The 57671-nt window shown below is 37.6% G+C and carries 55 protein-coding genes, 1 tRNA gene and 9 pseudogenes (2 of these 65 only partly in view); 39 read left to right on the forward strand and 26 right to left on the reverse strand.

Features of this window, described 5'->3' with window-relative positions; translation table 11 throughout:
• Nucleotides 1-939, reverse strand: the 5' portion of a protein-coding gene (locus tag LA20531_RS10045) for an Mbeg1-like protein (RefSeq protein WP_056940329.1). The gene continues 672 nt to the left of window position 1, outside the view; the window shows 939 of its 1611 coding nt (coding positions 1-939); its start codon is at nt 937-939; its stop codon lies off the left edge, out of view.
• A gap of 305 nt (nt 940-1244) precedes the next feature.
• Between LA20531_RS10045 and LA20531_RS10050 the strand changes: the two genes are divergently transcribed.
• Nucleotides 1245-1514, forward strand: a complete 270-nt coding sequence (locus tag LA20531_RS10050; RefSeq protein WP_056940330.1) for an FMN-binding protein — start codon at nt 1245-1247, stop codon at nt 1512-1514.
• A 194-nt stretch (nt 1515-1708) separates the two neighbouring features.
• Nucleotides 1709-2791: pseudogene (locus LA20531_RS10055) on the forward strand (GW dipeptide domain-containing protein); the annotation flags it as partial.
• 164 nt (nt 2792-2955) lie between these two features.
• Here LA20531_RS10055 and LA20531_RS10060 read toward each other — a convergent pair.
• The 5 genes from LA20531_RS10060 to LA20531_RS10080 form a co-directional block, all read right to left on the reverse strand.
• Nucleotides 2956-3885 (reverse strand): nucleoside hydrolase, encoded by a 930-nt coding sequence (locus LA20531_RS10060; RefSeq protein WP_056940331.1) that lies wholly within the window; start codon nt 3883-3885, stop codon nt 2956-2958.
• A 43-nt stretch (nt 3886-3928) separates the two neighbouring features.
• Nucleotides 3929-4162 (reverse strand): helix-turn-helix domain-containing protein, encoded by a 234-nt coding sequence (locus LA20531_RS11670; protein WP_224429468.1) that lies wholly within the window; start codon nt 4160-4162, stop codon nt 3929-3931.
• 82 nt (nt 4163-4244) lie between these two features.
• Nucleotides 4245-4460, reverse strand: coding sequence for a hypothetical protein (locus LA20531_RS11675; protein ID WP_236704163.1), 216 nt, complete (start codon nt 4458-4460; stop codon nt 4245-4247).
• Between the two features lie 50 nt (nt 4461-4510).
• Nucleotides 4511-5560: an IS30 family transposase gene (locus LA20531_RS10075; protein WP_099202218.1), complete on the reverse strand. Its 1050-nt coding sequence runs from the start codon at nt 5558-5560 to the stop codon at nt 4511-4513.
• 65 nt (nt 5561-5625) lie between these two features.
• Nucleotides 5626-6111, reverse strand: coding sequence for an AraC family ligand binding domain-containing protein (locus LA20531_RS10080; RefSeq protein WP_056940509.1), 486 nt, complete (start codon nt 6109-6111; stop codon nt 5626-5628).
• A 147-nt stretch (nt 6112-6258) separates the two neighbouring features.
• Here LA20531_RS10080 and LA20531_RS10085 point away from each other — a divergent pair.
• A pseudogene (locus LA20531_RS10085) lies at nt 6259-7213 on the forward strand (alcohol dehydrogenase catalytic domain-containing protein).
• Between the two features lie 69 nt (nt 7214-7282).
• Entirely contained in the window at nt 7283-7954 is a 672-nt protein-coding gene (locus LA20531_RS10090) for a DNA alkylation repair protein (protein ID WP_056940510.1), read from the forward strand.
• Nucleotides 7955-7989: 35 nt separating this feature from the next.
• Here the strand turns inward: LA20531_RS10090 and LA20531_RS10095 are convergent, their stop codons facing one another.
• From LA20531_RS10095 to LA20531_RS10110, 4 genes are all read right to left on the reverse strand, one after another.
• The gene (locus LA20531_RS10095) at nt 7990-8250 is read right to left on the reverse strand and encodes a GlsB/YeaQ/YmgE family stress response membrane protein (protein WP_025014333.1); all 261 of its coding nucleotides are present in this window, start codon (nt 8248-8250) and stop codon (nt 7990-7992) included.
• Nucleotides 8251-8261: 11 nt separating this feature from the next.
• The gene (locus tag LA20531_RS10100) at nt 8262-8435 is read right to left on the reverse strand and encodes a CsbD family protein (protein ID WP_082589042.1); all 174 of its coding nucleotides are present in this window, start codon (nt 8433-8435) and stop codon (nt 8262-8264) included.
• Between the two features lie 212 nt (nt 8436-8647).
• A complete protein-coding gene (locus LA20531_RS10105; RefSeq protein WP_056940511.1) occupies nt 8648-10096 on the reverse strand; it encodes a 6-phospho-beta-glucosidase in 1449 nt (482 codons plus the stop codon).
• Between the two features lie 85 nt (nt 10097-10181).
• A complete protein-coding gene (locus LA20531_RS10110) occupies nt 10182-10889 on the reverse strand; it encodes a GntR family transcriptional regulator (protein WP_056940512.1) in 708 nt (235 codons plus the stop codon).
• Nucleotides 10890-11254: 365 nt separating this feature from the next.
• On the opposite strand from LA20531_RS10110, the gene LA20531_RS10115 reads away from it, so the two are divergent.
• The 4 genes from LA20531_RS10115 to celB all read left to right on the forward strand — a co-directional run bounded on the left by LA20531_RS10115 (nt 11255) and on the right by celB (nt 14177).
• Nucleotides 11255-11590: a PTS sugar transporter subunit IIB gene (locus LA20531_RS10115; RefSeq protein ID WP_025014331.1), complete on the forward strand. Its 336-nt coding sequence runs from the start codon at nt 11255-11257 to the stop codon at nt 11588-11590.
• A 35-nt stretch (nt 11591-11625) separates the two neighbouring features.
• Nucleotides 11626-11994, forward strand: a complete 369-nt coding sequence (locus LA20531_RS10120; RefSeq protein ID WP_025014330.1) for a PTS lactose/cellobiose transporter subunit IIA — start codon at nt 11626-11628, stop codon at nt 11992-11994.
• A gap of 98 nt (nt 11995-12092) precedes the next feature.
• Nucleotides 12093-12482 carry a PTS cellobiose transporter subunit IIA gene (locus LA20531_RS10125; RefSeq protein WP_236704181.1) on the forward strand — a complete coding sequence of 130 codons (390 nt, stop codon included), beginning with the start codon at nt 12093-12095 and terminating at the stop codon, nt 12480-12482.
• 342 nt (nt 12483-12824) lie between these two features.
• Entirely contained in the window at nt 12825-14177 is a 1353-nt protein-coding gene (celB, locus tag LA20531_RS10130) for a PTS cellobiose transporter subunit IIC (protein WP_056940513.1), read from the forward strand.
• A 91-nt stretch (nt 14178-14268) separates the two neighbouring features.
• On the opposite strand, the gene LA20531_RS10135 is transcribed toward celB, so the two are convergent.
• From LA20531_RS10135 to LA20531_RS10160, 6 genes are all read right to left on the reverse strand, one after another.
• Nucleotides 14269-14679: a DUF3284 domain-containing protein gene (locus tag LA20531_RS10135; RefSeq protein ID WP_056940514.1), complete on the reverse strand. Its 411-nt coding sequence runs from the start codon at nt 14677-14679 to the stop codon at nt 14269-14271.
• Between the two features lie 96 nt (nt 14680-14775).
• The gene (locus LA20531_RS10140; RefSeq protein WP_056940515.1) at nt 14776-16257 is read right to left on the reverse strand and encodes a family 1 glycosylhydrolase; all 1482 of its coding nucleotides are present in this window, start codon (nt 16255-16257) and stop codon (nt 14776-14778) included.
• Between the two features lie 9 nt (nt 16258-16266).
• A complete protein-coding gene (locus LA20531_RS10145) occupies nt 16267-16989 on the reverse strand; it encodes a GntR family transcriptional regulator (RefSeq protein ID WP_056940516.1) in 723 nt (240 codons plus the stop codon).
• A 158-nt stretch (nt 16990-17147) separates the two neighbouring features.
• Nucleotides 17148-18569 carry a PTS sugar transporter subunit IIC gene (locus tag LA20531_RS10150; RefSeq protein ID WP_056940517.1) on the reverse strand — a complete coding sequence of 474 codons (1422 nt, stop codon included), beginning with the start codon at nt 18567-18569 and terminating at the stop codon, nt 17148-17150.
• Nucleotides 18569-19951 (reverse strand): glycoside hydrolase family 1 protein, encoded by a 1383-nt coding sequence (locus tag LA20531_RS10155; protein ID WP_056940518.1) that lies wholly within the window; start codon nt 19949-19951, stop codon nt 18569-18571. The genes LA20531_RS10150 and LA20531_RS10155 overlap by 1 nt, the downstream gene beginning before the upstream one ends.
• A 184-nt stretch (nt 19952-20135) precedes the next feature.
• Nucleotides 20136-20999 carry an ROK family protein gene (locus LA20531_RS10160; protein WP_056940519.1) on the reverse strand — a complete coding sequence of 288 codons (864 nt, stop codon included), beginning with the start codon at nt 20997-20999 and terminating at the stop codon, nt 20136-20138.
• Nucleotides 21000-21132: 133 nt separating this feature from the next.
• Here LA20531_RS10160 and LA20531_RS10165 point away from each other — a divergent pair, with 133 nt between their 5' ends.
• From LA20531_RS10165 to LA20531_RS11950, 3 genes and pseudogenes are all read left to right on the forward strand, one after another.
• The gene (locus LA20531_RS10165; RefSeq protein ID WP_201779580.1) at nt 21133-21621 is read left to right on the forward strand and encodes a nitroreductase family protein; all 489 of its coding nucleotides are present in this window, start codon (nt 21133-21135) and stop codon (nt 21619-21621) included.
• A gap of 9 nt (nt 21622-21630) precedes the next feature.
• Nucleotides 21631-21918 carry a hypothetical protein gene (locus tag LA20531_RS11945; protein WP_168170596.1) on the forward strand — a complete coding sequence of 96 codons (288 nt, stop codon included), beginning with the start codon at nt 21631-21633 and terminating at the stop codon, nt 21916-21918.
• 84 nt (nt 21919-22002) lie between these two features.
• Nucleotides 22003-22244: pseudogene (locus LA20531_RS11950) on the forward strand (DUF4767 domain-containing protein).
• Between the two features lie 235 nt (nt 22245-22479).
• On the opposite strand, the gene LA20531_RS10175 reads toward LA20531_RS11950, so the two are convergent.
• Both LA20531_RS10175 and eno read right to left on the reverse strand, forming a co-directional pair.
• A complete protein-coding gene (locus tag LA20531_RS10175) occupies nt 22480-23841 on the reverse strand; it encodes an IS4 family transposase (RefSeq protein ID WP_099202230.1) in 1362 nt (453 codons plus the stop codon).
• 215 nt (nt 23842-24056) lie between these two features.
• Complete coding sequence (eno, locus tag LA20531_RS10180) at nt 24057-25343, reverse strand: phosphopyruvate hydratase (protein ID WP_013437707.1); 1287 nt, start codon at nt 25341-25343, stop codon at nt 24057-24059.
• Nucleotides 25344-25569: 226 nt separating this feature from the next.
• On the opposite strand from eno, the gene LA20531_RS10185 reads away from it, so the two are divergent.
• Nucleotides 25570-26403 carry a DegV family protein gene (locus LA20531_RS10185; protein ID WP_022087193.1) on the forward strand — a complete coding sequence of 278 codons (834 nt, stop codon included), beginning with the start codon at nt 25570-25572 and terminating at the stop codon, nt 26401-26403.
• 52 nt (nt 26404-26455) lie between these two features.
• Here the strand turns inward: LA20531_RS10185 and LA20531_RS10190 are convergent, their stop codons facing one another.
• Both LA20531_RS10190 and bsh read right to left on the reverse strand, forming a co-directional pair.
• Complete coding sequence (locus LA20531_RS10190; protein WP_013437709.1) at nt 26456-27031, reverse strand: phosphatase PAP2 family protein; 576 nt, start codon at nt 27029-27031, stop codon at nt 26456-26458.
• Between the two features lie 103 nt (nt 27032-27134).
• A complete protein-coding gene (bsh, locus tag LA20531_RS10195; protein WP_056939313.1) occupies nt 27135-28112 on the reverse strand; it encodes a choloylglycine hydrolase in 978 nt (325 codons plus the stop codon).
• A gap of 130 nt (nt 28113-28242) precedes the next feature.
• Between bsh and LA20531_RS10200 the strand changes: the two genes are divergently transcribed.
• The 5 genes and pseudogenes from LA20531_RS10200 (at nt 28243) to LA20531_RS10220 (ending at nt 33958) form a co-directional block, all read left to right on the forward strand.
• Nucleotides 28243-28331 (forward strand) — tRNA-Ser (locus tag LA20531_RS10200).
• A gap of 134 nt (nt 28332-28465) precedes the next feature.
• A pseudogene (locus LA20531_RS10205) lies at nt 28466-29854 on the forward strand (amino acid permease).
• 127 nt (nt 29855-29981) lie between these two features.
• The gene (locus LA20531_RS10210) at nt 29982-30938 is read left to right on the forward strand and encodes a thymidylate synthase (protein ID WP_056939314.1); all 957 of its coding nucleotides are present in this window, start codon (nt 29982-29984) and stop codon (nt 30936-30938) included.
• A gap of 8 nt (nt 30939-30946) precedes the next feature.
• Entirely contained in the window at nt 30947-31453 is a 507-nt protein-coding gene (locus tag LA20531_RS10215) for a dihydrofolate reductase (protein ID WP_056939315.1), read from the forward strand.
• Nucleotides 31454-31540: 87 nt separating this feature from the next.
• Nucleotides 31541-33958 (forward strand): cation-translocating P-type ATPase, encoded by a 2418-nt coding sequence (locus tag LA20531_RS10220; RefSeq protein WP_056939316.1) that lies wholly within the window; start codon nt 31541-31543, stop codon nt 33956-33958.
• Nucleotides 33959-34003: 45 nt separating this feature from the next.
• Here the strand turns inward: LA20531_RS10220 and LA20531_RS10225 are convergent, their stop codons facing one another.
• The gene (locus tag LA20531_RS10225) at nt 34004-34945 is read right to left on the reverse strand and encodes a DNA/RNA non-specific endonuclease (protein ID WP_056939317.1); all 942 of its coding nucleotides are present in this window, start codon (nt 34943-34945) and stop codon (nt 34004-34006) included.
• Between the two features lie 419 nt (nt 34946-35364).
• On the opposite strand from LA20531_RS10225, the gene LA20531_RS10230 reads away from it, so the two are divergent.
• The 14 genes and pseudogenes from LA20531_RS10230 to LA20531_RS11295 all read left to right on the forward strand — a co-directional run bounded on the left by LA20531_RS10230 (nt 35365) and on the right by LA20531_RS11295 (nt 47502).
• Nucleotides 35365-36219, forward strand: coding sequence for a MetQ/NlpA family ABC transporter substrate-binding protein (locus tag LA20531_RS10230; protein ID WP_056939318.1), 855 nt, complete (start codon nt 35365-35367; stop codon nt 36217-36219).
• Nucleotides 36220-36230: 11 nt separating this feature from the next.
• The gene (locus tag LA20531_RS10235) at nt 36231-37292 is read left to right on the forward strand and encodes a methionine ABC transporter ATP-binding protein (RefSeq protein WP_056939319.1); all 1062 of its coding nucleotides are present in this window, start codon (nt 36231-36233) and stop codon (nt 37290-37292) included.
• The gene (locus tag LA20531_RS10240; protein ID WP_056939320.1) at nt 37285-37986 is read left to right on the forward strand and encodes a methionine ABC transporter permease; all 702 of its coding nucleotides are present in this window, start codon (nt 37285-37287) and stop codon (nt 37984-37986) included. The genes LA20531_RS10235 and LA20531_RS10240 overlap by 8 nt, the downstream gene beginning before the upstream one ends.
• Nucleotides 37987-38116: 130 nt before the next feature.
• Complete coding sequence (locus LA20531_RS10245) at nt 38117-39520, forward strand: class II fumarate hydratase (RefSeq protein ID WP_056939321.1); 1404 nt, start codon at nt 38117-38119, stop codon at nt 39518-39520.
• An 11-nt stretch (nt 39521-39531) separates the two neighbouring features.
• Nucleotides 39532-40908 carry a flavocytochrome c gene (locus LA20531_RS10250; RefSeq protein WP_056939322.1) on the forward strand — a complete coding sequence of 459 codons (1377 nt, stop codon included), beginning with the start codon at nt 39532-39534 and terminating at the stop codon, nt 40906-40908.
• A 165-nt stretch (nt 40909-41073) separates the two neighbouring features.
• Nucleotides 41074-42000 (forward strand): L-lactate dehydrogenase, encoded by a 927-nt coding sequence (locus tag LA20531_RS10255; RefSeq protein ID WP_056939323.1) that lies wholly within the window; start codon nt 41074-41076, stop codon nt 41998-42000.
• A gap of 124 nt (nt 42001-42124) precedes the next feature.
• Nucleotides 42125-43441, forward strand: a complete 1317-nt coding sequence (locus LA20531_RS10260) for a C1 family peptidase (RefSeq protein ID WP_056939324.1) — start codon at nt 42125-42127, stop codon at nt 43439-43441.
• 219 nt (nt 43442-43660) lie between these two features.
• Nucleotides 43661-44371, forward strand: a pseudogene (locus LA20531_RS10265) (anion permease).
• 59 nt (nt 44372-44430) lie between these two features.
• Entirely contained in the window at nt 44431-45225 is a 795-nt protein-coding gene (locus tag LA20531_RS10270; RefSeq protein ID WP_056939326.1) for an alpha/beta fold hydrolase, read from the forward strand.
• A gap of 50 nt (nt 45226-45275) precedes the next feature.
• Nucleotides 45276-45760: pseudogene (locus tag LA20531_RS11955) on the forward strand ([citrate (pro-3S)-lyase] ligase); the annotation flags it as partial.
• A gap of 173 nt (nt 45761-45933) precedes the next feature.
• Nucleotides 45934-46380, forward strand: a pseudogene (locus LA20531_RS10285) (choice-of-anchor A family protein); the annotation flags it as partial.
• Nucleotides 46381-46436: 56 nt separating this feature from the next.
• Nucleotides 46437-46628, forward strand: coding sequence for an LPXTG cell wall anchor domain-containing protein (locus tag LA20531_RS10290; protein WP_013641799.1), 192 nt, complete (start codon nt 46437-46439; stop codon nt 46626-46628).
• Nucleotides 46629-46850: 222 nt separating this feature from the next.
• Entirely contained in the window at nt 46851-47306 is a 456-nt protein-coding gene (locus tag LA20531_RS10295; RefSeq protein ID WP_056939329.1) for a DUF441 domain-containing protein, read from the forward strand.
• A 31-nt stretch (nt 47307-47337) separates the two neighbouring features.
• Nucleotides 47338-47502, forward strand: coding sequence for a hypothetical protein (locus LA20531_RS11295; protein WP_013437729.1), 165 nt, complete (start codon nt 47338-47340; stop codon nt 47500-47502).
• Between the two features lie 21 nt (nt 47503-47523).
• Here LA20531_RS11295 and LA20531_RS10300 read toward each other — a convergent pair whose 3' ends face one another.
• Genes LA20531_RS10300 through LA20531_RS10310 form a run of 3 tightly spaced genes read right to left on the reverse strand, consistent with a single transcriptional unit; the run spans nt 47524 to nt 50628 of the window.
• Nucleotides 47524-48357 (reverse strand): energy-coupling factor transporter transmembrane component T family protein, encoded by an 834-nt coding sequence (locus LA20531_RS10300; protein ID WP_013641801.1) that lies wholly within the window; start codon nt 48355-48357, stop codon nt 47524-47526.
• Nucleotide 48358: 1 nt separating this feature from the next.
• Nucleotides 48359-50059, reverse strand: coding sequence for an ABC transporter ATP-binding protein (locus LA20531_RS10305; protein WP_056939330.1), 1701 nt, complete (start codon nt 50057-50059; stop codon nt 48359-48361).
• Between the two features lie 11 nt (nt 50060-50070).
• Nucleotides 50071-50628, reverse strand: coding sequence for an ECF-type riboflavin transporter substrate-binding protein (locus LA20531_RS10310; RefSeq protein ID WP_013641803.1), 558 nt, complete (start codon nt 50626-50628; stop codon nt 50071-50073).
• A 335-nt stretch (nt 50629-50963) separates the two neighbouring features.
• Here LA20531_RS10310 and LA20531_RS12025 point away from each other — a divergent pair, with 335 nt between their 5' ends.
• The 4 genes and pseudogenes from LA20531_RS12025 to LA20531_RS10330 all read left to right on the forward strand — a co-directional run bounded on the left by LA20531_RS12025 (nt 50964) and on the right by LA20531_RS10330 (nt 53304).
• The gene (locus LA20531_RS12025; protein WP_224429443.1) at nt 50964-51128 is read left to right on the forward strand and encodes a hypothetical protein; all 165 of its coding nucleotides are present in this window, start codon (nt 50964-50966) and stop codon (nt 51126-51128) included.
• A 62-nt stretch (nt 51129-51190) separates the two neighbouring features.
• A complete protein-coding gene (locus LA20531_RS10320; protein ID WP_056939331.1) occupies nt 51191-51835 on the forward strand; it encodes an FMN-binding protein in 645 nt (214 codons plus the stop codon).
• Between the two features lie 34 nt (nt 51836-51869).
• Nucleotides 51870-52920, forward strand: a pseudogene (locus tag LA20531_RS10325) (FAD:protein FMN transferase).
• A gap of 3 nt (nt 52921-52923) precedes the next feature.
• On the forward strand, nt 52924-53304 hold the full coding sequence (locus LA20531_RS10330; protein ID WP_046432485.1) for a DUF1828 domain-containing protein: 381 nt from the start codon (nt 52924-52926) through the stop codon (nt 53302-53304).
• A 283-nt stretch (nt 53305-53587) separates the two neighbouring features.
• On the opposite strand, the pseudogene LA20531_RS10335 reads toward LA20531_RS10330, so the two are convergent.
• A pseudogene (locus LA20531_RS10335) lies at nt 53588-53919 on the reverse strand (transporter).
• Nucleotides 53920-53934: 15 nt separating this feature from the next.
• A complete protein-coding gene (locus LA20531_RS10340) occupies nt 53935-54873 on the reverse strand; it encodes a sugar-binding transcriptional regulator (RefSeq protein WP_056939332.1) in 939 nt (312 codons plus the stop codon).
• Nucleotides 54874-55061: 188 nt separating this feature from the next.
• On the opposite strand from LA20531_RS10340, the gene LA20531_RS10345 reads away from it, so the two are divergent.
• The 4 genes from LA20531_RS10345 to LA20531_RS11695 form a co-directional block, all read left to right on the forward strand.
• On the forward strand, nt 55062-56408 hold the full coding sequence (locus LA20531_RS10345; protein WP_056939333.1) for a threonine/serine exporter family protein: 1347 nt from the start codon (nt 55062-55064) through the stop codon (nt 56406-56408).
• An 18-nt stretch (nt 56409-56426) separates the two neighbouring features.
• Nucleotides 56427-57068, forward strand: coding sequence for a hypothetical protein (locus tag LA20531_RS11685; RefSeq protein ID WP_056939334.1), 642 nt, complete (start codon nt 56427-56429; stop codon nt 57066-57068).
• Nucleotides 57069-57177: 109 nt separating this feature from the next.
• On the forward strand, nt 57178-57549 hold the full coding sequence (locus tag LA20531_RS11690; RefSeq protein ID WP_236943754.1) for a glycosyltransferase family protein: 372 nt from the start codon (nt 57178-57180) through the stop codon (nt 57547-57549).
• On the forward strand, nt 57546-57671 hold the 5' portion of the coding sequence (locus LA20531_RS11695) for a glycosyltransferase (RefSeq protein WP_056939336.1). 255 nt of this gene lie beyond the right edge of the window; 126 of the gene's 381 nt are visible here — the first part of the coding sequence; it begins with the start codon at nt 57546-57548; its stop codon lies beyond the right edge, outside the window. The genes LA20531_RS11690 and LA20531_RS11695 overlap by 4 nt, the downstream gene beginning before the upstream one ends.

Raw genomic sequence — 57671 nt, forward strand, 5'->3', positions numbered from 1 at the left:
TTCATTGATTTTAGTAGCGCCACCGGCACCTAAAGCTGAGAAAAGATCGTTAGTCAATGATTCACGCTCTTTTAAGGTGGCATTACCAATCCATTGATTGATTAATTGGTTATAGACGCGTGACTGAGGATTACGGTGTCTTTTGGTATCAAAATTAGAACCAATAATTTGCCAGCTGTAGGCATCATGTTGACTCAAGTTCTTTCTCGTACTATTAACGATTGTAGGATTGATACCTTCTGGTTCAAACAAACGACCAATAACGCTGAATTCTGGCACAAACCGACGCAAAGTATTTTGCAGATATTTTCTTGGCAATTGTGCACCAACTTCTTCGGCGATACCAGGTGAGTCAAAAGTATAAATGCGTTTGATACGCTTGCGCAATTTTGGTTCCATATTAATCGCTGCATATTCGGCTAAGTTACCACCTTTAGAATGGCCGCCTAAATAATAGTCTTCGTTGTCTGCGTTCAGAATTCTTTCAAGCAGTTTGACGGCTTGTCTTTGGGCAATCGTAACCTTGAAACTAATTTCAAAGTCTTCCTTCCAGCCAATTAATGAATCATCGGTACCACGGAAGGCAATGAAGTTTGTGCCGTCAGTTAATGCAATCTTAATGGCACTAAACTGTGTGTGTTCGGTTAAGGTACTGACAAAATACGATAATTCTGCGTCTTTGAATCTGTCGGCTTTAGCCATTAATTTAAATAGATCTTGGTATTGCTTAGCGTCAGTCCGTTCATGATCTGCGGCAAAATAGATTTTAGCGGCTTTTTCAAGTGTAATTGTTTTACTGCCACTATCAACAATATCTGGTAATTCTAGATATGAAAAAATAGATAAGACGAGGGCGTCGATGTCATTAAAAGGTGATGTGCTAAAATCAACGTCGCCCCGCCATTTTAGGTATGTAAGAATATTATTGTCTGGAAACATTTCTACCATCTTCAATTGAATAAAATAATTCCTATATCAATTTTAACTTAACTGTTTAAAGATAGCGTATAAAAAAGACCTTTTGGCATAAATTTCAAAAGATCTTAAAAAAATATAATAACGCTTGTAATTATTCGAGTTATAATAAAACAGGTAGAAGGGGATTCTTACTACCTGTAAATGGGTCATAATAAGGACTTATAAAACATTTTGACCCACAAGCTAGTATATCAATTATATTCGAATAATGATATGCCTAATTGTAACTTTTTCTTTTATATCCTTTAAAAAAGAGGATACAAAATATGTTAAAAAATGGAATATATTCTGCACAAGCTCGAGGAATGGCAGGCTTTGTGACAGCTAAATTAGAAATAAGTAATAATAAAATAACTTCTGTCAATCTTGATCTATCTACTAAGACTCCACAATATGGTCAAAAAGCTAAAGGTAAGATGGAAAATGAAATTTTGGCTAAGCAGTCGGCTAACATTGATGCGGTTGCCGGAGCTACCTTTACTTCCAATGGGGCTAAGGAAGCAGTAAAAGCTGCTCTGAAAAAGGCAGAAAAATAACAATATTCTATTTTTAGATAGAATAAGTAGTGGTAAAATGAGTCTGTAATTTTTTTGTTACTATATTTGGAGGAAAAATGAAAAAGACATTTAAGGGTGTTATCATCACTAGTGCTCTTCTTGCAGGCTTATTTGTAGGAGTAGCATAAAGCCAACAAGTTAGTGCCAAAAGTTTTGGCAAAGCTGTAACTAAGATTGCCGGCGATGGCAATTATGCTATTTACCACAATATTTCTAAAGGTGGCCCTAGCGGCAAGTTTACTTCTACCAAGTATTTCAAGCATGGTCAAATCCAATCTAAGGAATACGTTTCAACTAAGGAGGGTAATTTCTGGAACATTATTGTTGATGGCCGCAAGGTTGGCTGGGTTAGCGAAAAATTCTTTGCTAGAAACCAAATATTTCTTGGAGGTAGCGTTTCTGTAGTTAAGAATTCAGATTACTCATTCCCAACTAGAGATGCAATTAACTATGCTACTGACAGTCAAGGTACTGCTGTCAACCCAAGCAAGGTTAACGTATCTAAAGCTTATGTAAGTACCAGTGACGCAACTGTCAACTACAGCTATAGCAAGGCAAAAGCATCCCTTCACATTGACGTACGTGATGGCGATGGTGAAATGGGCCAACCTACTAAGAATCCTAAGTCAGTAACTACTTGGAATGGCGGCTCAAAGAGTTCATCAAGAAACTGGAATGCTGCTCACCACTATACTTCAGAAACCAGCAGCAATACTTTTAAGAGCAACCGTTTAACTTTAAGAACCAGATTGTACCAACCTCGTTTTGTCAGCTTAAGCTACGGTCAAGCTGGGGATGCAATGGGTCAAGTGGGTGTTATTCCTGAAGGTATTACTGTCAACAGTGGCGTATTCACTACCTCAATGTTTACCAACAGCAGTGACCAACACGGCCACCTCGTTTCATACAACTTGAACGCTATTAAGAGTAAGTATGCTGCTCAAAACTTGACTACTATGGGTTGGTCAACCTTCAAGTCATATGCTAACAACAGTAAGGTTAGTTCTTACATTAAGTTAGGTCACGGTCAATCACTAGGCTCATCATCAAATTACATTTATGTTTTAGCTAATGACAATAACTACAGTAATGGGCCTCGTTCAGAAGAAGTCCTCCAAATCCGTAAGAGTGATATGAAGATCAACAAGATTTGGACTGTTAGAATTTCTGATGACCGTTACGTTCACAACGCAACTTTTGTTGGCGACAACACTATGTATGCATTATTCCACAATGGTGGTTACGACAACTACAAATAGAAGAGAAATTGAAGGTATGTCAGTTACTGGTGCTAGCCTCTAAGTTCAATTTGCACAACGTGCTGAATTAACTCAAGGTCGTATTTAATAAAATAGATTAATAAATAAAAAATACAGAGAATGTATCAATTTACATTCCCTGTATTTTTTTGTTTGGTATTTTACTTAGTTCTTTCAAGAATTTCGTCCATTCTCTTAAAGAACAAATCTTTATTAGCTTTAGTAACCAAAGTTACTTCGCGTCCATTTGGATCACATACAAAACTACCAGCACTAAGCCCGTCGGTAATTACCTTGGCATGAGCTGTTTCTGTTTCAACAACTTCAGGATAAAGCGCACTAACAGTAGTTAAAACATCCCATAAGTATAATTCAGCTGATGGAAGAGAAACGATCATACTGTATCCTTGACCAACTAAATCCATTGCAGGATATTTACGTAAGCTTGCCCAGTGTTGTCTTAGTTCATCATTCAATGGTACTTCTTCGGTACTCTCTAAACCTACCATTTGAATCTTAATGTTTGAATCAAAGACACGTTTAATAGCGTATGGATCCCAGAAAGCATTCCATTCTTGACTGCCATCGGCGTTGACTACTGCAACGTTGCCGTGACCATCGAGTGAACCGCCCATCCAGTAAAGCATCTTGATGTTTTTCTCAATCTCAGGATCAGCATCAAGAGCGCGGGCAAGGTCAGTTAAAGGACCAGTCATAACTAAGGTAACTGGTTCTTGGGCATGCTTAATTTTTTCTACCATATCAAGGTGAGCAGGCAATTCAGCTTGCTTGGTATCAATGTGTCCTTTTTCGTTCAACATTGGCAAATAATTGAATGAGTAAGTAGCCATTCTCCATTCGTGTGGGAATTGGTTAACTGCTCTAGAATTTGAACGAGCTACAGCAAGTTGATCACCACGTAAATTGAATAAATCAGTCATTTTACGGCAGGCTTCAACTGAAGGATCAATATAGCCATCAGCATCGATGGCCCCAACGCCAAGTAGTTTGATGTCAGGAGCTTGCAAGAGTAATAAATAAGATACTAAATCATCGATGTTGCCATCGTGATTAAAATAAATGTTTTCCATAAATCTTACCTTTCTAACTATATATCTTTATTTTAGCAAGAGATCAGAGAAAATGATCATCCAAATAATTCTTTTTTCGATAATCACTAGGCATAATATGATATTGCTTTTTAAACTTGGTATAAAAAGAGTTTAAATTATGAATACCAACTAGGTCGCAAATTTCCGCAATGGAGTAGTCACTAGAGGTCAATAAATATTTGGCTTGTTCCAATCTTTTTCTGGTTCTTAGTTCGATAAAAGTTTGCCCAGATATTTTCTTAATCAAACTGCTCAAGTATTGTTTGGTGTAGCCATAACGATTAGCTAGCTACTCTAAAGAAATGATTTGATAATGGTTGGATATTTCAGTGAGCAGATCAACTAATATTTTTTTGTTGGTTATCATAGGTTCTTTTCTTAATCATTGGATAATTACGAATAATTTTTGCAAGTAAAATATTGAAATAATTATCGATAATCATGCCGCGATATTTGTAACCGGAAAAGTATTCGTTGATGATCTCGTCCATCGTGTCAGTAATATCAGCGTTTTTAGGGAAGAGGATGAACTTCTGCTTATTATGATTTTGCATAGAAATGTTAAAAATGTATTGATCGTAAATTGCAATAATAAATTGAACATTTATACTGCTTGATAGATATGATCTAATTCTTTCTCAAAGATTTCATCTGGAGTATGATATGCCAAGATCTTTCTTGGTAGCGAATTGCACCAGGTTTCAATATTAATGATATCTTGAAGAGAATAGTTATTGATGTAATCACCTTTGGGAATAAATCTGCGAATAAGGCCATTGTGTCTTTCAACAGTGCCTTTATCACAAGAAGTATATGGATGAGCATAGTAAACCAGGGTTTTTGAAACTGTCTCCAGATTGGATAAATCCGCAAACTCTGATCCATTATCAGTTGTAATTGTCTTAAAGATGTCATTCCAATGTTCACTATACTGTTTGCGCAGAGCCTGAAAAGCAGTCATCACACTGGCGGCTGTCTTATCAGGAATACGCAAGATTAAAAATTCACGGCTCATTCGTTCAGACAAAGTTAGCAGTACTTGATCATCCTTAGTTTTATGTCCTAAGACTAAATCGCATTCCCAGTGGCCAAATTCCTTACGATCATTGATCTCCTTGGGACGTTCTTCAATACTTCGGCCAAGCTTTTTCTTATTTTTACGAATGCGATGTATTTTAGTATTGCGCTTTAACTTTTCTGGCAAATCAGAATTTCTCATACCCATTAAGCATTGATCTACATAGTTGTACAAGGTTCTAGTGCAAACTACCTGATCACGAGAAAATTCTCCTAAAGCTAAGCAGCGATTGGCACATACATCAAGAGACCAGCCATCTTCGCAGAAATGCTTATTAACGTATTTGATAAAGTCAGATTTCTTTAAGAAATCTGATTTACGACCGCAATTCTTACGATGTATTTGGTAAGCTTTATCACCTTGTTGTGCCTTATAGCGTTTTTGCTTACCATGATAAAGCAAAACAGTACCACGTTTAACCTCATAACTGATAGTAGAAGGAGAGCAATCAAGCTCACGAGCAATAGCCCTAAGAGAGAAACCGTCTTTAATACGGGTTTGAATAACAACCCGTTGCTCAAATGATAAATGCTTTCCCTTTTGGTGCTTAGGCATGATAGAATGTAAAGAGTCCATTTGTGACCTCCAATAGATGTTTTTGTGATTATTAACATTCTATCAAACAGGTCCAAATGGACTTTTTATTTTTCTAAAGTGTTCAATTTGATTTTACAATCGGCGAAAATGTATTGATAAATGAAGCTATCCTTTTTGTGGGTTTCATCCCAGAATTTAAAGGAAATATTTTTATTATTAAAGATCAAATTAATCATTAAATCATTTTGATGAAGTGTACTAATGCTATGATGACAGCCGATATCCATCATTAAAACGTTTCCTTCTTTTAAATGAATTGGTTCGTCTTCAACTAATTCATCACATTCACCTTTAAGCATGTAGTTGATTTCAACGAATTGATGACTATGAAGAGGATACGGAGCAAAGCGATTGTGTTTGCTTAGGTAAATAGAGTGGTGACTTAAAAGTCGTTTATTAACGACACGTTTGTCGACCGTTTTAATTAATGTATAATGCGAAAGATCATTTCCGAACTGACTGGTTTCTGGCTTCTCTTTTTCGATTTCGGTTAAAGCAGATAATTTATCTAATACCGCTTGTTTAATCATAAGCCAGGCCTGTTTCTTTATTATAAATCTTAAAAAATAATATTCTATAAACCTGATTTTTACTATTGTAAAAATTTTCACAAAGTGTAAGATAAAAAGTGTAAAAACTTATGAATAGATAAGTAAGTAGTAAAAGAGACATGTATTATGAAGATAAAAGCTGCTGTTGTTGAAAAAAGGGCGATCCTTTCGTAATTAAAGATGATATTGAATTACATGATATTGGCCCAACCGATGTTCAAGTACATATGATGGCCAGCGGTATTTGCCACTCAGACGAAGCTATTCGTAAAGGGGATGCAAGCCTAGGCTATCCTGTAATCTTAGGTCACGAAGGTGCAGGTATTATTGAAAAAGTTGGTTCAGAAGTCCAAAACTTAAAACTTGGTGATCACGTTGTAATGGCCTTCTATGCAGATGGTCTTTGTGATAAGTGTTTGCAAGGTATTCCAACTCAATGTCGTAACTACGCTAAATACAATTTGTCAGGTACTCGTTTTGATGGTGATGATCAATTCCAAGAAAATGGTAAGCATATCTCAGATATGTTCAACCAATCATCATTTACTACCACTACTGTGACTAACCAAAGAAACTGTGTCAAAGTTGATAAGGATGCCGACCTTCGTCGCGTAGGTCCTTCTCGTTTGGAACTTGCTAAGGAATTAGGTGCTACTGATGCAATCAATTCTAAGGATGAAGATCCAGTTAAGAAGATTCAAGAATTGACTAATGGCTATGGTATTGACTATGCCGTTGATACTACTGGTTTGCCAGCAGTAATGAAGCCAGCTTGGGATGCCTTGCACAAGGTGGTACACTTGCAGCTATTGCCGTAACTCCACATGACTTTACCTTCTCAACTTGGAATGACCTTTGTGTTGGTGACAAGAAGGTTATCGGTGTCAACATGGGTGATGTCATTCCTCAAATCGATGTACCTCGTTTGATCAGATTCAATAAGTTAGGCATGTTTGATTACGAAAAGACTGAAAAGTTCTTTGACTTTGAAGACATTAATGAAGCAAACCAAGCTTCAGTTTCAGGTAAAGCTATCAAGCCAGTTTTGATTATCGATAAGGATTACAAACCTGGTGAATAAAATAGTTAAAAAGAGATAAATATCCGTTTAAAAGGCCCTTAATTGGGTCTTTTTTAGTACAATTATTTTATGAATATTGAAGACTTAAAAAAGAATTTTGAAAAGAGAGCAAACGAAGATAATGCAATTCAGATGGCTAAATATTTGCGCAATCAATTTGTCTTTTATGGGTTGAAATCACCTGCGCGTAGGGATGCATATCACCAAATTTTAAAAGATGAAAAAAAGAAAAAGCAGATCGATTGGAATTTACTTGATCAAGCGTGGAATGATAAGCATCGTGAAATGCAATATTTTGTTTGTGATTATTTGCTTGCAATGGAGAAATATGTCAGCTATGATGATTTATTTAAAATAGAGCATTACGTTCGAACTAAGCAGTGGTGGGACACAATTGACAGTTTAATGAAGCTCTATGGTTATGTAGGATTAAAGGATCAACGAGTAGATCAATTAATGCTTGATTGGTCAAAGGATCCTGACAAGTGGGTAAGACGAGTTGCGATTGAACATCAATTGCTTAGAAAAGATAAGATGAATACTGCTTTACTTAGTCAAATCCTTGAAAATAATCTTGAAAGTGACGATTTTTTCATTAATAAAGCAATTGGTTGGGCACTAAGAGATTATTCTAAAACTAATCCAGAATGGGTAGGTGACTTTATTGATGGAAATTATAATCATTTGGCCAAGTTAAGTATTACGGAAGGTAGTAAATATTTAAAAAAAAACGATCTTTAGAAAAGACCATTTGTTTTTTTGCTTTTGATATTCGTTTAAGAATGTTTGTGGTTAAGTTTACTTAAAAATAGAGAAACAATTAATACTAAGATAACTGCTCCTACAATAGATGGAATAATCGCCATTCCAGCTACTTGTGGTCCCCAATTGCCAAGTAATAATTCGCCAAGTGATGAACCGATCAGACCAGCTAAAATATTAGCAATCCATCCCATTGATTTGCCCTTACCGGTAATAGCACCAGCAATTAAACCAATCACACCACCAACAATTAATGCCCATAGCCAATGTAACATTTTAGGTCACCTCAGTCCTTTTCTTGTATGTCTTTTTTAACTTTAGCGGCTTTGTCCTTAAGCTTGCCTTTAGCTTGTTGGGCTTTGCCTTCGGCTTCACGAAGTTTGTTGTCAGTAATTTTACCTTCAACTTCTTTGGCCTTGCCGATAATCTTGTCTTTTAGGCCACTTTTTGCTTTAGTCATCATATAAGTCCTTTCTATACAATTAATTTAATTGACAAGTATATTATATCTTTTTAGTGACACTGTGTCAAAGCATTGAAGATGACTTAAGAAATAGTTTATAAACCAGCACTTTTAATTGCACAATAAGTAACTAGCTATAACTGAGCCTTTTTACCAAAATAAAAAGAGTTAGATTTTACTCTAACTCTTTGTGTATTCGTGATGGACTTTTAGTCTAAATCTTTACCGTTTGATTCAATGACCTTCTTGTACCAGAAGAATGAATCCTTGCGTGAACGCTTCAAAGTACCTTCACCAGCGTCGTTCTTATCAACGTAGATGAAGCCGTAACGTTTGTCCATTTGACCGGTACCGGCAGAAACTAAGTCGATGCATCCCCATGGAAGGTAACCCATCAAGTCAACACCATCGAGTTCAACTGCCTTTTCCATTTCAGAGATGTGGTTTCTCAAGTAGTCAATTCTGTAATCATCGTGAATTGAACCATCTGCTTCAACCTTGTCGTAAGCACCAAGACCATTTTCAACGATGAACAATGGCTTGTGGTAGCGATCTTGCAATTGGTTCAAAGCAATTCTAAGACCTTCAGGGTCAATTTCCCAACCCCAATCACTGCGCATCAAAGTAGGGTTCTTAGCAACTGCTTTAGCCAAGTCAGTTAAATCATCTGGCTTGACCTTTTCGCTTGAAACAGTAGTAGTTTGGTAGTAAGAGAAGCCTACGTAGTCAACAGTACCTTCCTTTAAGACAATTCTGTCTTCATCAGTAATGTCTGGACGATAGCCATTTCTTTCAATGTAAGCTTCAACAGCATTTGGATATTCACCAAAGACATGAACGTCTGAGAACCAGTCACGACGTTGTTCCCACTTGTCAGCAAGCAATACATCATCACTTGATGGAGTAAGTGGACGAACTGGTGAATAGTTGATCATACAACCGATCTTAAAGTTAGGGTTGATCTTGTGACCGATCTTAACTGCTAATGCAGAAGCAACAAGTTCATAGTGACCCGCTTGGTACATAGCTGCTTCTTTGTCTTTATCAGTCATGCCATCTTTGAATAAAATACCGGAGTTGGTAGCCATTAAGAAGTCGTTGTTAAATGCTGATTGGTTATCAATTTCATTGAAAGTCATCCAGTACTTAACCTTGTTCTTGTAACGCTTGAAGCAAACTTCAGCGAAACGAACGAAGAAGTCGATCACTTTACGGTTAGTAAAACCACCATAATTCTTAGCCAAGTTAAATGGCATTTCAAAGTGGGAGAGGGTAATTACAGGTTCAATGCCGTATTCATGACAAGTATCAAATAAATCGTCATAGAACTTTAAACCTTCTTCATTTGGTTCTTTTTCATCACCATTAGGGAAAATTCTAGTCCAAGCAATTGAAGTTCTGAAAGCCCTGAAGCCCATTTCAGCCATTAACTTGATATCTTCCTTATAGTGGTGATAGAAATCAATTGCTGAGTGGTTAGGGTAGTTCTTGCCAGGAAGTACGCCATCGGTAATTTCACGTGGCTTGGTGGCAGAACCAACAGTCATAACATCGGCAACAGAAGTACCTTTGCCGCTTTCTTTCCAAGCACCTTCAAGTTGGTGAGCAGCTACGGCACCACCCCATAAAAAGTTCTTTGGCATTTTTGCTGAATACATTAATAAAATTCCTCTCTTTCTCGTATGTAATTGGAAACGTTTACAATGCAATTCTTACATACTTACTTTTTAAAATCAAGTGGTTTTAATCTCCATTGACGGTCAAGGCCCCACGGTCGTAACGATTACGCGTCTCTGATAATTCAAATGGGCGACCATCATCTAGGAATGCTTTTTGATGAATGCAGAGAACAGGATCATCACGCAGGCAATCTAAATATTTCATATCGTAGGCATCAGATTTTTCGGCAGTGATAACTCGATTATCCTTACCAATCTTCAAGCCAAGATCATTCTGAATATATGAATAGACTGATTTATGCAAGATATCAAGTGTAATGCCAGGGATCCGTTTAACTGGCATTACAGTATATTCAAGTTTGGCAGGTTTTCCATTTAAAACACGTTGGCGAATAATATCATAGACATCATCGTTTTTGCCTAAGTTTAAAGCTTTGCATTCATCGGCACTAGGTTTTCTAATATTAAAGGCAATGACATGACTCACAAGATGGAATGCAGCACTATTAACGTGTCTAGTAAAACCATTGTGTTCATTAACACCAGAATTTAGGAAAATATCAGGAATTGATTTTGTTGTAATAAATGTACCATGACCTTTAACGGTCTTAATTAATTTTTTATCTTGCAAAATCTTAAGCGCATGAACAATCGTCACTCGACTGGTGTTGTATTTCTGAGCAAGGTCAAATTGTTCAGGCAATCTTTTGGTGTATTTTTTCTCAATAATATCTTTTTCTATATCATTAGCGATTTCTTGATAGCGGCTCAAAATTGTACCTCCTTTCTATTGTAAAGAAATATATTACATGTATATTATAACAGTTTTTTTTGTTAATATGAAAGCGGTTACTAAAAAGTGCCAAAAAATTTGTAAGTAATTTCATAAGTAAAGTGATATGCTTTACATATGTCATATATGTATTTGAAAAAGCTTACAAATGATGCATAATATTATTTGGCAAGAAACAAAAGTATATATTTATGCTTGAAGTTGATTATATAAGCGTTAAAAAATATTTAGCGTATGTATAATTTTTTATTTACAAAGCAATGAAAGCGTTTTATAATAATTGGCGTAGATCAATATAAAACTAATTAAACTATAAAACGTAATAATTAGGAGGAAATATTATTATGGCTGAACAAACTATCATGTTAAACTGTGCTGCTGGTATGAGTACATCACTTTTAGTAACTAAGATGCAAGCTGCTGCTAAAGAAGAAGGCATTGACGCAGAAATCTTTGCATGTCCTGCTTCAGAAGCTGACGAAAAGATGGAACAACAACAAATTGACTGTGTTCTTCTTGGACCTCAAGTAAGTTACATGAAGGCTGACTTTGAAAACAAAGTTAAAGGCAAGGGTAAAGACGGCAAGGACATTCCTTTGGACGTTATTAACATGCAAGACTACGGCATGATGAACGGTAAGAACGTTTTGGCTCAAGCTGAAAAATTAATTAAGGGCTAATTTTAATTAACCAATAAAAAGGAGAGACTGATTATATGGCAGAAGAAAAACAAACTCCAGAGCAAAAAGAACAAGAAACTTTGATGGCTGCTATGGGCCTTATTGCTAACGGGGGAAACGCAAAAAGCTTAGCATTCGAAGCAATTCGTCTTGCAAAGAAGGGCGATATTGACGGAGCACGCGAGAAACTTAAGGAAAGTGACAAGTCACTTCTTGAAGCACATAACTCACAAACTAATATGCTTACTAAAGAAGCTCAAGGTGACCACATGCACGTTACTTTGCTTGTAGTTCACTCACAAGACCACTTAATGAACGCAATCACCTTTAGAGATTTGGCTGGAGAAATGGTTGATCTTTATGAAAAGCTATATAAGTCTGGTTCTCTTAAAAAAGAAGATTAGTAATCGCTGAGAAAATAACCTCTGCTTTTTAGCAGAGGCTATTTTTTATACCAAAGAATGTTAGACTAAAAATATCGGAAAATTGATTGGAGAGAAAAATGAATAAAGAAGAAGTCGAAAAGACAAAAATTGAAGTGGCTCGTAAAAAACATCAAGATAGTATCAAGTACATGTATTTCAGTCGCTATTTAATGATTAGGTATGTAGTGACTATCTTTTTCTTTACTAACTTGATGTGGCTGATTATCAGTGCTTCATATGGTAGCGTAGTGGGCATGATTTTAACTCTAGCAATGGGAATTTATTCAGCGGTTGCTAGTTTTGAACAATTATCTAAGATGCATAATCGTAAAAGAGATATTCCGATTACTAGGATTTATCTCTATGTGCAGATGGCATTCAATGTTGTTTTAGCTGTTTTAATATTTACACCTGTTTGCAAAACAATTTTTCCATTTGCAATTAATAATTTTTCCATTTGCAATTAATAATGATGTGCAATACTTCTTATTAGCATTATTACTAGTTGGAATTTTATTGGTTGCTTTATGTGAATACCGCATTCGTCAAATTATAAAAAATAAAGATCGCTATTATCGTGTAATTGAGACCTTTAAAAAGCATCAGCAATAGCTTATACGAAAAAATTTATGAAATATCATAAGTTTTTTTATAATGATCTAAACTGCGTCAGAACGGCAAAAGTCTATATTTAATGACCAAAAAGTATACCGTATGTGAACAAAAAGCGTTTACATATGAAATCGCTTTCGATATAATGAACTTGTTCAGATTTAATGAGTGTTTCAGAATATTGGAGGGAAAGAAATATGGCTGATTCAAACTCTGCATCTTTCAAAGATAGAATGGCTGCGGCTGCTGGTAAGTTCGCAGGCTCTCGCTTTGTTAGAGCTATCATGGACGCTGGTTATAGCGTTATTTCATTTTCAATTATCGGGGCAATCTTCTTAATTTTGACTATTTTGCCTCAAGCATTTCCAATTCCCGGGTTTGCTGCATTTTATGCTAATACCTTGGGTCGTTTTACTAACTTGTTCCAAGTTGTTTACAACTCAACTATGGGTATTTTAGCTTTGGTATTTGCCGGTACTTTTGCATATTCATACACGAATATCTACCGTCAAGAAGAAAAGCTGGACTTAGTTCCAATGAACGCTTTATTGATGTTCTTAATGGCTTTCTTCATCACTGTACCAGAGCTTGTTTGGAAGAATGGTTCAATTCAATTCGTAACTATTCTTACCAAGGCTAAGATGGTTGCTGGTGGTTACGAAGCTTCAACTGGTGGTATCACTAGAATTGCTTCTGTAGGTATCTTCACCGGTTTGGTAGTTGCTTGGTTAACGGTTCAAATTTACCGTTACACTGTAAAGCACAACTGGAGAATTAAGATGCCAGCATCTGTTCCAGCTGGTGTTTCAAACTCATTCAGTGCTTTGATTCCAGGCTTCTGTGTTGCTGTAGTAGTTGCTGTTATTGAATTGATTTTGGTAACTATGGGAACTGATATCTTCCAAGTTCTTTACATTCCATTCTCATTCATTAGTAACATTGCTGATACTTGGTGGGGCTTCCTCATCATTATCTTCTTGATCCACTTCTTATGGTGGTTCGGTATCCACGGTGCCACAATTATGAGTTCATTCTATACTCCAATTGTTTTGGCTAACATGGCTGCTAACGTAAAGGGTGCAACTCACTTCTTTGCTGGTGACCCAATGAACGCATTCGTAATTATCGGTGGTTCAGGTGCTACCTTAGGTATGGCTATTTGGTTAGCCTTTGGTTCACGTTCAGCTCAATTGAAGGAAATTGGTAAGGTTGAATTAGTTCCAGCTATCTTCAATATTAACGAACCTATCTTGTTCGGTTTACCAATTGTTTATAACATTAACTTGTTAGTTCCATTCATCTGTGCTCCACTTGCTTCAGGTATTGTTGGTTACCTCGCTGTAACTTCACACCTTGTTCCTAAGATCATTGTGCAACAACCATGGCCAACTCCAGTTGGTTTAAGTGGTTTCATTGCTACTGCTAGCTGGCAAGGCGCAGTTCTTTCAATCGTTTGTGCCATCGTCGCATTCTTAGTATGGTTCCCATTCATTAAGCACTACGACAATGTTCTTCTTAAGCAAGAAAAAGCAGACGCTGCTAAGAACTAAGAGAGAAAATATTATTAATTATTAAACTTTGAACTAGAAAAAGCCGTAACTCAATTCGAGTTGTGGCTTTTTTGATGCTGAGAGGACGATTCTAAGCAGCCATATTGGCATAAACGTTGTCAGCCATTCGTTTTAATTCCTTGTTGGCGCCCATTTTAAGTTGCCAATTGTAAAACATGGTTTGCAGTTTGCCATGTTTCTCACGTTCGAAGTGAAGCATTTCCTCGCTGAAGGTGATCTTAACGCCTTGATCGTTGTCTTCAGTTACATACTTGATAATGATATCGAAGCGGTCAGAAACGAAGTGAGCGGCATATACCTTGCCTCTCTCGTATTCTGTGATCTTTACCTTAGCTCCTGATTGTTCATACTCAGTACCAGATTGCAAGGTAACAGGCATATTGTTGTTGCGAGCTTGCTTAATGCTGGTGATCAATTGATGATCAAGGTAATCAAAGAAATCCATAGCCTTAAAACTGTATTGTTTAGAAATAGTAATCAATAAACTTTCCTTCTCTCTATGTCACTCATAATTTAATAATATCTTTTTACAAAAATAGAGTCTAGCTTTTTTCGCCAGACTCTACTGCTTTTATGGTTAATCTAAATCTTCACCGTTAGAAGCGATGACTTTCTTGTACCAATAGAATGAATCCTTAGGGTAGCGCTTGAGTGAGCCATGGCCACGATCATCACGATCAACATAAACAAAGCCGTAACGTTTCTTCATTTCACCGGTACCATTTGATACTAGGTCGATTGCTGACCAAGTAGTGTAACCCATCAAATCTACGCCATCGATAGTAACTGCATCGCGCATTGATTTAATTTGATCACGTAAGTAGTTGATACGGTAATCATCATGGACTGAACCATCTTTTTCAATTGTATCAGCTGAACCAAGACCATTTTCAACAACCCATAATGGTTTGTGATAGCGGTCCCAGAGATCGTTTAAGGCAATTCTTAACACATCTGGGTCAGTTGCCCAACCCCAAGCATTACTCTCAAGATATGGGTTCTTAACGCCACCTGCGGTAACGTTACCTGATGCTTTAGCGTCAGCTTCATGTGTAGTTAAAACATTAGAAGTGTAGCAGGAGAAGCTTAAGAAGTCAGCAGGGTATTTAGCAATTAATTCATAATCTTCTGGAGTATCATCAAGTTTAATGCCATCTCGTTCATATTGCTTGAGACGATAGTCAGGGTAGCGGCCGCCAGTTTGAACGTCGCTGAAGAAGAGCATTTCTTGTTTAGCTTCCATTACTTTGATTTGATCTTTAGGATCGCAGGTGTATGGGTAGTAAGCGGAGTAGGCCAGCATTTGTCCTACACGGTTGTTAGGATCGATTTCATGAGCTAATTTAACTACTTTAGCACTTGCTACAAATTGGTTGTGAGCACCTTGAGCACGGTTTTGCTCACTACCATCAATTAAACCACCACCTATATATGGAGCCATATCCATGGCGTTAATTTCATTAAAGGTAAGCCAATATCTAACTTTACCTTTGTAATGATTCATTACGATATCTGAGTAGTGAACGAAGGCGTCGATTAAATGTCGATCTTTCCAACCACCAAAGCGAGTAATCAAGGAAAGGGGAGTTTCGTAGTGAGAAAGTGTAACTAATGGTTCGATACCATATTTAGCACATTCGTCGAAAACTTTGTCGTAAAATGCTAATCCTTCTTTATTAGGCTTGTCATCATCGCCATTTGGCAAAATTCTTGACCAGTTCATTGAAAGTCTGAATACGTCAAAGCCCATTTCTGCCATTAGTTTGATATCTTCTTTGTAATGGTGGTAGAAGTCAGTTCCTTGGTGGCTAGGGTAATAGTAACCATCAAGCATCGTTGGTACTGCACCATCAGGTAATTTGAAGTCTTGACCCCAGACAAGTGGAGTAGCACCGGTTTCTCCATTAGGCTTCTTCCAAGTAACCTTACGCGGTTCAGTTGCTGAACCGTTAGTTAAAACATCAACGGCGTTTAAACCTTTGCCGCCTTCATCGTAGCCGCCTTCGTATTGGTTAGCGGCAGTAGCACCGCCCCAAGTAAATTCTTTATTAAATGCCATAAAATACCTCTAAAATCTATTGTTGTCTAATAAAACGTAGTCACGTGTATCATAACGATTACGGTTGACTGAATATTCAATTGGTTGACCGTTAGTGAGCCAAATGATCTGTTCCAATTCCAGCATTGGATCATCATCTTTGGCACCCAAATATTTCTTATCATATTCGCTAGGCTTAGCTGCGCGGATTTTACGATAAGCGTGACCAAATTTTAATTTTAATTTCTTATGAATGTAGTCATAGATTGATGCATGTAAAATCTTTTCGTCTAAGTCAGGGACTAATTTAATTGGCATATAAGTATGCTCAATGATATATGGTTTATCATCATAAAGTCTTAAACGAACGATATTATAGATAGGCTCATTCTTTTTAAGCTCGAGATTCTTTTGCATTTGCTCGTCTGGGAATTCTACAGAGAAGTGTAAGACCTGACTTTTAATATTCTTTTTCCCTAATAAGTTTCTTAAGCCTGTAAATGCATTGGCAGGAGAGTCTAGAGCTGATTTAATTGGAATGTCTCCAGAAACGAAAGTTCCCAGTCCTGATTGCTTATAAACTAGACCTTGTCTCTCTAAGCCATCAAAAGCTTTCTTAACAGTTAGTCTGCTGACGTTAAATTCTTCGGCAAAGGCCTCTTGATCGGGAAGGGGCTCTTGCCTACTATAAACGTCGTTTTCAATTCTTTTCTTTAATTCGTCTGCGACCTCTAAATATTTTGCCTTTGCCATATTTTATCATCTGATTTCTAATTAATAATTTAGACTTATACACCTATTTTACAGCAAAAATCTATACTTTACTAAAAAAGAGATATCATTTAACTATTTCTTTATAGTTCAACAACATCTCTTTTTTTTCAATTATTTAAGCCAAATTTTGATCTAGATTATTTTGCTTCTTTAGCTTCTTTTTGTTCTCTAGCAAGCAATACCTTATCGTACTTCTTAGCAAATGGCCAGTAAATAGCTGTTGAAATAAGTAGAGTACAGAATTGCCAGATGGCCATCTTCCAACCACCGATTAAGAATCCGGAAATTACGGCTGGAGTAGTCCAAGGTGCGGCAACACCGTTAAGTGGTGGAACAATACCAGTTTTAATTACTAAGTAAGTTGAAGCAGCAACTACTAATGGAGTCAAGAAGAATGGAACAGCAAGCATTGGGTTCATAACAATTGGCAAACCGAAGAGGAATGGTTCGTTAATGTTAAAGATACCAGGTACTAATTCCAATTTACCGATTGATTTCAATTGAACAGATTTAGCAGCAACTAAAGTGAAGACAATCAAACCAATAGTAATACCTGAACCAGTTAAGTTAATGAAGTTGTTGTAGAATTCGTTAGTAACAACGTGTGCACCATTTGCAAGTGAAAGTTTACCTGCAGCGAACAATCTTGCGTTATCAGCAGTGTTGGCTTGAAGCATTGGGGCAACAAGTGAACCCATAATCAAACCACCGTGGACACCGAAGAACCAGAAGAATGGAACAAGGAAACCGATAGCAAGAGCACCACCGAATGAGTCTGAAATACCTTGAAGAGGAATTTGCAAAGTGTTGTAGATCCAGTTTAAGAAGTCAGTGTGTGCGAATGCGTTGAAGGCACCGTAGATTAACATTGAACCAGTAAGAATGATGCCTGAAGGAATCATAGCAGTAAATTGGTTAGATACTGCAGGTGGAACTTGCTTAGGCATCTTAATAGTCCAACCAGCCTTCATGATTGCTGTGTAAATCCAACCAACAAGTAAACCAACGATAATAGCAGCGATCATACCGTCACCACCGAGCCACTTAGTGTTGATAACACCAGTAACAGGTGATTCAAGGAATGCTTGTAATGCGTGTGGTAACTTGTCGATGTTTTCAGTAACAACCTTACCGCTCATTTGACCATTGTTAATACCAGCGGTCAAAGCAGCCTTTAATGGGTTGTCGATTGATAAGTTTTGAAGCATTAAGAATGCAGCAGCAGAAGTAAGACCTGGTGCTAAAGGTTCGAAGTTTTCGTTTTTAACGTAAACATAAGCGATACCGATAGCAGCCCAAAGACCCATCATTTGGAAAGTAGTGTTGTTTGCTTGGGCAAAGACAGCACCCCAACCAGAAGCATTAATTGCATTTGATACAGCTGGAATAGGAATATTTCCTAAAATTAAGAAAATAGAACCAATAATAATGAATGGCAATGAGTAAACCATACCATTTTGCAAAGCCGTAATAGCTTTGGTGTTAACGAATTTCATTACTGGAGGCATTATTTTGCTGTTAACGAAATTGCCGAAACCAGATTGCTTTTTATCAGCCATTATAATTCATCTCCATTATCTTTAAGTACCTTTTGGAACCAATAGAATGATTTCTTAGGTACACGCTTTAAATTTTTTAAATCATGGTTTGATCTGTTAACGTAAACGGCGCCGTAACGTTTTTCCATATCTGCATGTGAACTTGGAATATCAATCAAGCCCCAGCCAAGATAGCCGAGAACTTGGGCACCGTCATCGAAAATAGCATCTTTCATAGCTTTAATATGATCACGGTGGTAAGCAATACGTTCATCATCCTCGATCATATGCTTACCATCCCAAGTTTCCTTAAGGCCGATACCATTTTCAATTGGGAAGATAGGGATGCGGTAGTAATTATACATAGTAGTAATTGCATTCCTAAATCCAAGTGGATCAATTGCCCAGCCCCAATCGTTGGTCTTAACGTATTTGGCTTCAACGCCACCTTCGTTAAGGTAACGGTTAGGAGCTTCACCAGCAGGAATCTTATCGCTGGATAAAACCCAGGATGAGTAGTAGGAGAATGCTAAGAAGTCAGCCTTTGCTTTCTTCATGATTTCCTTATCTTCATCAGTGATGTCCATTGCAATATTATGATTCTTTGCGTATTGCATCACTTCTGGTGAGTAGCCGCGGCCTGTGTCAGCATCATAAATGTTGAAGTTCAAGAACTCTTGCACTTGTTTTGCTGCCCAGACATCTGCTGGCTTGCTCGTTGCTGGATAAATTTGTTGGTAAGCAAGCATACCACCGATCTTTACATCTGAGTAATTTTCGTGGATGTAGTTTGCTAGTTGGATATGACACATCATCGTGTGGTGGAAGATAGTGTACATATCATCCAAACTCTTGTCTCCCTTTTCATAACCTGAAATATTGAATACTTCATCTTGGAAGTAGAGGTTATGCTCATTGAAGACGATCCAATACTTAACTCGATCACTAAAATGATCGATCATCTTTTTACCAAAACGGACGAATGCATCAACAACATGCCGGGACATAAAGCCATTGTATTTCTTGGCTAAGTTCAGCGGCATGTCGAAGTGGTAAAGACAGATCATTGGTTCAATGCCACGCTTAAGCATTGCATTGATCAAACGGTCGTAGAAGTCAATGCCTTTTTGATTGAATTCGCCGTCACCGTCTGGACACACACGAGACCAAGATATTTGAATCCGGTACATGTTCATATGCATGTCCTTCATCAAATCCAGATCTTCGTCGTATCTGTGATATTCGTCAATTGCTACATGCCAATCAGTAGTGTTGTCAGTAGCTGGACGAACATCGTAGACGGAAAGACCTTTGCCATCTTCATTCCAGGCGCCTTCAGTTTGCATACTTGAAACTGAATTGCCCCAGAAGAATGTTGATGGTAATTTGCGCTTTTCAGTCATCTATTTCTTCTCTCCCTCTGTAAGCACTTTCAATTCATTACATTAATAAGTATATCAGATTATGTTTAAAAATAAAGACTTATTTAAATAAAAATATATACTTTTATTTTTGCAAAAAGAAAAAAACCATAATGATGGGCTTCGTAGTATATAGATTTATTATAAAATAACACTTATTTTGTGATTATTTTGCGCTTTGCTCAAAATCAGCAACTGCACCACGCAAGTTTGCATCGCTCTTTAGCTTGCACAAAACGATATCTGGTTTCAAAGTTACAAGATCTAAGTCGTCTCTCAAGCGATCGATTTCCTTATTTAAGAGTGGAATCAATTCAGGGTTATTAGAAATACCACCGCCAAGGACGATCTTTTCTGGGTCAAAGCTGTGTTGAATGTTGTAAATCGCAACAGCTAAAGCGTGGATTAAAGTTTGACGTTCGTCACTAGCTACTGGATCATCTTTATCAGCTAATTCAAAAATAGTTTTACCGTCAAGGTGCTTGCCAGTTCTTTCATTGTAGCGGTTGGCCATGGCAACAGGAGAAGCCAATTCACTTAAAGTGTGAGCTCCCATGATCATATAACCAAATTCACCACCAAAGAGGTGAGCACCATGCCAAACTTTTTGATTAATGATCAAAGCACCACCAATACCAGTGCCGATAACGAAGAAGGCCATACTGTCACAGCCTTTGCCGCTACCTTCAGCTAATTCGCCTAAAGCTGCAGAGTTGGCATCATTTTCGACAGAAACTGGAAGACCGAAACGCTTTTCCAATTCATCTACAATCTTGAAGTTGTTGATGTAAGGAATAGCACTTGAGCCACCAATGATACCAGTCTTTTTATTAACGGCACCAGGGGAGGAAATAGCTACGCCCTCGATCTTAGTATCCTTTTTAATCTTATTTACTTCTTCAGTCAAAGCTTCGTAGAAACCATCTAAATCTTTTGGCGTATCAATTGCATGTTTATCTTGAAGTTGATTGTCTTTCCAAGTTGCGATTTTAATTGTTGTACCACCAATATCAATTGCGGCTAAATTCATTTTCTTATGCTCCTTATTAAAAATATATACTTTTATAAATTATCATAAATACTTTTGAAAGCGTTGTCAATGAATTATCTAATAGTAAAATAAAGGTAAGTAAATATAGAGGAAAAACTCTGAGGAGAAAAATATGATCAACGCAATTATTAAAAATAGAAGAGCAGTTAGAAAATTTACTGCAGATTCTGTATCAGCTGATGAAATTAAAAATTTAATTGAGTCTTTTCAAACTTCACCTTGTGGCATGCATCAACCAGATGTAATGAATTTGGTAGTTGTTAAAGATAAAGGATTAAGAAATGAAATCGAAAAAGCAACAGGCGATGCTTGTTATAATGCACCAGTTTTATTCTTACTTAATACTAAAAAGGGCAACATGTTTGGTGAACGTGATGCATCTGCCGCAGCTGAAAATATTATGCTAGAAGCAACCGACTTAGGTTTAGGTTCAGTTTATGTCATGGGTGGTGCCGTAAAGTTGAATGATTATGCTGACATTCAAAAAGAATTAGGTATTGCTAGTGATTTCCAAACAACAGTAATTGTTCCTGTAGGCAAGATTGCTGAAGAACCAGCAAAGGAAGATCGAGCTAACCGTTATCAAGTAACTATTTATTAAGGAAAATCTATGAATAAAAAACTTTTACTTGGATTGTCTGCTATTATGCTGGCGACAACTTTGACTGGTTGTAGTCAGGTTCATTTTGGCAGGGATGCAGTTACTATTGGTACTGAGAAAAAGGCGAAACCTAAAGTAGAGCATAAGAAAGATCAGGTTGCTAAGAAACAAAAAGCAGCAAGTAGCAGTAGCAAAAAGTCAGTTAAAAAACTACTAAGAAAGTTGAAAAGACTAAAGATAAAAAGGCAAAAGATAAGAATAAAAAGAAAAAGTCCAAATCAAAAACTAAAAAGATAGTTAAAACTAACTGAAATAAACCAAAACTAAAAAACTGCAAGCTGCAGTAAATCATCTGGTCAAACTTATCGTTTCTACGATGGTATTCATCTTTTAAAGACTAAAAAGGGCGATACTTATCCGCAAGCTTTTACGCAAGCAAGATTTGTCTTGAAGAAAAAGCCAATCAAGATCGGTTGGAGTCCTTTAGGTAAAAATAAGTACCAATACAATGTTGTGCAATTGCTAATGATAACTTTAAATCTTGGCATAATACTTATTTATTCTGTTTAAAGAATAAGAAACCCGTAATTTTACTTGATCAGTCAAAAAAGGTGGAGTTGTAGTAGTTAAACAAGTTAATGATGCCACTTTAATTAAAGGCTTTAAAAAAGCTTATCAAAAATAAATCAGTTTAAAGATGAAACAAAAAAGCATGTAGAAATTAATCCAATGTCATTAAGTTAAGACATTGACTAATCTGATGACACTTTTTGAGACATTTATCGAATTATTTTATTTGATAAATGTCTTTTTTTGATAGCACAAATAAGCCATCTTAAGATAGCCGTTTAAATTAGTTCAAGCTGCTAGACGATAAGGAAAGCCAACTACTAATTTAACTTTTAGATTTCGTTTATCTTTTCTTCCTGGTCGAATGGGCGTTAAATAAAATGCCACATCTAGCAGTAATTGTGTGAAGTTTTTATCTGAATTATCACTTATACTAAAATATCGTCGCCAGATACAACAGGCCATTTTAAAATCTATTTGATATTGATATTTTCCCTGAGTATACGGTTTTGAGCTCGCAATTATTGATAAACTCACGGCATTATACATTGCAAAATGGGCGTATATTTCCATATAAACAAATTGATCTTTTTTAGAATGAAACTGTATGCCGCTTAAGTCATATTTAAGCTCCCTAAAAGAAGTTTCTATTCCCCAGCGAAGATGATAGATCTCTTTCATTCTAGCTAGAGGATATTCATTTCGATCTAAATTGGTGATGAGGACTTCCCACTCATCGTCTGAACCTGGTGGATTGATTCTAAACTTACAAACTCTAAATCTAACATCACACATATCCTCAAAATCCCAGCGTTGATCTCTGGTATTTTTAGAACGAACAGCTTTATAGTGATGCTTTTTGTGAAGAATCAGGTGAAGAAACTTTTCTGTATCTTTATGGGTGACATAATAATAATGTGACGAAGTTACTCTGCATGATAAGTCAATATCGTATTCATGATTCGACATAGCTACAATTTCTTTAAAAGCACCATCTCCGGATTTTGATCGCATAACATAGTGGCAATGTTTTAATCGATTGCAATTTTCAATTAAATTAAAGCTAATGTAGCCACGATCCATCAGGACTAGAAAATCTTTTTCTTGCTGGGCTAATTTCTTTATCATGGTTAAAGCTGCCTCACGTTCATCCATTTTTTGTCTAGGTTGGATAACCATGTCTAAATATAATTTATTCAAAACATCATAAAAAGCGTTTACATGTATCTGGCAATATTTTCTACCATCTTTGCCTTGAAAAATATTCTTTGATTTTGGATTAAAAGGCTGATCAAAATCGGAACCATCAATCGCTACAACTAAGTATTTGTCATCTAGTAATTGCGGTGCATTGTTTGCCTGACTAAGCTCAGCCATAATTTCTTTAAAGCATTCAGGCTTTAATTTAGCCTTTTGTTGTTCAAAAGCCGAAGCAGTCATTCTAGAATTTATGTCAGGAAAAGCATGAAAAATTTCCGAATTCAGGCTGCCAGCTCCCATGTTAAGAATTAACTTAATCAAATCAGTGGAATTGAGCTTACGACAGCGAGTAAAAGCTTGATCAGATACAGAGAAATCGTGAATGTTGTCAGCGATTTTATTGATAATACTATCCATCAGCTTTAAAATATTTGAGTGAAGGGATTTCATAAGAGGCACAGCTTTCTATGAAAGACCAGATAATATGACGAAAGTGAGCAGAAGGGCAAATAAACTCTGCTTACTTTTTATTTTAAAAAGAAAAAAGACCGAATCAAAATGATTCGATCTTTAAAAGCTGTCGATATAATGTCAATGTCTTAACTTAATGACATTGGAAATTAATCTACATGCTTTTTGTTGAAATTGTACTCGGTTAATCGAAATTAATCGTGGTCAACATCATCTGGGAAGAATGCAAGACGTTCGCCCTTGCCAAGTTCTTCTTCGATTTCAAGCAAACGGTTGTACTTTTCAACACGTTCTGAACGAGCTGGAGCACCAGTCTTAAGTTGACCACCGTTGATAGCAACAGCCAAGTCAGCGATGAAGGTGTCACCAGTTTCACCTGAACGGTGAGAAATCATAGTGTTGTAGCCGTTCTTACGTGACATACGGATAGTTTCAAGAGTTTCAGTAACAGTACCGATTTGGTTCAACTTGATTAATGAAGCGTTGCCGGCACCTTCCTTGATGGCCTTCTTCAAAAGTGCTGGGTTAGTACAAATGAAGTCGTCAAGAACGATTTGGATACGGTCCTTGTGTGATTGAGTGAACTTAACCATACCTTCAACATCGTTTTCGTCATATGGGTCTTCCATTGACATTAATTCTGGGAATTCGTCCAAAAGCTTGTCATAGTATGCAGCTAATTCTTCATCGTCAAGAACCTTGCCTTCAAGGTGGTACTTGCCGTCTTCTTTGTTGTAGAAGTATGAAGCAGCACAGTCACATGCAATACCGATATCTTCGCCAGGCTTGTAACCAGCCTTAACGATTGATTCGTGTAAAGCCTTCAAAGCTTCTTCTGAGTTCTTCATGTTAGGTGCGAAACCACCTTCGTCACCCAAGCCAGTTTCGTAACCCATGTCTTCAAGAACTTTCTTCAAAGTGTGGTATACGTTAACGATCTTTTCGAAACCATCACGGAATGAAGTCTTAGCAATTGGAGTGATCATGAATTCTTGGATGTCGATACCGTTGTCAGCGTGTTCACCACCGTTGATAACGTTGTGGAAAGTTTGTGGCATTTCAAGATCAATACCGCCAAGGTAACGGTAAAGAGGTTGGTGGTTAGCCTTAGCTGCAGCAACAGCAGTAGCCATTGATACACCTAAGATAGCGTTAGCACCAAGACGACCCTTGTTTGGAGTACCGTCTAAGTCGATCATAGTTTGGTCAATCTTAGCTTGGTCAAATGGGTCCATACCCTTTAAAGCGTCGTTGATTTCAGTGTTAACATTGTTAACAGCCTTTGAAACGCCCTTACCACCAAGACGTGAACCACCGTCACGTAATTCAACGGCTTCGTTTTCACCAGTTGAAGCACCTGATGGAACTTCAGCCTTACCTACGACACCGTTTGAAAGGGTAACGTGAACTTCAACAGTTGGGTTACCACGTGAGTCAAAAATTTCGAGTGCGTGTACATTTTCAATAACTGATTTGAGCATTATAAACCTCCTCAAAAATTATGGCATGTAACAAAAATTTTGCATGCCATACGGAACAATTTTTGTCCCGCTTACAATTCAAATTTTAGCCTAACTTTGTGATCATGTAAACATATGAAAGCGGTTTACATTTTAAAAATTAATAAAGGCAATAATAAATTACTATATCAATGCGCTATAATACATGTATTAAAATAATTGTTTATGATAAATAAGGAATTTGATTATGGAGAATATTAAATTAATTATTGATTCTAGTAGCAATATGAAAAGCGATCCTGACCACAACGTGGAAGTAGTACCTTTGACTATTTCTTTTGGCGGTAAGGATTATATTGACGATCAAAATTTGAATATCAGAGAATTTTTGAATGATATGAATCAAAATCAAGTTGCCGGTAAGACTACTTGTCCTAGCATTCAAGCTTGGCTTAATGCACTAGAAGGTACCGAAAAAGCTATCATCATCACGATGACTAGTGGTATGAGTGGTACTTTTTCCTCAGCACTTCAAGCAAAAACAATGTATGAGGAAAAGCATCCCACCAGTCAAATTATTGTAGTTGATTCAAGAAGTGCGGGCCCTGAATTAACTATTGTTTTGCACGGTATTGAGAAAATGATTCAAGGCGATATCCGCTTTGTTGATCTCGAAGAAGTAATTGCCAAATTCAGAATGCGTACGCATTTGCTCTTTATTCTGCAATCACTACATAATTTGTCTCTGAATGGGCGTGTCTCACCAGTCGCAGCCAAGGTTGCCGGTCTTTTGAAAATTAACTTGATCGGTACGGCAAGCAAGGAAGGTAAGCTTGAACCATTAACTAAGGCTAGGGGTATGAAAAAAGCAATGCGTGAATTGCTTAAATACATGAAGGACGACAATTATCACGGCGGTGAAGTGATTATTGACCACTGCGAAAATGAAAAAGATGCCGAGATTATCAAAGATAAGATCTTGGCTGAATATCCTGATGCTCAAGTTACGATTCGTCCAATGCGCGGCCTTTGCAGTTTTTATGCTGAAGAGGGCGGCATTATGGTTGGTTTTCACGAATAAAAGATAAATTAAAATAAAACGAGTATGTTCCAAGAAACATACTCGTTTTTGTTTAGAGTGCTAAAAATAATTGTTGTGAAATGCTAAAGCAAACGATTGCCAAACTAGTTGCACCAATTATGTCTGATGGGTAATGGGCTTTTAAACTCAAGCGAGAAATGATTACCATTATCCAAACAGCAATAACTGTGATGATGAAGGCGAGTCCTAAATCTTTAGCAAAAAGCTGCAATAGAATTAGCCCCATGGTCGTTGCTCCTAAAACGTGCCCACTAGGGAAGCTGTAGCCTTCTTCCATGTCTGAGTGGAGAATAGGACGCTTGCGCCGGATCAATCTCTTTAAAATGATGCCGGAAATATCCGCAAAACCTAAGGTACCCAATACCCAAAGTGCAGTTAAATTGCGCTCTTCATTTAACAAAAGGCCAGCTAAGAGCACGTCCCAAACGACCATCAATTTGGGATCGTTAATAAAGGCAATTACTTGCCATTTGTAACCACTGCGTTTTTTAACTAATTGATGGTGTAGCCAGTGGTCAAATAGATTAAAACGACGTGAGGTCTTGATATTAAAAATGAGTAACAATAAAACAGTTGCTGCAAGGAGCAACACTAAATAATTATTCATTGATGCACAATATCCCCAATAACTTATTTGTAAAATCTATTTTAACCGCAAAAGAAAAAATAATGCTAATCTTTAAACAAAATTAACATTATTTGCGCAATTTTTAGTTTTGATGATTAAATTTACCTTTAGTGAGCATATCGTAAGTAATTAAATCACTGCTGTCTAAATCTTCTTTATTTATATCAACTACGTTGATTTGCTTATTAGTGTAAGTAGTGTAGTAGAAGATACCTTTATCCAAATTGATACCATCAGAGTAAATAGTGTACTCAAAAGCATCTGGGCCGACTTGATCCAGGCCTTTTTGTTGTTCTACTGAATGCAGAATATGGAAGTAAGTGTCCACGTTTTCTTCTTCAGAATCGGAAGTAGGGGCGTTAAACTTGTTGAAGGCTACTCTGACAAAACGAGATTCTGAATCCATACCACCTGGCAAATTGCGTGAACCTAAGCCGCGACTGTAGCCGTCCATTTTAACTTGATCTGAGAAGTTGTTCTTTGGCATTGCGGCAGAAACATCTGCGTAGTTGTTTAAGTTGAACAATTGCTTAGGGAATTGTGGGTTGTTAGTTAAGCAGCCAACAGGGTTATCGTAAACATGCATACCATCTTTATCAGTTTCAACAACAATTGAAGTGCCGGTTTTATCGGCAATTAACCAGTGAAGTTTAGAAGCAACCATTTTTTCGCTAAAGTTGATGTCAGCAATGTTGATTTTGGCAAGCAATTTCTTAGCTTCTTCTACTGTAGCGCATTGGCCCAAAATCCAAGGGATGAATTCAAAAGAAGCAACATTGTCTTTGCCATCTTTGACGTCATAGTAAGTGGCATTGCCAGGATAATTTAGTCCGGCCATTCCCAAGCCCTTTTCATTAGCAGCATCAAAGTATAAAGGATAGCCGCCAGCATTAAGGGCGATTCCTACCATAGCGTAATGTTGTTTTAATTCCGGCATCTTGCGGAACTTAAAATCATAGTTGCGAGGGGTAATCACGACTTGTTGACCGAAAGTTATTTCTAGGTCAAGATTACGACCAAAGTAGTGATCTTTAGGACTAAACACAATTGAAGTACACATATTAAAAACTCTTTTCTATATCTTATTTCAAATATTAGATATATTCTATATTATAACAATAAGTCATGCTGTGTAAAGTGAAAATATTTTTGGACTATTTCTAACAATAAGGTTATAATATTAGCGTTATGGAGTGTTGGCAGAGTGGTAATGCACCGGACTCGAAATCCGGCGAACCAAGTTTTCCTTGGCGCGCAGGTTCAAATCCTGTACACTCCTTATTATTTATGAATTTTGATGAAGCTGCTAATTTATAGTGGCTTTTTTATTTTTGCCCTTGACAAAACACCAAAAGCAAAAGTAAATTAATTCCAGTAATTAATAGGAATAGATTAATTATATGGAGTTGAGTTATGAGTAAAAAGAATAACGCGCCCCAGCTGCGTCGAACAATGACTGCTGGCCAAATGGAAATGATTTCACTTGGTGGAGCAATTGGTGTCGGCTTATTTATGGGGGCTACGTCAACAATTAAGTGGACTGGTCCTTCAGTACTTTTGGCCTATATGTTTGTGGGCTTGATTTTGTACATTGTTATGCGAGCACTCGGAGAAATGCTTTACATCAATCCGGGTACAGGTTCATTTGCGGATTATGCAACAGAATACGTTCATCCCTTAGCTGGATATTTAGCCGAATGGGCCAATGTCTTTGAATATATCGTTGTTGGTATGTCAGAAGTGGTGGCCGCGACAGAATATCTGAAATATTGATGGCCGAATATCAGTGCTTTATGGTCGGGGATCATCATTATTGCATTTTTGCTTTTAGCCAATTTAGCTAGTGCCAAGGCATATGCTTCACTGGAATTCTGGTTTGCGATGATCAAGGTAATCACCATTATTTTAATGATTGTTTTGGGCTTCATTGTTATCTTCTTCGGTGTTGGCAACGGTGGTAAGCCAACTGGTTTCAGCAATTTATGGGCTCATGGCGGTTTCTTTACTGGTGGCGTCAAAGGTTTCTTCTTCTCAATGTCAATTATCGTTGGTTCTTATGAAGGAATCGAACTTTTAGGTATTTCAGCTGGTGAAGTTGCTCACCCACAAGAAGCAATTGTTAAAAGTGTTAAGTCAGTTTTATTTAGAATTTTGATTTTCTACGTGGGTGCGATCTTTGTTATCGTGACTATTTATCCATGGAATAAATTGAGTAGTCTTGGTTCACCATTTGTAACTACTTTTGCTAAAGTAGGAATTACTGTGGCAGCTTCAATTATCAACTTTGTTGTGTTAACTGCGGCCTTGTCAGGTGCCAACTCAGGAATTTATTCATCAAGTCGAATGCTGTTTAAATTGTCACATGATGGTGAAGCACCTAGTCCTTTCAAGCATATTTCCAAGAGAATCGTGCCTGATCGCGCTATTATGGGTATCTCAGGTGGTATCTTTATTGGTTTTGTCTTGAACGTAATTGCCTCACAATTTAATCATTCTGCTTCAGACTTATTTGTTATTGTGTTCAGTTCATCTGTTTTACCAGGGATGATCCCATGGTTTGTGATTTTGCTGGCCGAACTTAGATTTAGAAGACACAATAAAGATAAAATGGCCACTCACCCATTTAAGTTGCCACTTTATCCATTCACAAATTATTTTGCCTTTGCCATGCTCTTAGTAATTGTAGTTTTCATGTTCATTAATCCTGATACGAGAATCTCAGTTATTGTCGGCGCATTGGTCTTGATTGTTGCAACAGTCGTCTACCTGATTAGACATAAAGGCGAATTTAAGAAAAATTAATGAAAAAGATGATTCAGTTCATCAATTCTATTTTGCTTAAAAATACTAAATCTTGTAGTTTGCATTATCAAATACACCAGATCTATGGTATCTTAAACAAGATGAAAACTTGAAAGGTGTGTAGAAAATGGCAATTCTTGAACAACCATATTTGGATCTTTTGCAAAAGATAATGACTGAAGGCCATGACAAGAGTGATCGAACCGGTACGGGTACCAGAAGTTATTTTGGTGCACAAATGCGTTTTGATTTATCAAAAGGCTTTCCATTATTAACGACTAAGAAGGTTCCCTTTGGTTTGATTAAAAGTGAACTTCTCTGGTTCTTACGTGGCGATACCAATATTCGCTTTTTGCTAGAACATAATAATCATATCTGGGATGAATGGGCCTTTAAAAATTGGGCAACTAGTGCTGAATACCAAGGCCCCGATATGACTGATTTCGGTTTGCGTAGTCAAAGTAACCCTGAATTCAACAAGCTTTATCAAGCAGAAATGAAAAAGTTTGATCAAAGAATTCTTGATGATGAAGACTTTGCCAAAAAGTATGGCAATTTAGGCGATGTATATGGTGCCCAATGGCGTCATTGGCAAAAGCGCGATGGTGGTTTTATTGATCAAATTGCCAATGTGATTAAACAAATCAAGGAAACACCTGATTCACGCAGAATGATTGTCACTGCCTGGAATCCAGAAGATGTTCCAACCAGTGCACTTCCACCATGCCATGTAATGTTCCAATTCTATGTTGTTGACGGTAAAATTAGCGTGCAACTTTATCAAAGAAGTGGCGACATGTTCTTAGGTGTGCCGTTTAATATTGCTTCATATGCGCTTTTACTTAATATGATTGCGCGTGAGACTGACCTTGAAGTGGGTGAATTTGTTCATACGCTAGGGGATGCTCATATTTATCGCAACCACTTTGATCAAGTAAAGGAATTGCTTTCCCGTAAGCCTTATGATTCACCACAACTTTGGCTCAATCCTGAGAAGAAGCACATTGAAGATTTTGAAATGAAAGATATCAAGGTAGTAGATTACAAGCACCATGGTACGATTAAGGCACCAGTTGCGGTTTAGGTGATAGCATGATCGAATATGTTTGGGCAGAAGATAAAAAAAGACAAATTGGCGTAGATGGTCATTTGCCATGGCATTTGCCAGCTGATTTAAAGCATTTTAAGGAAAAAACGATTGATCATCCGATCTTAATGGGCAGAAAAACTTTCACTAGTTTGCCAAAATTACTACCAAGAAGAAAGCATATTGTTTTAACTCACAGTGAAGAGTTGAAAGCTAAATGGCAAGATAATGATCAAGTTGAGATTTTAACTTCGATAGAAGAAATGAATAAATATCTCGCTGATCACCAAGCCGAAACTATTTGTGCGATTGGTGGCGTATCAATTTTTAAGGCATTGCTTGATCAAGTTGATGTGCTGGAAAAAACTGAAATTGATGGGATTTTTAGGGCAGATACAGTTATGCCAGAGATTGATTATTCTCGGTTTAAATTGGTACATAAAGAGCCTCATGATGTAGATAGTAAGAATAAATATCCTTATACTTTTTTAACCTATGTTAGAAAAGACTAAAAACTATTTAAAAAGACTCGCAGATTTGCGAGCTTTTTTTGTTCTCGGTTATAATAGAATATATTAATTATTTACTGGGTAATAAAAATGAACGAAGAAAAAACAAATTTAGAAACGGGCCTAACTAGTAGCCAGGTTGAGAAGCATATTCAAGCTGGTGAAGTAAATAAGGCCGTTGATGATCAATTTAAAACAAATAAACAAATCATACGAGAAAACTTGTTTACTTACTTTAACTTAATTTTCTTGGTTTTATCGATTTTGCTGATCTTTGTAGGTGCATATAAGGATCTGACTTTCTTGCCGGTTATTGTTTTAAACACCGTGATTGGAATTGTGCAGGAAATTCGTGCTAAAAAGATTTTGAGCAAGTTGAACGTGATGAACACGACCGAAATCGTGGCTTTGCGTGATAGTAAAGAAGAAAAAGTCCCGATTGAGAAACTGGTTAAGGGAGATCTTGTTTTATTAAAGACAGGTGATCAGATTCCTGCCGATGGAAAAGTTGTTAAGGGCAATATCCGGGTCAATGAATCTCTTTTAACCGGTGAATCCGATGAAATTACTAAAGAAGTCGGTGACGATCTGATGTCAGGCTCCTTCGTGGTTTCAGGTTCTGCCTATATGCAATTAGAAAAGGTAGGTAAAGAAAGCTACATTTCTAAGTTGACTATTAAAGCTAAGGCAATGAGCAGCAGAGAACAATCAGAAATGGTGCGCTCAATCAATAAATTGATTAAATGGGTCGGTATTATCATTATTCCCCTGGGCATAGCACTATTTTCGATGAGTTTCTTTGTCAACCATATGTCGCTATACCGCAGTATTGTTTCTATGGAAGCCGCAATTATCGGTATGATTCCGGAAGGATTATATCTTTTAACGACGATTGCCTTAGCATTGTCCGCAGTACGTTTGGCCCGCAAACAGGTAATGCTGCATGATATGAAGAGTGTAGAAACACTTGCCCGTGTTAACGTCCTTTGTGTTGACAAAACAGGTACGATTACTGAACCAAAACTGAGTGTAGAAAGGGCAGTTGTTTCTAAGGATTTTAAAGGAAATAACTTAGATCAACTCATTGGTGATTTTTCGGCCAGCATGCCAGCAGATAATGCAACAATGAAGGCAATTCATGAGCATTTTACTGAAAATAGTGGTAAGCAAGCTAGTGGCATTTTGCCTTTTACTTCTGTTAATAAATACAGTGGTGTAATTTTCGATGATCATACCCTTTTAATCGGTGCGCCGGAAATGGTCTTGCGTGATCAATTTGAACAGTATAAAGATGAGTTTGAACGATATGCTGCAACTGGCTACCGTGTTTTGATCGTTGCTAATTATCCTGGTGTTTTAACTGAAGATGATTCGAAATTAACTAAACCGGTTGAAGTATATGGCTACATTCTGTTGTCTAATCCAATTAGAAAAGAAGCTAAGGATACCTTTGAATACTTTGCTAAACAGGGTGTAGAAATTAAAGTTATTTCTGGTGATAATCCGGTAACTGTATCAAGAGTAGCTAAACAAGCTGGTATTAAAAATGCCGATAAGGATATTGATGCCCAGGAAATACCAGATGATGGTTATGAGGATGCAGTGAAAAACTATAGCGTCTTTGGTAGAGTTAAACCAGAACAAAAGCGTAAATTCGTTAAAGCCTTACAAAATTTAGGTAATACTGTAGCCATGACTGGTGACGGTGTTAACGATATTTTGGCGATGAAGAAAGCTGATTGTTCAATCGCAATGGCCTCCGGTAATAGTGCTGCCGTTCAAGCTTCCCAGGTTGTTTTGCTTGATTCCAATTTTGCTAAAATGCCACAAGTGGTAAATGAGGGGAGACAAGTAGTTAACAACATTCAACGTTCAGCAAGTTTGTTCTTGGTAAAGAATATCTTCTCATTCTTGATGGCGATTTTCTCACTAATAATGGTAATTAATTATCCATTGCAGCCATCACAAATTACGTTGATTTCTGCTTTCACGATTGGTTTGCCATCATTCCTCTTAGCTCTAGAAAGCAACCACAATCGTATTCGTGGTCAATTTATCCCAAATGTTTTGGCAAGAGCGATCCCAGGTGGGGTAACCGATATGTTGGCCGTAAGTATTTTGGTAGTTGCAGGAGGCTATATTTCACTTGATCATAACGATGTCGGCACTACTGCTACTTTATTGCTAGTAGCAGTTGGTGCAATGGTTTTGTACCATATTTCAGCACCGCTTAATAAATTCAGAGCATTGGTAATGTTTATTTCGTTCTTAGGACTACTGCTCGCGATTATTTTCTTACATGATTTATTTTCATTGACAATGATTTCTGATAAAGCAATATTTGTTTTGCTTGTCTTGTTCTGTGCAGCTACGACAATTTTCCGTTGGTTATCAAGAATCTTGGATGGCGTGCAAGAAGTGCTAGTCGTCTTTGATCAAAAAGGCAAGAATATGACATTTGCAGAACTACACGAAGCATATCAACGTGGTCGAAAAAGCGTATGGTGAAAAGAAAGAGATATCTGTTTGAAAAATCAGATATCTCTTTTTACTTTATCTCAATGATTTACGATAGCCAGCACGTCTAGCAGCAGCTTCTGAAGGGAAGTAGACTGCATTAGCTGAACTCATATGATAGTTTTCACCACTAGCAACGTGGTAGATCTTGCTGCGTTTATTGCCAATTACTTGGTAGTTTGCAGTAGAAATCTTATGTTTAATATTATGAATAGTTCTGACTTTAGTTACATGTCGAGTGGAATGCCTTTTAGCTTTTACATGTTCAGCAATCGTGCTTGAACCATGTTTGACGTGGCTAGTACCATCTTTATAGTTTAAAACTACGCCAGGCTGCTCATTAAAGATATAAACATTGAAGTCAACGGCATTGCTGCCAAGAGACTTGGCTTCCATTTCAACGCCGTTTGCTAACAAATCATTACCCTTAAAAATCGGAGTAACTCTATAGCGAACGTAATTACTTGAAGAGTCTTTCAAATAATCGGCAACTTCATTTTCGTACTTGAGCATGTCTGGATCGTTTAATTCACGTGTTCCAGTAATTAGGTTGCGCGGATTATTATTTTGACCGGTTAATTGATAGCCAATTAGGTGACAACGGTTGTAAAGCCAGCCACTAGCAATGCGTTTGTTGTGCCAACCAGTTGGATCCCAAGTCAAACCGGCTCTTGGACTATGGGGCATCAATCTCTTATTCAAAAGGGCATTAGCCGCCTGAGCTCTATTTAAGTAATCTAAATTACTGTATTTTTGCCAAGGACCATTTTTCTTTGACAACGTACTTTTAGAGAAGCGCGGTTCATTATGGTCGACCGTAACAATTTCTTGTTTATGAAATTTCAGATTAGCGAGTGATTTATCTGAAACGGCATAAACGGTTTGGTTATTGCATGGGACATTAGTATTGGCGAAGGAAATCAAGCCTACTGCCGCTACTAATGAGAGAGCAAAACTTCGAAAGTGATTTTTCTTCATTTCTTTCTCCTTAGCAATTATTAAATTATAAGATATAACCACATTATAAAATAAAACCGCTTACTCAGAAGAATAATTAAAAAATATATTGACTAGATTAAAAAATGATGATAACTTATTTATAGCAAATTATTAATCAAACATCTTGAAGAGCTGAGTAACTAGTTTCCTATTTATAAAGAGAACTAACGTGGTGGTGAAAGTTAGCAAATAGGCCCTAGCGAATATGGGCTTGGAACGATGACTGGTAGTGATATTTAGCTATCAGCGGATTTGCACCCGTTAACAGTGCAGGCTATTAATTTGATAGCCAATGAGATTTATCGCGTGAGTGATAAATGAATTAAAGGTGGTAACACGAGCATTCGTCCTTTTAGGATGAATGCTTTTTTTATTTTCATTATTAGGAGTTGAGTTACATGCGTAAGCGTAGACGGAGAAATACGATTATTTGGACAATTATCGGCGTTTTAATCTTAATTGCTGGTTGGTTTAGTTTTGGATCAGGAATTCCAAGTAAAACCCAAGCCAAGACTGTAACAGTTGGTGTTGTCTCACAAAGTAAACAAGATGCAGCTATTTGGAGGAGCGTTGCTCAAACGGCTAAAGATAAATATGGTATTACGATTAAGATAAAGAATTTTACTGATTACAACCAGCCAAACAAGGCTTTGAAATCTGGCGATGTTGATTTGAATGCTTTCCAACACTACGCCTTCCTTAAAGCATGGAACAAGTCAAATGGTGGTGGTGTAGTTCCAATCGGTAAAACTTATATTGCACCAATTCGTTTGTACTCTAAGAAATACAAGAAGTTGTCTCAATTGCCAGATGGTGCAACTATTGCCATTCCAAATGATGCAACTAATGAATCAAGAGCATTGTTTGTTCTTAAAAACGCTGGCTTAATCGGTTTAAGAAAGGGCAAGACACTTGTTACTGTAGCCGATATCACTAAGAACCCACGCAACCTTAAGTTAAAGGAAGTTGGTGCTGAACAAACTGGTCGAGTAATCAATTCAGTTGATGCTTCAGTAGTTAACAACGACTATGCTGGTCCAGCTGGTTTAGGCGATAAGCAAACTATTTACGTTGAACCAGTTAACAAAGATTCTAAGCAATGGATCAACATCATTTGTGCTAAGAAGGGTCAAGAAAACAACCGACTTTACAAAGATGTGGTTAAGGCCTACCAAACTGAAAAGACAAAGAAGTTGACTAAGCACTACTACGGTAATTCACAAATTGCTGCTTGGGATATCAAGATTAAGTAGGAGGGGTTAGAATGAGCATTATTCAATTAGATCATATTGATGTAGATTTTCCTCAAAAAAAGGGTAAAGTTGTCAAAGCAGTTAGCGATGTAACTTTGCACGTTGAAAAAGGCGATATTTATGGAGTTGTCGGCTTCTCTGGTGCCGGTAAGTCAACCTTGGTTAGAACGATTAACCTCCTGCAACATCCTAGCAAGGGTAATATCAAGGTCAACGATGTCGATTTTGTTAAAGGGGGCAAACAAGTTATTTCTAATAAACAATTGCAACTGGAACGTCGAAAAATCGGCATGATTTTCCAAGGTTTCAACCTATTAAATGAAACAACGGTTTTAGAAAATGTTGCTTTTGCATTAAAGCACGCAAAACTTTCCGATGAAGAATTAGAAAAACGTTCATTAGAATTGCTTGATTTAGTTGATTTGAAAGATAAGGCTAACTTTTATCCAGTTGAATTATCAGGTGGTCAGCAACAAAGAGTAGCTATTGCTCGTGCTTTAGCTAACCACCCCGATATCTTGATCTCTGATGAAGCTACTAGTGCGCTTGATCCACAAAATACACAACAAATTTTGGATCTATTGAAGCGACTCAATAAGCAATTAGGTTTGACTGTAGTTTTAATCACCCACGAAATGGATGCCGTTAAGAAGATCTGTAATAAGGTTGCTGTAATGGAACACGGTAAGATGATTGAAAAAGGTAATTTGCGTCAAGTCTTCTTGCATCCTAAGAAGGAATTGACTAAACGCTTTGTTGGTGGTGGCCTTGAAGCTATTCAAACTTTAGAGGCCTTGAACCTTGGCAAGCTAGAAGCAAATGAAGAGGTATATCAACTAGTTTACAGCATTGCCAATGTGACTAAGTCCATCATTATTGAACTTTACCGTCAAATTGGAGTAGAGGTTTCAATGCTTTATGGTAACGTGGAACTATTAAATGGCGAAGCGATCGGTACTTTGGTTGTTTTGGTTAAAGGGGATGCCGATAAGCAAAAGCAAGCTAGAGAATTCTTGGAGAAGCAAAACGTTACTTTGACTAGATTGGATGAAAAGGGGAATTTAGATGATTAGTTGGTTTGAAAAAGTTTGTCCAAATGTCTTACAACTCGGCTGGGGCGGAGACGCTGGCTGGGGAACTAGTATCTTTCAAACATTATTCATGACTTTTTGGGCCACAATCTTCGGTGGCATTCTTGGAATTATTTTTGGTGTTTTGCTTGTTGTAACCAAAGAAGACGGTATTCGTCCAAACAAGTTCTGGTATAACGTTTGCGATAAGATCGTTTCAATTTTTAGAGCTATTCCATTTGTAATCTTGCTTGCCTTTGTTGCACCTGTTACGCAAAAGATTGTTGGTACTCAAATCGGGATGAAGGCAGCCTTAGTTCCATTAACTTTAGGTGTTTTCCCATTCTACGCTCGTCAGGTACAAGTTGCCCTTGAAAGTGTTGACACAGGTAAAGTAGAGGCTGCTCAAAGTTTAGGCGCAACTGTTTCAGATATCATTTTTGATGTTTACTTACGTGAATCACGTTCAGAATTAATCCGCGTTTCAACAGTAACCATCATTTCATTGATTGGTTTAACTGCAATGGCTGGTGCCATCGGTGCCGGTGGTTTAGGTAACACAGCTATTTCATATGGTTACAATCGTTTTAACAATGACGTTACCTTAGTTGCTACTGTCTTAGTAATTATTTTGATTTTTATTGTACAAATTGTTGGTGACTTCTTTGCTAAAAAGATGAACCATCAAAATAGGTAGAAATTTTTAAGATGAGATCTAGGCTATCCTAGATCTTTTTTCTTTAATTGAAAAAGAAAGCCTTTACAGGTATCATAAAAGGTGATTGAAAACTAACAAAAACCTTATGCTTATGTAAAGAGGAAAAATAATGAGCGAAGAAAACTATCGTATTGAAAGCGACACCATCGGTCCTGTAAAAATTCCTAAGGATGCTTTGTGGGGTCCACAAACGGAAAGAAGTCGCAATAACTTTCCAAGCGGTGAGTTAATGCCTTTACAAATCATCCGTGCATTTTTGCATTTGAAGAAGGCTGCTGCCGAATCAAATGTGGAAGTTGGGGATGAACCTAAGGAAAAAGGTGAAGCAATTGAAGATGCAATTGATCATCTTTTAGCCTTGAGCGATGAAGACTTAAGAAAGGACTTCCCACTTCACGTTTTGCAAACTGGTTCAGGTACGCAAAGCAACATGAACGTCAACGAAGTTGTTGCTAACTTAGCTAACAAGTTGCACCCAGGTTTGAACATTTTGCCAAACGATGACGTTAACCGTGGTCAATCTTCTAACGATACTTTCCCAACAGCAATGAACATCGTTGCCGTTGAAGCACTTGATAAACTTGAACCAGCTGTTCAACACTTAATTGAAGAATTAGTAGTTAAAGAAAAGAAGTACTGGAAGACTGTTAAGGTTGGTCGTACTCACTTGCAAGATGCTACTCCTTTAACTTTTGGTCAAGAAGTTTCAGGCTATATTTCAGCACTTAAACATGACTTGTCATACATTCAAGAATTAAAGCCAACTCTTTATGAATTGGCCATTGGTGGTACTGCAGTAGGTACTGGCTTGAACGCAGCTCCAGGCATGACAGAAAAGATTGCCGGTAAATTATCAGAAGTCTACGGCCATGAATTCAAGGTAAAGACCAACAAGTTCTGGGGCTTAGCTCACCACTCAGGTCTTGATGTAATGCATGGTGCACTTAAGACGCTCGCAGCCGACATGTTTAAGATTGCTCAAGATATCAGATTCTTGGCATCAGGTCCAAGAGCTGGTTACGGTGAATTAAATATTCCTGCTAACGAACCAGGTTCAAGTATCATGCCAGGTAAGGTAAACCCAACTCAAGCCGAAGCTGTAACTATGGCTGCTGCTAAAGTATTTGGTAATGATACCACGATTACTTTTGCTTCAAGTCAAGGTAACTTTGAAATGAACGTCTTTAAGACTGTCATGATTGCTTCATTCCTTGATTCTTGTGATATATTAACTGGTACAATTACTGGTTTTGCTGATAGAATGATTCATGGCTTAACTGTTAACGATGAAAGAATGGATGATTTGCTTGAAAACTCATTGATGACAGTTACTGCTTTATCACCACACATTGGTTACCATGCGGCTGCTAAAATTGCCCAAGCTGCACAAAAAGAGGACACTACTTTGAAAGAAGCTGCCTTAAAGAGCGGCAAGGTTACCGAAGAGCAATACGATGAATGGATGGACTACATGAAGATGACTAATGTCGACAAGTCCACTCCAGAAGAATAATAGGGGATATTATGCCAAATAATAAAGAATTAAAAAATAAATATGATGCAATAATTGTTGGTTCAGGTGGTACTGGTTTAACAGCAGCACTTCAAGCTCGTGAACTTGGTTTGAATGTTGTTATTTTGGAAAAGAACGGTAAAACTGGTGGTAACACTAGTCGTGCTTCTAGTGGTATGAACGCATCTGAATCATTGGTTCAACTTGATGAAGGAATCATTGACAACAACCGTGACTTTTACGAAGAAACTTTAAAAGGTGGCGGTTTATTAAACGACCGTGCAATGCTTAAGTACTTTGTTAACCACTCCGCTATTGCAATTAGCTGGTTAATGAAATATGGCGTTCATTTGACTGATTTAACCATTACCGGTGGGATGAGCGTAAAGAGAGCTCACCGTCCAGGTTCAATGGAACCAGTTGGCTTTTATTTGACTTCACGTTTAACTAACCAAGTTAAAAAGGCCGGTGTAGATATCTTTACTGGTGCTAAAGTAACTAAATTGTTGCAAGACAAGAATGGCAATGTTAACGGCGTAGAAGTTGAAACTGATGAAGGCGTTAAAACAATTAAGGCTAAGGCAGTTTTGCTTGCTACTGGTGGCTTTGGCGCTTCTAAAGAAATCATCAAGAAGTATCGTCCAGATTTAGTTGACTACAAGACTACCAACCAACCAGGTGCTACTGGCGATGGGATTAAGCTTGCTAAAGAAATTGGTGCGCAATTGATGCAAATGAACTTTATTCAAGTTCACCCAACTGCAGATACTGATAACCCACACGTTTACTTAATCGGTGAAGGTTTACGAGGTGAAGGTGCTATTTTGGTTAACAAGGCCGGCAAGCGTTTTGTTAACGAATTAAACACCCGTAAAATTGTTTCAAGTGCGATTACTGGTTTAAACGAAGACGGTGCATACTTGGTATTCGATTCAGGTGTTCGTGCTCATTTTGAAGCTGTAGAATTTTATGACCACATTGGCTTGGTTAAGGAGGGCAGCACTTTGGCTGACTTAGCTAAGGAAATTGATGTTGATCCAGAAAACTTAGCTGCCACAGTAGATGAGTGGAACAAGGCCGTTGAAAACCACAAGGATAAGGAATTTGGCAGAACTACTGGTATGGATCGTGAATTAAACCGTGGACCATACTACGCTATTCACATTCACCCAGCTATTCACTACACTATGGGCGGAATTCATATCAACACCGAAACTCAAGTATTGGATACCAACGGTAACGTAATTAAAGGTCTTTATGCAGCTGGTGAAGTTTCTGGCGGACTTCACGGCAACAACCGTATTGGTGGTAACTCAGTTGCTGAAACGGTTATCTTTGGTCGCCAAGCTGGTATTCAAATGGCTAAATACGCTAGAGAACACAAATAAATCTAACCGAAAAAGAGACAATGAGAGTTGTCTCTTTTTTCAATATATTTGTTAAGAAAAGCACAATATTAACGTAATTAATTAATAAATAGTGTCTAATGTAAGCGCTTAGTGTATAATGGAACATGTAGAAAAATTACGTTTATGAAAGGACTAATATAACTTATGAGTAGAAAAGTATTTCTTGTTGGTGATGGTGCCGTAGGTTCAACTTTTGCAAATGACTTATTGCAAAACGCTACTGTTGATGAATTGGCAATTTGCGATGTAGCTAAGGATCGTCCAGTTGGTGACTCAATGGACCTTGAAGATATCACTCCATTTATGGGTCAAACCAACATCCACCCAGCTGAATACAGCGACGCCGGAGATGCTGATGTTTGTGTAATTACTGCTGGTGTTCCTCGTAAACCAGGTGAAACTAGACTTGACTTGGTAGCTAAGAACGTTAAGATCTTGAAAAGTATTGTTAAGCCAATCGTTGACTCAGGCTTCAAGGGTGTATTCGTTGTTTCAGCTAACCCAGTAGACATTTTGACTACTTTAACTCAAAAATTGTCAGGCTTCCCTAAGAATCGTGTAATTGGTACTGGTACTTCACTTGACTCAATGCGTCTTCGCGTTGAACTGGCTAAGAAACTTAACGTTCCAGTTGCTAAGGTAAACTCAATGGTTTTAGGTGAACACGGTGACACTAGCTTTGAAAACTTTGATGAATCAATCGTTGATGGTAAGCCACTTCGTGACTACGCTGAAATCAACGACGACGTTTTAAGCGAAATTGAAACTGATGTCCGCAAGAAGGGTGGTAAGATTATTGCCAACAAGGGTGCTACATTCTACGGTGTTGCTATGATGCTTACCCAAATCGTTAGTGCTATTTTGGATAACCGTTCAATCTGCTTGCCATTATCAGCACCAATCAACGGTGAATACGGCATTAAGCACGACCTTTACTTAGGTACTCCAGCTGTTATTAACGGCAACGGTATCGAAAAGGTTATCGAAACCGAAATTTCGGATGCTGAAAATGCTAAGATGATCAACTCAGCTGATAAGATGCAAGAAGTTTTATCAGGTATTGAACTTTAATTGATATAGATATATTAAGAAAAAGGCGTTCATTGAACACTTTTTTTGCTTGCTAGATAATACAAAAGAAGGTATTATTATGATTAAAGAATTAATAAAAAATTAGAGACTAACGAGGTAGGATATGACAGTTATTTCTGATCAAGAGATCGCAGACTTTTCTGCCGATTTCAATACTAATAGCAAAAATCAAGTTGCTTCACGTGCTGCTCGTCGTAGCGGATTACTTGAAGCATCCTTTAACGATCGCGTTTCAGAACGTTTAAACCATGTTTTTTCAACTGAACTTGATGTAGATGGCGTGACTGACCAAAAGCATTCTGGTCGTTGCTGGGAATTTGCCACATTGAATGTTTTGCGTCATTACTTTGGCAAGCAAAACAAAGTAAAAGATTTCACTTTCTCACAAGCTTATAACTTTTTCTGGGATAAGATTGAACGTGCAAATGCCTTTTATGATGCAATGATCCGTTTGGCTGATAGGCCACTTAACGACCGCGAAGTGCAATCATGGTTAGCTTTTGCTGGTGAAGATGGCGGCCTTTGGAGCATGGCCATCAACCTAGTTAAAAAATATGGTGTTGTACCTTCATACGCAATGCCTGAAAGTTTTAACTCCAACAATACTACTGGTTTGATCGATTCTTTAGCACGTAAGGAAAGAAAAGATGCTATTGCTTTACGTAAATTAGTGAGTGAAGGCAGTTCACAAGATGAACTTGAAAAGGCTAAGAAGCACTTTTTGAATGAAGTTTATCGCATGGTATCTGTTGCCTTAGGCGAACCACCAAAGAAGTTTGACTTGGAATACCGCGATGACGACAAGAAATATCACTTGGAAAGAGACTTAACTCCACGTGAATTCGTACAAAAGTATTTCAAGGACTTTAAGTTTGATGATTATGTAGTTTTATCAAACTGTCCTAACCACGAATTTAACAAGCTTTACCATATGCCACTTTATGACAATGTTGATGGCGGTGATCAAATTAAGTTTTTGAATGTGCCAATTGAATACTTGGCTCAAGCTGCTGTAGCACAACTTAAGTCTGGGGATGCCGTAATCTTTGGTAACGACGTTTTGAAGCAAATGGAAAGAAAGACTGGTTATCTTGATACCGAACTTTACCAAACCGATAAATTATTTGGTGTTGATACCAAGATGAGCAAGGCTGATCGTTTAGCGACTGGCGAAGGTTTTGCTACTCACGATATGACCTTAGTCGGTGTTGATGAAGATCACGGCCACATTCGCAAGTGGAAGGTTGAAAACTCTTGGGGCGATAAATATGGTCACAAGGGCTTCTACGAAATGAGCCAACCATGGTTTGAAGATTATGTTTACGATGTCGTAGTTAGAAAAGAATTTTTGACTGATGAACAAGTTAAATTGGCAGAAGGCCCAGCAATCGACCTAAAGCCATGGGACAACATTGGTTAATAGCTCAAAGCCTAGTTTTTACTAGGCTTTTTTCTTTTGCCTATAAAAATAACAAGTTATTTATGAACTAATCTCACAAGTTAATATATTTTTACAAAATACTAAAAAATAGATATTTATTTGAAAAATGTTTAAATTTTGAATAAAAAGTATATAATACTATGTGAAAACATTCATTTTTAAAATTTAGTTTATTAAAGCTAAGCAGGGGAAGAAAAAATTAAATATCTAGAAAGAGTAAACTACAAAGGCTTTATTTGGCCTTTAGTAGTGGGGATTGTGTTGTGGCTGATCACTCCGTGGCGGCCTAGTGGATTAACTCCTCAAGCATGGGAAATGTTTGCTATTTTCGTAGCGACTATTGTGGGATGTATAACAAAGCCGCTCCCAATTGGTAGTACCACGCTTTTAGGGATGGTTGTAACTGTCTTGGTTGGAATTGCTCCAGTTAAAGACGGGGTTAACTCAAAAGGTGTTGTCGTTCAAACTGGTATTTTGAGTTCATTCGGTAACTCAGCTGCCCGGTTAATTGCGATGGCCTTTATCATGGCTCACGGTATTAGCAAGACTGGTTTAGGTAACCGTGTCGCATACCTCATGATTAAACGTTTTTGTAAAAAATCAATTGGTATCGGTTATGCGATTACTGGTTTGGAATTGATTATGGGTGCTTTGATTCCATCAAATAGTGCTCGTACTGGTGTGTTACTTGGCTAGTAGTTGAATCAATTTCTAATGCTTTTGGCATTCACTGGCGCAATCAACGCATCAACCACGCACTATGCTAACGGTCCAGCTTCTATTTTGGCTACGACGGGCTATGTCAAACAAAATGAATGGTGGAAGATGAACTTTGTTTTAGGTATCGTCTACATCTTGATCTTTGGTATTGTTGGTACTTTATGGATGAAAGTTATTGGCGTCTGTTAAAAGTAAAGTCAATCTGGGAGAACCAGGTTGCCTTTTTGTGTAATAGAAAGTAAGGAAAAATGGAATTTAAAACAAATGATAATGTAACTTTACATTACAGTGATACTGGTGAAAAAGATAAGCCAGTTTTGCTCGGAATCCCAGGAATCGGTGGTTCTAGTCAGATGTGGCGCGATTTAATTAACTTATTTAAGAAGGATTATCGCTTCATTATGCTGGATCCAAGAAACCAAGGAAAATCTGAACGTACTTATCGCGGACAACGCATTAGTCGTCATGCCGCAGATTTAGAAGAATTACTAGTTAAACTAGACTTGCATGATGTTGTTGCAATTGGCAACTCCATGGGTGCCGCCAACATCTGGGCTTATTTATCCATCTATGGCAAGGGTAGACTCAAGGCAATGGTTGACTTGGATCAATCACCAAAGATGATCGCCGACAAGAATTGGAAGTATGGTTTTAAAGATCTAAATTGGGATAACTATCCTGAAATGTTAAAGCTAGATTTTGGCAAGGCTTTTTATCACCATATTGATGACGAAATGTTTGAAGCAGCTAAGAAGGAATATCAAGAATTTCCTTATGATCCGGAAGAAAACTATAGCTGCTTAGTTGAACATGCTGAGCAAGATTGGCGCGACGTGGTCATGGATATGCCTGTGCCACTTCTTGTAATTGCTGGGGCTAAATCGCCATATTTCAATCCTGATTTTATTAAGGCGGTTAAATTCTTAAATGATCAGGTAGAAACTGCTCTAATTCCTGAATGTGGTCACTTACCACAGGCAGAACAACCTGAAAAAACACATGAGATCATCGCTGATTTTTTGAAAAAATTAAAAATTTGGTGATTAAATTGAAATAATTACTTGTTATTAATGCTTAGTAAGGTGGCATGTTTATGGACAAAGTCGTTGATTTATTTTTAAACGACTCCTCGACTAGAAAAAAGTGGGAACAATTGCTAACTTCTCTGGGTTTGCATGATTTTAGCGAGCGAGAAGTAAATGTGATTGATCACACAATTGGCTTGGTCGACGAAGATGGTAATTTAGTGGGAACCGGTAGTGTTAGTGGCAATGTTTTGAAGTATATCGGTGTTAAAAACGATAATGCTTGAACAAGGTAGTCACCAATTTGATGAATTACCTAACCCAAGAAAAGACTTTCCATTACTTTATTTTCACGAAAGCAAAGTATGCGGCAAGCTTTGAACACTTGCACTTCAATCTCTTGGCGAAAACTGACGAGGCAGCCTTTCTTGAAAATGGTACGCCTGATATCCAAGACTACTTGCATGACATGCCCAAGATTGACGATCAAGCTAATAAGAAGATCGCTGCGATTGTGATGAATGCTAATCCGTTCACGCTAGGTCATAAACATTGACTTCCGGTACAATAACATTTCATGGCCTAACAGATACTAAAGAATCTCCATTGATTATTATTAATGTTGGAAAAAATGAAAATCTGACTTCATTATCGTCTGCTGCCAATATGGATTTATATTATGGTAATGAAAAAATCGATTCATAAGAATATCATAAATATTCCAATCGTATTTTATGGAATTTTGGTAGCAATTTACAAGAATTGAAAATTGCTAATGGTCATTTCATGGGAAGTATTTTAGCTCCCAATGCTGTATTTGATACTGGATTTAATGTAGATGGTAACATAGTGGCTAAAGAAGTTACTATTGGTAGTGAAAATCACCGTTGGGATTGGATGATGCCAGCTTATCCAGTTGTTCCTAATCCCCAACCAGAACCTGAACCAGAGCTCCAACCTAAACCAACACCAAATTCTGATCCTGAACAACCTAACTTCTTCCCACCAGCTCTAAAGATTCAGACGAGCCGGAAACACCTCAATTTGGTGAACCCCAAGTCAAAACTCATTTACCTGATGCAGGTACAGTTAGCCAAGCTCCAGCGACCAACAATAATGAGGAAGTATTCTTTCAACCTCAAGCAAAACGCCATTTTGGCAAAGCAGTACTGACCGATAAAAAGACAAAAACAGTTAAAAAAGCCAAGACTGCTACAACCGCAGTTAAGGTGGATAAACCAGTTATCAAACATATCTCAGTAAAAAAGGTAGTCACTCCTCAAGTTAAAAAAGTAAATAAAAAGGTGGCAACTACACTTCCACAAACTGGACAAAAGCAAAATCATGTTACTTTACTTGGTTTGGTCTTAGGCGCTGTATCAATAATGATCGGCTTCTTCGATCAAGCCAAGAAAGAATAAATTAATCCTTAATAAACTTATGTCCCAAAAAGTCCGAGCAATCGGGCTTTTTCTTTTGCAAACAAAAAAGTCCACGTTTCCGTGGACTATATTTGCGTATACAATATTCATTCCTTGCGTATTTTTATTATTGCATATTTGGAATTAGATTTCACTTATTTTGTCTTGAAAACAATTTTTTGTTAAAGTAAGAAAACAAGTATTTTTGAGGGGGAAAAGTAGATGGAGAGTTGGCTATTTTTAGCCTTAATTTTAGTAGTAGCATTAGTTGGAAAAAATATGTCATTGATTATTGCGACAGGGGTTGTGATGCTATTCAAATTACTACCTTTTACCAGTAAATGGCTGCCAACAATTCAAGCAAAAGGAATCAACTGGGGCGTGACTGTCATCTCAGTCGCAATCTTAATCCCTATTGCTACCGGACAGATTAGTTTTAAAGACCTAATCAAAACTTTTAAAACACCAGCAGGATGGATCGCAGTTTTAGCAGGTATCGCAGTCGCTATTTTATCTAGATATGGCGTTGACCAATTAGCCGCCGTACCACAAGTGACCGTTGCCTTAGTGCTCGGTACGATCATCGGTGTGGTGGTCTTCAAAGGCGTGGCAGCTGGCCCCGTAATTGCCAGCGGTATGACATATCTAGTGATCACCTTATTTAATCTGCACTTTTAGATGTATAATTAGAAAAAAGAAGGTGGACTAAATGACAATAATTGTTCACGAAAATATCGGTAAAGAACTAGACGATTATCTAGAACGACGTTTGCGCAATTATGAAGTAATTACACCGCCAATACCTAAAAAGCCAGAAATCGTTACCTTAGAAGACGACGATAAAAAGAAGAAACATCATAAAAAGGATCGCTAAATTAATAGCGATCCCTTTTAATTATACAAATGGATTATAGAAGCGGCCGTGATCAAGTTGCCAAAGAAGTACGACAAGTAAAACTAGTACAACGGCTAATCCCATTACCCAAAAGTCATCTTTTTTAAATGATTCTGCAACATACCAAGTACGCTTTTTCTTGGAACCAAATCGTCTGAGTTGCATTGCCGTACTGATTGTATCGATTCGATCCAAACTAGTGAAGATTAGTGGCATGACAATGTTTAATGTGCCTTTGATTCGTTTAGATAATTTAGCTTTCTTGGATAGTTCAACACCACGTGCCTGTTGTGCGGCCGAGATGGACCAATAAGAATTTTGAATATCAGGGATGTAGCGCAATGCCAATGCTACGGCATAAGAAATCTTATAGCTGATACCGATGCGATTTAAACTTGCCGCAAATTGACTTGGATTCGTTGTGAGCAAGAAAAGCAGCACGACTGGAATTGAGCAGACGTATTTCAAGAATAAATTAAATAGGTAGAAAACTTCTTGAATGGTCAATGTAAAGTAACCAGCATGAATCAAGATACTCTTTGAATGATAGATATTTTCACCATAAGTTGGTTGGAAAAGGTAAACAAAGAGCAAATTCAAAATCATGAAAGCAACGATAAATTTAACGATAAAAGAAATTTGGCGCCATTTGATGTTTGCTTCCTTAAAAAGATAGATCGAGAGAATACCAATCGCAACTAGAAAACGGGTATCGTAAGTAATCATACAAGCTGCCGAAACTAGCAACATGAAAACTAACTTGGTCGTGGCATTTAGCTGATAGATAAAACCACTCCCTGGTTGATAGCCTAGTATTTGACTTTCATCATGCATATTACTTGTTCCTTTCTGAATTGATGTATGAGCGAACGAATGCGTCAGGATCCCTTAACTGATATTTTTTAGCTAAATCATATAAGCTGGTTCGCTTTAAAGCTGCCTTTCTGATTAAGCTCTTTTCAGTTAAAAGCTTGATTGGCAGAGTATCTGCAATTAATTCACCATCCGCAAAAGCAAGTGAGCGATTGGTGTATTCCATCATGAGGTACATGTCGTGAGTGATAATCATGATCGTTTTGCCTTGCTCATTAAGTTGATTTAAGAAGCTCATGATCTCAGTGTAAGTCTTCCAATCTTGTCCTGCAGTTGGTTCATCCAAGATAAGCAGATCAGGTTCAAGCACCAGAATTGCAGCAATTGTCACACGCTTTTTTTGACCGAAACTTAAAGCAGAAATAGGCCAGTTACGGTAAGGGTAGAGGCCACAAATCTTTAGCGCATGATAGACTTTTTCTTTGATTGCTTCCTTATTATAGTTGCGCAAACGTAAACCCAATGCGACTTCGTCAAAGATCATCTTTTGGGAGATCATTTGATTAGGATCTTGCATGACGTAGCCAATTTTTTCTGAACGTTCTTTGATTGAGAGTGAGGCTAAGTCATCACCGTTAAAAAGAACGCGTCCTTCGTTTGAGATGAAGCCACATATAATACGGCAAAGGGTAGTTTTACCAGCACCATTTTGACCAACGATTGAAACAAAGTCGCCTTTGTTGATGGTAGCTGTGACATCGTGCAATGGATTAACCTGCAATTTGTTGTAGCGGTGACCAACGCCTTTTAATTCAAGCAAAGGAGTAGTCTCTTCTTTTTCACCTTCCAGTATGCTGTGATTAACCCAGTCTTGCAATTGATGACCGATTTCGGGTTCATCGGGCAAAGCTGCGACGGAAGTTAAGTCAGGGATGTTGGCAATATCAATATTGGCTTTTTCCAACGCCTTTAAATAAAGCGGACTTCTAACGCCAATGTCTTCTAATCTGTTTTCGTGTAAAAGATCATTCGGCTTTTTATCAGCAACGATTTCACCATCATTAATTAAAATAATACGATCAAGTGATTGACGCATCACTTCTTCAACGCGGTGTTCGATGATGATTACCGTGGCATTTAATTCCTTTTGAATTTGATCAATTAAGGCCATTGTTTTAACGCCAGAAGCAGGATCCAGGTTGGCTAACGGCTCATCAAAAAGCAGAATAGGTGATTCATCAATTAAGACACCTGCTAAAGCCACAATTTGTTTTTGCCCGCCTGATAAATTCTGGGGTGATTGTTTTAATAAGTGCGAAATATTAAGCTCATCAGCCCAGCGATGTACCGTTTGACGAATCTTGTTTTGCGGCTTGCAGTCATTTTCCAAAGCAAAAGCAATGTCCTCCCCAACGGTTAATCCAATAAACTGACTGTCAGTATCTTGCAAAATAGTTGAAGTAGTAAAAGATAAATCGAATAAATTAGTATTCTGGATATTTTTACCGTCAACCAGGCATTCACCTTCGATATCACCTGTATCGATATTAGGAATCAAGCCGTTAAGACAGCGACCAATCGTTGATTTACCACTACCTGATGGTCCGGCAATGAGAATCTTTTCGCCTTTATTAATATCTAAGTTAATATTTTTCAGCGTTGGAAATGCCTGACTATCATATTTAAATGTAAAATTCTTGAATGAGATAATTGGTTGGGTCATAAAACGCCTTTCTAATCTTCTTTGCGTAAACTGCCTTTTTTGATTTTGGTTCCCGCGTATGCTTTAAGTAGCAGTGTACCCACAATCATGATAGTAATTCCGTTAGAGATCGTTGCGCTGATGCCCTGCACGAATACCTTATTGGCAGGTTCACTGTAAATCAGAATATCGCCGACTGGTGCAACAGCAATCCAGGCGATAGCGTTAGCCAGAATTTGCACGATATTAAAGAAAATAATTTGTTTAAAACCAAAAATGCCGTTTTTAAGATCCAATGGCTTTCTGGAAAGCCCAATTATCAAACCGAAGATTCCTGTGGCTAGAACCCAGCTCCACCAAGTTTGTCCATACATAATAAAGTCAGATAAAGCATGACCAATAAAACCTACTGCAAAACCAACTTTAGCTCCATAGATTGCCGCAAGCAAAGCAAGAAAAGGAAAGACGAGTTCAATATTGGTGTTAGGAATAGGCGTAGGAATTGAGGTAAAACGGGCTAAAATGACATAAATAGCCGAACCAATTCCGATTGCTACAACGTTTTTAACTGATAAGCCTCTAGTTTTCATAAATGTCTCCATAAAATTAGTATAGTTAAAAGGTATAATTAGAAAACGGTTACCGTCAAGGTAGGAATGCTTTTTCAGATTATTTACATAAAAGTTATTTAATTTGAATATTTTCGAATAATTTATAATAAAATAAGTTACGATTTTCACATTATGTTAAAATAGAACTATATGAATGAAAGAGGGTTAGAAGAATGTTCGCAACGGTGTTTTATTGGTGTGTTGTAGTTGCAGCATGTGCTTGATCATTAGTTTGGGCATTAATCTACCTAGCAAAGCATGAGAACGGCAACTTATGGATCTTTGCCATTATCAATGCTTTAGGCTTAATTGCATTGGGAATTTTATACTGGATTTATAGTTCACAAGACAACCAATGGTACTGGTTTGCTTCGAAGCAACTCGATATCGCTGGCTTAGTTTATGTATTTTACTTCTACATTGTTTTGGTTGTCTTCCAAGCTATTGCAGGAATTACTAAAAAGACGAAAAAAGCTTAATTGGTTTATTTAGAAGTAGTCTGGTTCGTTGAATCAGGCTATTTATTTTTGAAAAAAAGAGAATGTCACTAAAAAAGCATTTTAAATTTGTTGATATCAAAACATCCATTCTTTCCCTATATGCTTATGCGCTAGGATCAACACGATCTGCAGCAACTTCGTGCAAAGAAGTCATCATTGATACTTTAAGCAAAGAATTTAAGGCTAACGGCGCTAACGTAAACGGTATTCAAGTAGTTTCAGGTGCTACTAGTTCAAGTGACAGCATGAGAAACTATGCTAGTCAATTGGTTCAAGCTGCTCAAAGGGGTGACACCGCAACTATTCATATTAACAACAATGCTAAGTACAAGGATGGTACTTACAAGCTTGAAACTTTGAACTACGACCACGGTTACCACCAAGTTTACACTTTGACTATTAAGAACGGTAAGATTAAGTACGACCGAGTAAATAAGAAGGGTCAATCAAAGACTCAAAACGCTTCATACGAAAAGCAAATGAAGAAGTACTCAAAAGTTGGTCCTAAGGAATACATCAAGAAGTTAAGAAAAGAATTTTTAGACAATGACGGTGATATGGAAAAGGTACAAGTAGTCTCAGGTGCTACTGAATCTTCAAACGACTTCATTATCTATGTATCACAATTGTTGAACGCTGCTCAAAAAGGTAGTATGAAAGCTACTATTTTTTTATTGGAGATTTAAAATTGAAAAGAAAATTACCTATTATGTTCTTGTTATGTTCTTGCTTTTAGTAATGCTTCTTTCTGTAGTTACGGGATGCAGCACGAAGAGTAAGACGCAAAATAAAAGTACAATTAACCCAACCACTAAGCCTACTGAAGACACGCAATTTTTGATGGGTACTGTTTGTACGATCAAGGTTAATAACAAGAATAAGAGTGCAGCGCTAGATGATGGTTTGGCTCGTATTAAAAAGCTAGCCGATGAGATCACTATTAACCAAAAGGGCAGTGAAGTTGATAAGATTAATGCTGAAGCCGATCAAAGTTTCCGCTGATGTTTATGATTTATGCAAGAAAGCATATTACTACATTTAAAATTCGGATGAATCCTTTGACATGGCAATTGGGCCAATTACTAGTTTATGGCGGATCGGTTTTCCAGATGCCCATAAGCCAACGTAAAAGCAAATTGATGCTCGCTTGCCACTAGTTAACTATCGTAATGTTAAGTTCAATGATGCAAAACGCACCGTTTATTTAACTAAAAAGAATATGAAACTAGACCTAGGCGGAATTGCCAAGGGCTATATTACCGACCAAGTTAAAAAAGTTTTGATTAAAGATGGTGTAACAAGTGCAATTATTGATCTAAGTGGTAATGTATATGTATTAGGTCCTTCACCAACTAACCACAGTAATTGGACGGTCGGTATTCAGGATCCTAAGAAGAGTCGTGGTACCACTATTGGTTCTATCCCAGAAATGAATAAGACAATTGTTACCTCAGGTATTTATGAACGTTACTTGAAGGTCGGCAAGACCGTTTATAGTCATTTGATGGATCCTAAGACTGGTTATCCTTTCCAAAATAATTTAATGGGTGTTTCTATTGTGACCAAGAATTCGGTTGATGGGGATGCACTTTCAACTGCTAGCTTTGATAAAGGACTGGAAAAAGGCTACCAGTACATTGAACAAAAGAAGGGTACCGACGCAATTTTTATCACTAAGGATAAGAAAGTTTATGTAGCTAGTGGTTTGAAGAATAAATTCAAGCTGTTTAAGGATTCAGGCTACAAGTTAGCTCAGATCAAGACGAGGTAAAAAATGAAACAAGAAGAGACAAAGGCATTAAGCAGAGAAATCGGTGATTATGTAGCTGCAAATACCAATGTTATTTGGGTAGATGATCATACGATGCAAATTGCCACAATGATGATTGATGCTTATGGTGATACGGTTTATGTCTGGGTAGACGAAGCAGAAGATCATTGTCGTGTTAGTGACGGCGGTCGGATTTTATTCAAGCTTGACCCTAATGATGAAGACGTAGAACTAAATGATACGGCAAGAGAAATAGCTTTAGGATCAGGTTATCAATTTGACGATGAGCACTTTGAAATTTATGTCGATGTTGATCGCAAAAATGTTGCTCAAGCTGCGATGAAGTTAGCACAATTACAAGTAGCGATTTCATATTTAGGCTAAAAATACATCCCTAAACTCCAGTTTTAGTAGTTCAGGTATGTATTTTTATCTTCAGTTTTCTTCGGACATCATTAATCATTAGCAGGAATCCTTTCTACATTAACATCTTCCGGCTTTTGCACATTTAAATCAAAATTAGCAACAGCCTCATCTAAGTTCATCATGCTTTCTACATCTGGAATACAAGATTCAGTTCAAAACTCCTTATATATCACCTCACCGTCATCGTAAGCCGCTTACAATAAAAAGCTAAGAAAAGCCGCAACTTTTGTTGCGGCATTTTTTAAGCTTTTTTCTTATTATCGTGTTGCATAAAAATAAAGAAAGCAGAAATAATATTGATGATTACGGCAGGCAAGCCAGGACAGCGGTAAAGCCATAAAGAGCATTACCAACCACGCCTAATATTGGTCCAATAATGGAAATTTTTAAATTATGTGCTTGAACAACGGCAATAGCATTAATAATTACGCCGGCCCAAGCAAATAGGTAGTAGAACATCGCCATTCTAGTGGTGAAACTTGCACCGAAAATAGCGAACCATGAAGCGATGAATAAGAGGCAGTTAAACAGGCTAATGGCCCCGATCCATAGGTCGAATTTAGTTTTTTTCATTTTTTCCTTCAAAAATTAGTCTTCATGTTGCAGTACTCGCTCTGCGATAGCATCGTTGATTACCAAGTGAGTGATAATACCGCTACGAAGTGCTCCAAGCAAGGCCTCTGACTTAAAGCGATTGCTTACAACGCAAAAACGAATAGGTGTTTTCATGATATCCTTCATTGAAATACCACAGATATGCTTTTCAATGGAAGGAAAGAAGTTGCCATTGATATCGTAAGGACGGCCCATTATCATGCCTGCCACTTTATCTTGAGGGATATCTTTAAATAATTTTGGTCCGTAGTTAGTAAGTAAGAATTGGTTAGTTCTGAAAGAATCAAAGTTTCCTAAGCCAGTAAACAACAATTCAAGATCATGGTAGCAGTTTTCAATTATCTTGAAGTATGGTTCAGTTCTTAAAATAGGAATGATCTTAGGATTAATGACATATAGTGGTGCAGGCAGATTTAAACTGTGTGCATGCAAACTGTCAGCTGCTTCTTGAGTTAATGGATTCTTACGTCGGTTAGCGTTGATTGGTTGACCTAAAAGCTGCACGAAGTAAAGCTTAGTCAAAGTTTCTTCAGAAAAATCATTGATTACGCCGCGCATGGTTGCCCCCCAACTAACGCCAGCTATCTTAGTATTTTGTAGGTAGTTTTCGATTTGTTTAGAGGCAAAGTTGATGACAGCTTCACTATCGTCTTCCTTATCTTCATAGCAGTGCAAGATGAAGACTTCTTTTAAACCAAATTTCTTCTGAAATTCGCGCTCTAATAACTGATTGCGTTTGACGCCTTGGGTAATTTGAATTTTAACAATACCGCGCATTTCGGCATCATCCAGCGCCTTAGTAATTAAGTAGCGTGATAAATTGTATTTTTGTGAAATCTCGCCAATGTTTAATTTGCTTAAATAAAAATCATGAGCAATATCGGCTAATTGTTCATCTGTTAATTGTGCCACTTTAAATTTCTTCCTTTATATCTATTTGTCTTACTCTCTAAAAAATATTATAAGTTTAAAGTAATAAAAAAGGAGTACTTATTTTTAAAAATATAAAATTTTATGCCGGGCTTGATAAAAATCCTGTGGTAGAATAAAAGAGCTATAATCTTACTAAAAATCAAGGATAGAGGAAAGTAATCATATCAATGAATGAAAAGAAACAAGAACATCATTTATCTGAAAAGCACCATATGAAAATTCTATGGGAAGAGTTCTTCAAGAGTGATGGCGATACACTGGCCCAAGATGCAACCCTAGTTGAAAAAGCTTCGCTTGTAGGTAGAGTTGGCATCATGCTTTTAAGCTGCGGTACAGGAGCTTGGCGTGTGCGTGATTCAATGGACACAATCGCAAGAACGCTCGGCATCACTTGTTCAACGGATATTGGTTTGGTATCGATTGAATATACTTGCTTTGACGTTGATAATGAATCATACTCGCAAACCTTGTCTTTGCCAGCTACTGGTGTAAATATGACCAAATTGAATGAGTTGGAGAAATTTGTCCGCCAATTCGAAGCTGGTGATGGACAATGGACTATTGGTCAAATTCATAGACGTTTGCGTGAAATTGCCAATCAAAAGTCAGCTTATTCTTCTGTGATTGCTGGGTTAAGTTCTGGTCTTGCTTGTGCTGGATTTATTTTCTTGTTAGGTGGCGGCTTGCCAGAAGTTATTTGTGCCTTTTTTGGCGCGGGAGTCGGTAACTATGTCCGCTCACTTATGGGTAAACGAAAAATCACTTTGGTAGCCAAAATTGCAGTTGCAGTTGCGGTAGCCTGCGTAGTTTACTTTGCCTGCTTCAATTTAGGTACGCTACTCTTTCACTTGGATCACCACCATGCCTATGGTTATATTGGCGCCATGCTGTTTGTTATTCCGGGATTCCCATTCATTACGTCAGGACTCGACATGTCCAAACTGGATATGCGTTCAGGACTTGAACGACTTACTTATGCAATTTTGATCATTACGATTGCGACCATGGCTGGTTGGGCGGTAGCTACTGTTTTGAATCTCCATCCAGGTTCTATGCTTAAGCTTAAGATCGATCCAGGCATGTTAACATTCTTGCGTTTGATTGCCAGCTTTTGTGGGGTATTCGGCTTCTCGATTATGTTCAACAGTCGACCAAATATGGCGGCAACAGCAGCGATTATTGGTGCGATGGCTAATACGCTTCGTTTGAGTTTAGTCGATTACGCTCACATGGCTCCAGCTTTGGCAGCCTTTATCGGTGCGCTACTGGCTGGACTTTTGGCAAGTGTTGTACGACAAAAGGTTGGTTTTCCAAGAATTGCGATTACGGTTCCATCAATCGTAATTATGGTTCCAGGACTATACATGTATCGTGCAGTATTCAATTTTGGGATTACCAACATCAACATTGGTGCCTTCTGGATTACTGAAGCATTAATGATCGTGATTGCTTTGCCTTTAGGACTTCTTGCTGCTCGTATCTTGACTGACAAGAAGTGGAGACATGCAGATTAATATTTAAGGACGAACCATGTGGCTCGTCCTTTTTTGCTAAATGAGGAAAGAGAAATACATTATTTTATTACTAGTCAAGAAAATCCTACTCCTTCAGCGATTGAAATTGCGCAGATGCAGCGAGTTCATTTGTTTGAGTCGTTTGGACAAGAAGCTAAAATTATCGAAGTCGAATATAATCTTTGGCATGATGATGCCCGGGCAAGTTTGCAGTCAGCTGATTCAGTAATCAATCTTTTTCAGTATTATCAAAACTTGGGATTAAAGACTGAACAAGATGATGATGACGAATTAATTGCACAGATTTTGCATAGCTCAGATTATGACGTACAGGATAAAATTGCCTATCGTAATGGCAAGAAACGATTGCAGATTGTGTTGCGGGAGAATCGTTTGTATTCCGCAAATTATTACGATCAATACGGTTTTATGGGTCGAGCAGACTACTACGATGATGGCTGTTTAGCTTACTCAGAATTTTTCGAAGATAAGGAACGCTTAGTTTTACGCCAATATTATGATAATTTGGGTAAATCTAAGATCATGATGCATTACCGCGGTAGTGATGATAATCAGCCTGTTTTGTGTTTAGTACAATTGAATGAAGCAGAAAACTGGCACGATTTTGATAGTTTGGCAGAATTTAGAGCATATTTTTAGATAAAATTTGTAAAGCAGATTCGAAAGCAGTGATGTATGCGGACCGTTCTGACTATACTTTAGACGCCTTTAAATTAATGAAAGTGCATATATGGTGTTCCATTCAGCTTTGACGACTCATGGCCAGTATGATGGCGATATGTTTGATATTTATCAAGGCATTGGCGATATGCTTAAGGAAGGTTCTTTGACTGGCGTAATTTCATCCACAAATAAAGATGCAGATCATGCCGCCAACTTATTTGATACGGATCATAGCTACGCAATTCCGGTAACTTTTGTTAAAAAGAATATTACTCCTGTAGCCTTTAACAGCCGCAAGCCGTATAGTTTGATTGCGGTAGCGCGTCTTGATGCGGTAAAAAGACTCGATCATGTAATTAGAGCAGCAGTTAAGTTGCATGAGAAGTATCCGGAGTTGACCCTGACGTTTTATGGTCATGGGGATGCAGAAACTGAGCCTAAGTTGAAGGCTGGGTGAAGAAGCTGCAGGCTGAAGATTATATTGTGTTTGGCGGCTTTAAGCAGGATTTAACTGAGGTCTATAATAGCGCCTGGCTAGAAGTCTTAACCAGTCAATATGAGGGATTTGATATGGCTTTG

The organism is Lactobacillus amylovorus DSM 20531 (assembly GCF_002706375.1).
GTDB lineage: Bacteria > Bacillota > Bacilli > Lactobacillales > Lactobacillaceae > Lactobacillus > Lactobacillus amylovorus.

What these genes read in the sequence shown, in the direction of transcription:
- LA20531_RS10050 (WP_056940330.1), top strand. Translation starts at nt 1,245, where the DNA reads ATGTTAAAAAATGGAATATATTCTGCACAAGCTCGAGGAATGGCAGGC.
- LA20531_RS10060 (WP_056940331.1), bottom strand. Translation starts at nt 3,885, where the DNA reads ATGGAAAACATTTATTTTAATCACGATGGCAACATCGATGATTTAGTA.
- LA20531_RS11675 (WP_236704163.1), bottom strand. Translation starts at nt 4,460, where the DNA reads ATGCAAAATCATAATAAGCAGAAGTTCATCCTCTTCCCTAAAAACGCT.
- LA20531_RS10075 (WP_099202218.1), bottom strand. Translation starts at nt 5,560, where the DNA reads ATGGACTCTTTACATTCTATCATGCCTAAGCACCAAAAGGGAAAGCAT.
- LA20531_RS10080 (WP_056940509.1), bottom strand. Translation starts at nt 6,111, where the DNA reads ATGATTAAACAAGCGGTATTAGATAAATTATCTGCTTTAACCGAAATC.
- LA20531_RS10090 (WP_056940510.1), top strand. Translation starts at nt 7,283, where the DNA reads ATGAATATTGAAGACTTAAAAAAGAATTTTGAAAAGAGAGCAAACGAA.
- LA20531_RS10095 (WP_025014333.1), bottom strand. Translation starts at nt 8,250, where the DNA reads ATGTTACATTGGCTATGGGCATTAATTGTTGGTGGTGTGATTGGTTTA.
- LA20531_RS10100 (WP_082589042.1), bottom strand. Translation starts at nt 8,435, where the DNA reads ATGACTAAAGCAAAAAGTGGCCTAAAAGACAAGATTATCGGCAAGGCC.
- LA20531_RS10105 (WP_056940511.1), bottom strand. Translation starts at nt 10,096, where the DNA reads ATGTATTCAGCAAAAATGCCAAAGAACTTTTTATGGGGTGGTGCCGTA.
- LA20531_RS10115 (WP_025014331.1), top strand. Translation starts at nt 11,255, where the DNA reads ATGGCTGAACAAACTATCATGTTAAACTGTGCTGCTGGTATGAGTACA.
- LA20531_RS10120 (WP_025014330.1), top strand. Translation starts at nt 11,626, where the DNA reads ATGGCAGAAGAAAAACAAACTCCAGAGCAAAAAGAACAAGAAACTTTG.
- LA20531_RS10125 (WP_236704181.1), top strand. Translation starts at nt 12,093, where the DNA reads ATGAATAAAGAAGAAGTCGAAAAGACAAAAATTGAAGTGGCTCGTAAA.
- celB (WP_056940513.1), top strand. Translation starts at nt 12,825, where the DNA reads ATGGCTGATTCAAACTCTGCATCTTTCAAAGATAGAATGGCTGCGGCT.
- LA20531_RS10140 (WP_056940515.1), bottom strand. Translation starts at nt 16,257, where the DNA reads ATGGCATTTAATAAAGAATTTACTTGGGGCGGTGCTACTGCCGCTAAC.
- LA20531_RS10145 (WP_056940516.1), bottom strand. Translation starts at nt 16,989, where the DNA reads ATGGCAAAGGCAAAATATTTAGAGGTCGCAGACGAATTAAAGAAAAGA.
- LA20531_RS10150 (WP_056940517.1), bottom strand. Translation starts at nt 18,569, where the DNA reads ATGGCTGATAAAAAGCAATCTGGTTTCGGCAATTTCGTTAACAGCAAA.
- LA20531_RS10155 (WP_056940518.1), bottom strand. Translation starts at nt 19,951, where the DNA reads ATGACTGAAAAGCGCAAATTACCATCAACATTCTTCTGGGGCAATTCA.
- LA20531_RS10160 (WP_056940519.1), bottom strand. Translation starts at nt 20,999, where the DNA reads ATGAATTTAGCCGCAATTGATATTGGTGGTACAACAATTAAAATCGCA.
- LA20531_RS10165 (WP_201779580.1), top strand. Translation starts at nt 21,133, where the DNA reads ATGATCAACGCAATTATTAAAAATAGAAGAGCAGTTAGAAAATTTACT.
- LA20531_RS11945 (WP_168170596.1), top strand. Translation starts at nt 21,631, where the DNA reads ATGAATAAAAAACTTTTACTTGGATTGTCTGCTATTATGCTGGCGACA.
- LA20531_RS10175 (WP_099202230.1), bottom strand. Translation starts at nt 23,841, where the DNA reads ATGAAATCCCTTCACTCAAATATTTTAAAGCTGATGGATAGTATTATC.
- eno (WP_013437707.1), bottom strand. Translation starts at nt 25,343, where the DNA reads ATGCTCAAATCAGTTATTGAAAATGTACACGCACTCGAAATTTTTGAC.
- LA20531_RS10185 (WP_022087193.1), top strand. Translation starts at nt 25,570, where the DNA reads ATGGAGAATATTAAATTAATTATTGATTCTAGTAGCAATATGAAAAGC.
- LA20531_RS10190 (WP_013437709.1), bottom strand. Translation starts at nt 27,031, where the DNA reads ATGAATAATTATTTAGTGTTGCTCCTTGCAGCAACTGTTTTATTGTTA.
- bsh (WP_056939313.1), bottom strand. Translation starts at nt 28,112, where the DNA reads ATGTGTACTTCAATTGTGTTTAGTCCTAAAGATCACTACTTTGGTCGT.
- LA20531_RS10210 (WP_056939314.1), top strand. Translation starts at nt 29,982, where the DNA reads ATGGCAATTCTTGAACAACCATATTTGGATCTTTTGCAAAAGATAATG.
- LA20531_RS10215 (WP_056939315.1), top strand. Translation starts at nt 30,947, where the DNA reads ATGATCGAATATGTTTGGGCAGAAGATAAAAAAAGACAAATTGGCGTA.
- LA20531_RS10220 (WP_056939316.1), top strand. Translation starts at nt 31,541, where the DNA reads ATGAACGAAGAAAAAACAAATTTAGAAACGGGCCTAACTAGTAGCCAG.
- LA20531_RS10225 (WP_056939317.1), bottom strand. Translation starts at nt 34,945, where the DNA reads ATGAAGAAAAATCACTTTCGAAGTTTTGCTCTCTCATTAGTAGCGGCA.
- LA20531_RS10230 (WP_056939318.1), top strand. Translation starts at nt 35,365, where the DNA reads ATGCGTAAGCGTAGACGGAGAAATACGATTATTTGGACAATTATCGGC.
- LA20531_RS10235 (WP_056939319.1), top strand. Translation starts at nt 36,231, where the DNA reads ATGAGCATTATTCAATTAGATCATATTGATGTAGATTTTCCTCAAAAA.
- LA20531_RS10240 (WP_056939320.1), top strand. Translation starts at nt 37,285, where the DNA reads ATGATTAGTTGGTTTGAAAAAGTTTGTCCAAATGTCTTACAACTCGGC.
- LA20531_RS10245 (WP_056939321.1), top strand. Translation starts at nt 38,117, where the DNA reads ATGAGCGAAGAAAACTATCGTATTGAAAGCGACACCATCGGTCCTGTA.
- LA20531_RS10250 (WP_056939322.1), top strand. Translation starts at nt 39,532, where the DNA reads ATGCCAAATAATAAAGAATTAAAAAATAAATATGATGCAATAATTGTT.
- LA20531_RS10255 (WP_056939323.1), top strand. Translation starts at nt 41,074, where the DNA reads ATGAGTAGAAAAGTATTTCTTGTTGGTGATGGTGCCGTAGGTTCAACT.
- LA20531_RS10260 (WP_056939324.1), top strand. Translation starts at nt 42,125, where the DNA reads ATGACAGTTATTTCTGATCAAGAGATCGCAGACTTTTCTGCCGATTTC.
- LA20531_RS10270 (WP_056939326.1), top strand. Translation starts at nt 44,431, where the DNA reads ATGGAATTTAAAACAAATGATAATGTAACTTTACATTACAGTGATACT.
- LA20531_RS10295 (WP_056939329.1), top strand. Translation starts at nt 46,851, where the DNA reads ATGGAGAGTTGGCTATTTTTAGCCTTAATTTTAGTAGTAGCATTAGTT.
- LA20531_RS11295 (WP_013437729.1), top strand. Translation starts at nt 47,338, where the DNA reads ATGACAATAATTGTTCACGAAAATATCGGTAAAGAACTAGACGATTAT.
- LA20531_RS10300 (WP_013641801.1), bottom strand. Translation starts at nt 48,357, where the DNA reads ATGCATGATGAAAGTCAAATACTAGGCTATCAACCAGGGAGTGGTTTT.
- LA20531_RS10305 (WP_056939330.1), bottom strand. Translation starts at nt 50,059, where the DNA reads ATGACCCAACCAATTATCTCATTCAAGAATTTTACATTTAAATATGAT.
- LA20531_RS10310 (WP_013641803.1), bottom strand. Translation starts at nt 50,628, where the DNA reads ATGAAAACTAGAGGCTTATCAGTTAAAAACGTTGTAGCAATCGGAATT.
- LA20531_RS10320 (WP_056939331.1), top strand. Translation starts at nt 51,191, where the DNA reads ATGTCACTAAAAAAGCATTTTAAATTTGTTGATATCAAAACATCCATT.
- LA20531_RS10330 (WP_046432485.1), top strand. Translation starts at nt 52,924, where the DNA reads ATGAAACAAGAAGAGACAAAGGCATTAAGCAGAGAAATCGGTGATTAT.
- LA20531_RS10345 (WP_056939333.1), top strand. Translation starts at nt 55,062, where the DNA reads ATGAATGAAAAGAAACAAGAACATCATTTATCTGAAAAGCACCATATG.